Raw genomic sequence first — 57671 nt, 5'->3', positions numbered from 1 at the left:
ACTGATCTGGGAAGGTGACATTCCGCCTGGCTTCGAAGTGCTGGTGGCGCCGGTCAAGGCGCTGTTCAACCACCGCCGCAACGAGAAGCTCAGCGCCTGGATGGAAGCCGACCTGGCCAAGCGCCCGGTCGACCGCCTGATTGGCTTCAACAAGATGCCGGGGCTGGACGTGTACTACGCCGCCGACGGCTGCTTCGAGGACAAGGCTCAGACCCTGCGTGGTGGCCTCTATAAGCGCTGGGGCCGCTACCGGCACTTTGCCGAGTACGAGCGGGCGGTGTTCGCCAAAGATTCGAAAACCGAGGTGCTGATGATCTCGGAGGTGCAGCAGCCGCTGTTCGTCAAACACTACGGCACCCCGGCTGAACGCTTCCACCTGCTGCCGCCGGGCATTTCCCAGGACCGTCGGGCGCCGGCCAACGCCGCCCAGATCCGCGCCGAGTTCCGCCAGGAATTCAACCTGGGCGACGATGACCTGCTGCTGGTGCAGATCGGTTCGGGCTTCAAGACCAAGGGCGTCGACCGCAGCCTCAAGGCTTTGGCCGCGCTGCCGTCGGCCTTGCGCAAGCGCACCCGGTTGATGGTCATCGGCCAGGACGACCCCAAGGTCTTCCAGTTGCAGAGCGCCACCCTCGGCCTGGGCGACCAGGTGCAGTTCCTCAAGGGGCGTAGCGATATCCCACGCTTCCTGCTGGGCGCTGACCTGCTGATCCACCCGGCCTACAACGAAAACACCGGCACCGTGCTGCTCGAAGCGCTGGTGGCAGGCCTGCCGGTGCTGGTTTCCAAGGTGTGTGGCTATGCCCATTACATCGCCGAAGCCGACAGCGGCTTGGTGCTGGACGAGCCGTTCGAACAGGAACAGCTCAACGGCTACCTGCAACGCATGCTCGAAGACCCGCAGGCCCGTGCCGACTGGTCGCGCAACGGCCTGGCCTTTGCCGATACGGCCGACCTGTACAGCATGCCGCAGCATGCTGCTGATGTGATCCTGGGGCAGGAGACCGCATGAAGCTGATACTGGCCGAACCCTTCAAGCGCTTGTGGGCCGGGCGTGATGCCTTCGAGGCCGTGGAAGCGCTGCAAGGCGAGGTGTACCGCGAGCTGGAAGGGCGCCGCACGCTGCGCACCGTCGTCGAGGGCGAGGGGTTTTTCGTCAAGATCCACCGCGGCATCGGCTGGGGTGAGATCTTCAAGAACCTGTTCAGCGCCAAGCTGCCGGTGCTCGGTGCCGGCCAGGAATGGCGAGCCATCCAGCGCCTGCACGAGGTCGGCGTGCCGACCATGACCGCCGTCGCCTATGGCGAGCGCGGCAGCAACCCGGCCACTCAGCATTCGTTCATCGTGACCGAAGAACTGGCGCCGACCATCAGCCTGGAAGACTTCAGTATCGACTGGGTCAAGCAGCCGCCCGCGCCACGCCTCAAGCGTGCGCTGATCGCCGAAGTGGCGAAGATGACTGGCGGCATGCACCGCGCCGGGGTCAACCACCGCGACTGCTACATCTGCCACTTCCTGCTGCACACCGATCGCCCGGTGACGCCAGAAGACTTCAAACTGTCGGTCATCGACCTGCACCGTGCCCAGACCCGGGCGACAATCAGCCGCCGCTGGCGTGACAAAGACCTGGCCGCGCTGTACTTCTCGGCGCTGGACATCGGCCTGACCCGGCGCGACAAGCTGCGCTTTTTGCGTGGCTACTTCCAGCGCCCGCTGCGCCAAGTGCTTGCCGACGAGGCCGCGCTGCTCGCCTGGCTGGAACGCAAGGCGCAGAAACTCTATGACCGCAAACAACGCTATGGGGATGCACTCTGATGGCGGGTTGGACACTGGCGCCAGGCTACGAACACCTGGCGGCGGATTTCGGCAGCCTTGACGCAGTCTTCGCCCTGCAGGGTGAACGCCTGACCCGCGACCCGCTCAGTGAAGTGGTGCGCATCGAGCGCGAGGGCGTCAATTACTACGTCAAGCGTTACACCGGGGCGGGCAAGCACATGCGCCGCTACCTCGGCCGGCCGCGCATCAAGGCCGAGTGGCAAAACCTCAAGCAGTTCGCCAAGTGGGGCATTCCCACCGCCGAAGTGGTCGCCTGGGGCCTGGAGCGCAATGGCCTGGCGTTTGGCCGCGGGGCGATGATCACCCGTGAGTTGCCGCGCACCGAAGACCTGTCGGCCTTGGCCGAACGCAAAGACCCGCGCCTGGCAGACCCCGCCTGGGTCGACCACGTCAGCCGCCAACTGGCGCGCCACACCCGGGTCATGCACGAGCACCGTTTTGCCCACAACGACTTGAAGTGGCGCAACCTGCTGGTCGACGACCAGGGCACGCTGTTCTTCATCGACTGCCCGACCGGCGACTTCTGGCGCGGCTTCATGTGGCGGCACCGGATGATCAAAGACTTGGCGTGCCTGGACAAGGTCGCCAAATACCACCTGTCGGCGACCCAGCGCCTGCGTTTCTACCTGCAATACCGTGGTCGCGACAGGCTCAACGCCCGCGACAAGCAGCGGATTCGCCAAGTGCTGAGCTTTTTCGAGGGAAGGGAATGACCGATTACCTGGCCAGCGCGGACCTCGCGCTGCTCAAACGCCACGGCTTGAACGATTTCGACGCGCTGTGGGCGCTACAGCTCGATGCCGTGGACGAGCCCAACACCGGGCGTGGGGGCTGGAGCAGCGTGTTCCGCCTGGAACTCGAAGGCAAGGGCTACTACCTCAAGCGCCAGAGCGACTACCTCACCCGTACCTTGCACCGGCCATTCGGCGAGCCAACCTTCGCCCGCGAATTCCGCAACATCAGCCGCTACCAGAAGCTGCACATTCCGGCCTTGCAAGCGGTGTTCTATGGCGAGCGCAAGCAGGCCGGCGAGCACCGGGCGATCCTCATGACCCGTGCCCTGGACGAGTGGGCCGACCTGGACAGCCTGCTGGCTCAGTGGCCGCAGTTGGGCGATGCCGAACGCAACGGCATCCTAGAGGCCTGCGGCCAGTTGGCGCGCACGCTGCACAGCGCTGGCCAGGTGCACGGCTGCTTCTACCCCAAGCACATCTTCCTACGGCAACGCCGCGAAGGCTGGGATGCCCAGCTGATCGACCTGGAAAAAACCCGGCCCCTGCTGTTCGGCATGCGTGACCGGCTCAAGGACCTGGAGCCCCTGTTGCGCCGTGCGCGGGCCTGGAGCGAGGCGGATGTGCGCCACCTGCTGGCAGCCTACCTGGTGCAGCCGGCGGACAGCACGCTGGTCGGCACCTGGCTGCAACGCCTGACGCAACGCCGTCGTGAAAAAGAGGCCCGCTGATGCGTTTGTCTGAACTGAAAGAGGCCGGGCGCGCCCCGGCGTTGCCCCTGAACGTGAGCTTGGCCGATGCCGCCGGCAGCGCCGAGCTGCAACTGCTCAGCCTGCTGCGCGTGCTGCCCGGCCAGCGTTATGTGGGTGCTGGTGTCTGGCGCGGCACGCCGGTGCTGGCCAAGCTGTTGGTGGGCAGCAATGCTGCCCGGCACTTCCAGCGCGAGCTGCAAGGCGTCAAGTGGCTGGCCGAGCAGGGCCTGACCACGCCGAAACTGCTGGCCGATGGTTTGAAGGAAGGCGAGGGCGGCTGGCTGCTGTTCGCGTTTCTGGATGGCGCCGAAAGCCTGGCTGATGCCTGGGCCGCCGTGGAGCACCTGCCCGTACTGGCAGACGAGCAACATGCGGTGTTGGGTGAGGCGCTGACTGCGGTGGCGCAGATGCACGCCAAGGGCTTGTGGCAGGAAGACCTGCACCTGGACAACCTGCTGCGCCATGGCGGCAAGCTGTACCTGATCGACGGCGCGGGCATCAAGGCCGAGACCCCGGGCCAGCAGTTGTCGCGCCCGCGGGTGCTGGAAAACCTCGGCGTGTTCTTCGCCCAATTGCCCAAGCGCCTTGAGCCGTTCATCGAAGAGCTGCTGGTACATTACCTGTTGGCCAATGCCGAGCACGCGCTGCCACTCGAAGCGCTGCAGAAGCAGGTGGACAAGGTGCGCAGCTGGCGCCAGAAGGACTACCTGGAAAAGGCCGGCCGCGAGTGCTCGCTGTTCAGCGTCAAGCGCAGCCTTTCGGGCCTGCGGGCGATTCGCCGCGCTGAGGTGCAGGCCATGCTGCCGGTGCTGGAGCATGCCGATGAGCTGATCGACAAAGGCCACCTGTACAAGACCGGTGGCGCCGCCAGTGTGGCCCGCATCGAGGTCGATGGCCGGCAACTGGTGCTCAAACGCTACAACATCAAGAACACCGCGCACTGGTTCAAGCGCTTCTGGCGCCCTAGCCGTGCCTGGCACTCGTGGATCGAAGGCCACCGCCTGGAATTTCTCGACATTGCCACGCCACGCCCTCTGGCAGTGCTAGAGGAGCGTGTCATGGGCCTGCGCAGCCGTGCCTACCTGGTCACCGATTATGTCGATGGCCCGGACCTGACCGCGTGCTTCGCGCCCTATGTGGAAAACGGCGAGGCACCTGAAGAGCAGGTCGACGCGCTGGTGAAGGTCATGCAGCAACTGATCCGCGAGCGCATCAGCCATGGCGACTTCAAGGGCCATAACCTGTTCTGGGATAACGGCCAGTGGTCGCTGATCGACCTCGATGCCATGTGCCAGCACGCCACCCAGCTCAGCTTCGCCCCGGCCTATGCCCGTGACCGGGCGCGGCTGCTGCGCAACTGGCCGCGTGACAGTGCCTTGCATCAGCGGCTGGACCGGTTGCTGCCGCGGTTGTCCGAATAAGCTGCCGGCAGCGCCAGCCAGTTGCTGCTGCGGCCGGTCTGGCGCACGCGGATGCGCCATTGCGCATCCTGCCAGCGCAGCACTGCCCACGCGGGCACCGCGCCGCGCAGCGTCTCAGGCAGTACCAGGTGGTAGTGAGCGGCGAGCAGATGGCGGCGCACGGGTAACTGGTGGCTGCCTAGTTGCAGGTACAGCGTGGTGTTGTCCTGAATCAGCTGGGCATCGTCTTCGCTCGCGGTGCCTTGTAACGGGGTGGACAGGCGGCAGTCTTCCAACAGTTGCTGGATATTCGGCAACCCGTCGTACCAGAGCACTGGGGAGTCGACCACCCAACTGCCATCCAGGCAGCGCTTGATCGGCAGCTTCAGGTAGGTGTTCGGCTGGTTCGGGTCGGTGGCGCGCCAGCGTGTGCCGTCGAAGGTGACATTGAAGTAGCGGCCCAGGTTATCCCTCACGTAGTACTGCGACAGGCCGGGGCTCGCCGACTGCTGTTCGTACACGGCCTCGTCGTGCAGCGCGTCGATGCGGTAGCGCAGCTTTGCAACGTCAGGGGTCGCCTCGTAATGCCGGGGCAGCGGCACCGGTGGCGGCTTGGGCAGGCCGCGCATGACCCGGCGCATCAGCCCAGAGCCTGCCATGTCGTTGATCCCCGCGGTGGCGTGGCCAAGAGCGGCGACTGCGTGATGGAGCGCGCCGTTATGGTCGGCCCGGTCGAGCGCTTCGAAACCGTCCCAGATGGAAATGCCCATGCGCCCGAACGCCAGTGCGGTCGAGCCCGCCTGCGGCAGCACCAGGGTGAGGATATCCAGCACCAGCCTGAGCACATTGACCGAAAACTCCCCCAGCAGCTCTTGATTGCTGCGGGTCACGGCATTGGCTTGGGCCATCAGGGTGTTGACCTCGGCGCGGTAGAGGGCGTCGTACAGGTTGCCGGTGATGGTCTGCAAGCTGATGTGTGAGCCCAGGCGGCCCTGTACCAGCAGTGCCTCCAGGCTTCTTCGGTTGCCCAGCGGCAAGCGTTGCAACACATAGTGGCGCAACTTCGCATCGCTGCGCACGGCGCGGATCAGCGCCCGAGCGTTGTTGTATTCACGCCAGGGGCGGCGGTCTGGCGCGTCGGGGCTGTAGACCACGATGCGGTAAGCGTGCTCTGGCGAGACCAGCAGCACGACACCTTGCAGGGTTTGCCCCTGGATCAGCATCTGCCGGGCGATCACCTGTTGTTCGTTGCGGTGCGGCCGATTGTGGCTGTCGGGTGAGTGAATGACGCAGTCGGCCCAACCATACCCCTGCTCGATCGTGCTCGGCTGAAAATGCCCGGCATAACGCGCCTTGACCGCTTCGGCGTGCATGCGCGTGCGGCACAGTTGCGCGTAGGCTTGCTGGCGCCAGCGGCCATGGGGCGAATCGAGCAGTTGGGTGCGCAGGTAGGCTTGGTAGCCGCTGCCGGCATTCAGGCGCCGTACGATCTGCTTGACCCGCAGTGGCGTCAGGGCTGGCAGCGGCTGATCCGCGTCGAGGTGCACGCGGGCGGTCAGCCAGTAATCGACGTCGAACCAGGCGATATTGAGCAGTGCCAGTTCATCCAACCGGTAGCTTTGGTTGACCAGTTCAATCGTCCCGCCAGCGTGCGGGCGGCTGGCCACGGGGATGTAGGCGCTGGTGTCGAGCGGGTTGCTGACGGGGCCGACCTGGCGCGCCAGGGTCACGCTGATCGAGATCTGCTCGGGTGCGGTGTCGATGCCGGGGTCTTGCTGCAGAAACTCGCGCAGCCGCTGGCGCACCCAGGCCAGCAGGGTGTGGCGTTGGTTGAACTGCTCCAACGTGAGGATGCCTGGCGCGGCGGCGGCCTTGATGGCCGCCACCTGCTCTTGCATGGCTTGCATGATGTGGGCAACGCCTTGCTGCGAGGTCGAGCGCAACCAGTCGGGCATGTGCTTTTCCAGCAACAGGCCATAGCGGGTGGCTACTGGACCTTGGCTGCCGAGCTCGCGGTGCAGATCCAGTGCGTTGCCCAGTTGGGCGTCGAGGTGTTCGATATTGCGTTGCAGCCCCTGCGCCCAGGCGGCCTGCCAGGCGGCGGTCAGGCGCTTGCCATGGGCCTCGCGAATGGCCAGTGCCTGCGCTTCGGCGAGGTCCTCGCTGAACCAGTCGTAGCGCAGGCGTTCGGCCCGCTGGGCTCTTTGGCGTTCTTCGCTCACCACCAGCAGTCTGGTCAGCGGTTCGCTCTGCACCGGGTCTTCGAGGCGTTCGCATAATTCCACGTGCAAGGCGGCCAGGCTGTCGAACGCTTCGATGCCATGCACGATGCTGCACAAAAGCACCCGCCCGACCGGTTCCTGCGCGTCGAGCAAGCGGCCCTCCGGGCCGTTCTCGGTGAGGATCAGCACGCCTGGCAAGTGGCTGCGCCAGTTGGGCGCCGAGCCCGACAGCAACGGGCGGTACAGCTGCGGGCGGCTGGCGGCGGGCAGGTGCTGGCGTTGCCAGGGCTGTGGGTATTCAAGGCAAGTAGTCAGCAACCGGGCGTGCTCCACAGACAAGGTCTGGTCGTGGCTGCGCAAGCGCATCTCGGTGAGCAGTTGATCGCGGCGCAGGGTGGCCAGGCGTGTTTGCCGGCTCAGCCCTTTTTCGTCACGCGCTAGCCAATAGCTGGCCAGGCGCGCATGCAAGCCTTGGCGAAGCGTCGCGCAGAAGCGTTCGATGTGGGCGTTGAAGTCGCTTGGCAGGTTGAGCGGGCGGTCGTCGTGTCGGGCTTGCGCACCGGCCGGTGGCTTGAAGGCGCCGCCGTCGAACAGGTGAAAGCCGACCAGGTCCAGCAGGCGCAAGCGCCCGAAGTACAAGGTTCGGGCGGTGATCGCTGAGTTGGGGAACAGGGTGTTCAGGGCTTGGTCGAGGCTGTGTTCCACACCCGGCAAGGGGGGCAGTAGTGCGTCGAGTTGGCTGTCCAGCGACTGGAGGCGCAGCAGCGGTGTCATGGCCTATCTCCTGGTGAAAGAGGACCATGCTGCACCGCGTTGGCCGGGTGGCTGCGTTAACCCGTTACCTCAGCGCCGCCAGAAGCCGCGCAGTGCCAAGTACGCCGGCAGGCCCAGGCCCACCCAGGACAAGCCATCCCACGCGCCGTCGCCCAGCAGCGCAGCGAACAGGCCCAAGGCACCGAGCAGGGCGATGAGTGCCGGCCAGGCGAAAATCTTAGTGGTCGATCGCGACGCGTGGCTCATGGCTTGGCCTCCCGTGGTTTGCGCTGCTTGCCCCACCACAGGTACAGGCCGCTGCCGAGCACGATGAGGGTCAGCACGTCGAGCACCGCCCAGAGGATCTGCATGGGGCGCCCGCCGTAGTCACCGAAGTGCAGCGGCTGCGACAGGCCCATGGCGTCCATGTACCAGGGCCGCTCGCCGACGGCGGTCACCTGCAGGGTCTGCGCATCGATCAGCACCGGGGTGAGCAGGTGCGAGGTCAGGTGCGTGGCGCCTTTCATGAACACGGCGTAGTGGTGCTCGCTGGAAAAGCGCGTGCCAGGGAAGGCGATGAAATCCGGGCGCATGCCGGGCGCCGCGTGCTCAGCGATGGCCAACAGGCGGCTGGCCGGAGCGCGTTCGGTGAGCGGCGGGGCATCACGGTAGGGGGCGACCATGGCGGCCAGGCTGTCGTTGCGCCAGGCGGCGATGACCAGGTCGGACAGTGCACTGATCACACCGGTGACGCCAACCGTCAGCGCCCAGGCCAGGGTCACCACGCCGATCAGGTTGTGCAGGTCGAGCCAACGCAAGCGGCGGGACTTGTCGTGGCGCACCGTGGCGAAATCCAGGCGGCGCATGAACGGCGCGTAGAGCACGGTGCCAGAGACGATCGCCACGACGAACAGCACGCCCATGAACGCCAGCAGCAACTTGCCAGGCAGGCCGGCGAACAGGTCCACGTGCAGGCGCAGCATGACCATCATGAACCCGCCGTTCGCAGCCGGCATGGCAACGGCTTCGCCGGTGCGGGCGTCGAGCATGAAGGTGTGCGACGCATTGGGCTCGGTGCCGGCGGTCGCGGCCATGATCGCCACCACGCCGTTGCGCTCGTCCTCGTCATAGCCAAAGTACTGCATCACCTCGCCGGGGCGGTGTTGCTCGGCCTTGAGCACCAACTGTTGCAGGTCGAGGTGCGGGGTGCCGGCGGGCATCTCGCGCAGTTCAGGAGCGTCACCGAGCAGGTGTTCCAGTTCGTGGTGGAAGATCAGCGGGAGGCCGGTGAGGGCCAGCAACAGTAGGAACAGGGTGCAGACCAGGCTGCTCCAGGTGTGGATGAAGGACCAGCGGCGGATGGTTGAGCTTTTCATTTCATTTTGTTTCTCGACGTCCAGAAAGACCAAAGCCGCCCCTTGAAGGACGGCTTGGTCGGCGCGCGTGGGTCGTCAGGTCATCACCATTTGTAGGTGGCGCTGGCGACGACGCTGCGCTCATCTCCGTAGTAGCAGTAGTAACTGTCACAGGTGGAGAGGTAGTCCTTGTTGAACACGTTGGTCGCGTTGACCGCCACCGACGCACCTTTGAGGCTGTTGTTCAGGCGGCCGAGGTCGTAGTGCACCGAGGCATCGAACACGGTGTAGGCATTGGCCTTGCCCAGGTAGGTGTTGGCCTGGTCGCCATAGGTATTGCCGGTGTAGCGCGCGCCACCGCCGATGCCAAAACCGTCAAGCACGCCGCTGTGCCAGGTGTAGTCGGCCCACAGCGAGGCTTGCTGGTTGGGCATCAGTTGCAGGCGGTTGCCTTTGTAGTCGCCCTTTTGCACTTCGGACTTGGCCAAGGTGTAGGCAGCGGTCAGCTTGAGGTTTTCGCTGACGTCGGATACCGCTTCCAGCTCCAGGCCGCGCACTTTCACTTCGCCAGTCTGGCTGGTGACGCTCACGTTGCCGATGGTGTTGGTGACCGAGACGTTTTTCTGGGTCAGGTCATACACGGCTGCCGACAGCAACGTGTTGGAACCTGGCGGTTGGTATTTGATACCCAGCTCCCATTGCTTGCCTTCGGTCGGTTTGAACGACTCCGTGGCAGACACGGCGGCATTGCTGACCGGCTGGAACGACTCCGCATACGACAGATACGGTACAAAGCCCGAGTCGAACACATAGCTGATCGCCGCGTTGCCGCTGAACTGCTTGTCACGTTGGGTGTTGGTGGCATCGCCCTGGTTGAGGTACTTGGTGCCGGTGTGCACCCAATCTTCCCGGCCACCCAGGGTCAGGCGCCAGTTGTTCAGTGCCATCTGGTCCTGGACATACAGGCCCGTCTGACGGGTTTTCTGGTTGTAGTCATAGAACGCCGTGGAGCGATCCGGGCGGGTGATCGGCAGCCCGTAAACCGGGTTGTTGACGTTGCTGTTCGGTACGTTGAAGCCGTAAATCGACAGGTAGTTGGTGTTGACGCGCTGGTGGTCCAGGCCGATCAGCAGGGTGTGGGTAATGTCCCCGCTGGCGAAGTCAGCCTGGAAGTTGTTGTCCACGGCGAATTGGCTGATGTCTTCGTCGACGTTGGTGGACATGCGGCTGACAGTCCCATCGTCTTGCACTGGCCCACCGCCCTCGTAGTAGCTGCCGGGGGTGATGGTCTGGAACGCCAGGTCCGACTTGGTGTAGCGCAGGTTTTGGCGGAACTGCCAGACATCGTTGATGCGATGCTCGAAGGCATAGCCCAGCGCGTAGTAGGTGCGGTCGTAGAACTCGTAGTCCGGATCGCCCAGGTTTTTGTGGTGGGAGACCTTGCCGAACGGCATGTCGATCTTGGTGCCCTGGATCGGCCGAAACTGGCTGGTGGCGCCGGTATCGTCGCGGGTGAACTGGGTCAGCAAGGTCAGCGAGGTGTCGTCGTCGATGTTCCAGGTCAGGCTCGGGGCGATGTTGTAGCGCTTGTCGTCGATATGGTCGATCTGGGTGCCGCCATCGCGGATCACGCCACTGACGCTGTACAGAAACTGGCCCTGGTCGTCGATTTTGCCGGTGCTGGCGAAGTTGATCTGGCGGTGGTTGTCGCTGCCATACTGCAGTTCGATTTCGTGGGCGCTTTCAGCTTGAGGGCGACGGCTGACCATATCCAGCAGGCCGCCCGGTGGGGTTTGCCCGTAGATCGAGGACGCTGGGCCGCGCAGCAGTGCGAGGCGGTCGAGGTTCCAGGTTTCGGCTTTCGGGTTGGCGTACACGCCACGGGGCAGCGGCAGGCCATCGAGGAACTGGGTCGGCTCGAAGCCACGCACGCGCATCCAGTCATAGCGTGTGTCGCTGCCGAAGCTGGCAGACACGATGCCGGGCATGTAGCGCACGGCATCATCCAGGCTGTGCACGCCGCGGTCGGCCATTTGCTGGCGCGTGGCAACAGAGATGGAGCGGGGGACTTCGACCAGCGCGGTATCGGTCTTGGTGCCGGCGGCGGTGCGCTGGGCGAGGTAGCCCTCTACCGGGCCCCAGGCGCTTTCGCTGACGCTGTCGGCGTTCACGGTGGTTTCCGGCAGTGCCAGGGTGCCGTCCGGGACGGCCACCAGGCTGTAGCTGCCAACGCTGCTCTGCTGCAGCTGCAACCCAGTGCCGCGCAGGGCGGCCTGCAAGGCGCCGATGCCGTCGTACTGGCCGTTGACCGGGGCCGAGGTGCGGCCGCTGACCAAGGCCGGGTCGATGGCCAGGGCGATGCCTGATTGGCTGGCGATCTGGTTGAGGGTGCTGGCCAAGGGCGCGCTAGGCAGGTCGTAGGCGCGCTGGGCGGATTGCTCGGCGGCGAACAGGGCAGGGCTGGCCAGCGGCGCGGCCAGGCCAATGGCCAGGGCCATCAGGCTGGGGCGCAGGATACGATCGACAGTACGGGACATGCAGCGGCTCCAAGACGGATAAGTGCTAACTGCTTCCTTGCCGAGCGAGATTTCAAAAGTGACAGGGCTTGTCGAAAAAAAAGTAAAAAGACTTCAAGAACCGGCGATGCCCGTTCAAACGCCATCCGCTGTAGGAGCAGCCTTGTGCTGCGAAGAGGCTAGTGAAAGCAGCGAAGATCCACTGTGTTGTTGCGGGCCTCTTCGCAGCGCAAGGCTGCTCCTACAGCGGATGGCGTTTGAACAACAGATCGCTATTTGGCCTTGACGGTCACCCACCACGGCGTATGCCGCTCGATCTGCACCGGCAGTGCCGGCTCCAGCGACGCCAGGGCTAGGTCGGTGTCGGTCAGCGGGAAGCTGCCGGTGACACGCAGGTCGGCAACTTCGTCAGCCACCCCGAGATGGCCGCTGCGGTAATGCCCAAGCGCGGCCAGCAAGTCAGCCAGGCGCACGTTGTCCACCACCAGCATGCCGCGGGTCCAGGCATCGGCGCCGACGGCGACTGTGCCGACCTGGCCAAGCCCGTTGGCATCCATGAGCACCTGCTGGCCTTCGCGCAACACCTGCTCGTCGCCACTGTTCAGCGGCATGGCCGCGACCGAGGCCTGCAGCACTTCCAGGCGTGTGCCCTGTGCCTCACGGCGTACCAGGAAGCGTGTGCCCAGCGGGCGCAGGCGACCGTCGTCGGTGCGTACCAGCAACGGGCGTGGGTCTTGGTGGCCAGTCTCGACCGAGATCTCGCCCTGGTGCAGCACGATCACCCGTTGCTCGCCTTGGTAGTCGATATCCACCGCGGTATGGGTGTTCAGGCTCAGCAGGGTTCCGTCTTCCAGGCGCAGGGTGCGCAGCTCGCCGGTGGCTGTGCGTTGGTCGGCGAGCCAGTAGTTCGGTGACAGCGAGGGGGCGCCGACCCAGGCCAGCAGCGAACCCAGCAGCAACATCCCGGCCAGGCCGCTGCCAACCTTGCCGATGCGCCGCCGCAGCCCGGCCCGCGACTGCAGCAGTGCCTGGCGCGCAGGCCCGGCAGCGGCGCTCACGCGCTGGTCGAGGCTGCCCAACTGGCGCCAGGCGCGGGCATGCTCTTCGCTGGCGGCGTGCCAGCGCATGAACGCGTTGCGCTCATCAGGCGTGCCACTGCCTTCATCCAAGCTCAGCTTCCAGGCGATGGCCGCTTCCAGGACGCGGGACGATACCGGTGAGCCGTTCACGTCGGCTCCCCGTACAAGGCCACATAGCACTGGCGCAAGCCTTGGGCGATGTACTGGCGTACCCGCGAGACCGAAACGCCAAGGCGCTCGGCGATGTCGGCATGGCCCATGCCGTCCAGGCGGTTGTACAGGAAGGCCGCCCGCGCTTTGCTCGACAGCTTGCCCAGCAGGCGGTCGATGGCTTTGAGGTCTTCGAGAATCAGGTGTTGGGTTTCCGGGGAGGGGTGTTCGGCTTCGGGCAGCAGGGCGAGCTCGGCCAGGTAGGCCTGCTCCAGCGCGGTGCGGCGGAAATGGTCGAACATCAGCCCCTTGGCCACGGCGGCCAGAAAGGCGCGCGGCTCGCGGGGCGTTTCCAGCCGATCACGGCCGAGCAGGCGCACGAAGGTGTCCTGGCTCAGGTCTTCGGCACGCTGACGGCAGGCCATGCTGCGTTGCAGCCAGGCGAGCAGCCAGCTGCGATGGTCGCGGTAAAGCGCACCGACCAGCTCGGCGTGTGGGCTGTGTGCAGAAGACAAGCAGCGTCCCCCCGGAACGAATGCATTAACTAACGATAATTATTCGCGATTGTTGCAGAGGCAGGGGGCGGGGCGCAATGGACGCTTATCGGATTGCCACTATGGTGCTGTGTTTCCTATGCCGGCCCCTTCGCGGGCAAGCCCGCCCACAGGATCTCACTGGCTTCAAGGGCAGCGCATTCCCTGTGGGAGCGGGCTTGCCCCGCGAAAGGGCCAGTGGGGCCATCATAAAATTCACAGGCCGTGACTATGCACCTTGCGCCGACGCCACCCCCGCAACCGCTGCTCCAGCTGCAACGGGCTGTCCAACTGCTGGCGGCGGGCCTGGCTGAACAGGATCAAGGCCAGCTCAGCAGTCACCTGGGCATCGGCACTGGCATGGTGGCGCTCTTCCACCTGCAGGCCAAAACGCGCAACCCAGTCATCCAGCCCGGCTTCGCGCAGCACCGTGTCGGGGTTGAGCATCGGCGCCAGTTCGGCAACATCGAGAAACGGCAACTGCAGGCGATAGCCCAGGCTTTCTTTCAGCGCACGCGCGAGCATGCGCTGGTCGAAGGGCGCATGGAACGCCAGCACTGGGCTATCGCCAATGAAGTCGAGCAGGTCGAGCAAGGCCTCGACCGGGTCGCAGCCGGCCGCCAGGGCACTGGGCCCCAGCCCGTGGATCAACACGCTGGCGTTGGTCTTTTGGGTCGGGCGGTACAGGGTGCGTTCAAACTGCTGGGCAAAGTCGATGGCGCCGTCTTCAATGGCCACCGCGCCAATCGACAACACCTGGTCACGGTTGGGGTTGAGGCCGCTGGTTTCCAGGTCCAGCACCACCCAGCGCTGTTCACGCAACGTGCACACCCCCAGCGCCGACGGCTTGGGCAACTGCGCCAGGCGCTGGCGCGAGGCGTCGTCCAGGTCGGGCATGCTGGGGCGTAGCCAGGCGAACAGGCTCATAGCTGGTACCGCAAGGCCAGGCTGCTTTGCAGGCGCTGCGCCTGGCGCAGCGACTCCCGCAGAATGCGCCGGTCCAGGTGGTTGAGGCTGTCGGGGTCGACGCGGTTGGAGTAGGGCAGGTTATCGCGGGTCTGGCGCTGGTGCTGCTGCATGCGGGTTTGCTGGATGAAGTGGTAAGCCTCTTCATACGCTGCGCCGTCGAGTGGCTCGATGACGCCTTTCGTCACCAGTTGGCGCAAGCGCTCGAGGGTGTTGCAGGCACCGATGCCATTGGCCAGGGCCAGCAACCGCGCGCCATCGACGAAGGGCGTCAGGCCCTGCACCTTGAGGTCGAGGGTGGCGGCCTTGTCATTGCCTTGGCGGGTCAGCACGAATTCACGCAGGCGGCCCACGGGTGGGCGCTGGCGCAGGGCGTTGTCGGCCATCATGCGCTGGAAGAGGCGGTTGTCGGCCACCTGCGCCAGCAGGCTTTGGCGCAGTTGCTCACAGCCTTGCTCGTCACCCCAGACCACGCGCAGGTCGAAATAGATGCTCGAAGCCAGCAGGTTTTCCGGGCTGGCCTCGCGGACGAAGCCGGCAAAGCGCTGTGCCCATTCGCTGCGTGACAGGCACAGCTCGGGGTTGCCGGCCATGACATTGCCTTTGCACAGGGTAAAACCGCACTGGGCCAGGCATTGGTTGATGTACTGCGCCAGTGGCAGCAGGCGGGCTCGGACCGCGTCGGCTTCGGCGCTGTCGCGGGCTTCGAACAGGATGCCGTTGTCCTGGTCGGTGTGCAGGGTCTGCTCGCGCCGCCCTTCGCTGCCGAAACACAGCCAGCTGAAGGGCACGCCTGGGTCGCCGCGCTCGGCCAGGGCCAGTTCGATGACCCGGCAGACGGTGTGGTCGTTCAGCAGCGTGATGATCTGGGTGATCTGCGTCGACGAGGCGCCGTGGGCGAGCATGCGCTCGACCAGTTGGCTGATTTCACCGCGCAGGGAAACCAGGGTTTCCAGGCGCGGTGCATGACGAATGGTACGCGCCAGGTGCACCAGGTCGACCCGTTGCAGGGAGAACAGGTCACGTTCGGAGACCACCCCGCACAGGCGCTGGTTGTCCACCAGGCAAACATGGGCGATGTGCCGCTCGGTCATGGCCATGGCGGCGTCGAAGGCGCTGGCCAGCGGGCTGAGGTAGAACGGTTTGGCGGTCATGTGCTGCTCGATCGGCGCACCCAGGTGGGCATCGGCGGCGGCTACCACCTGGCGCAGGTCGCGCAGGGTGAAGATGCCGATCGGGTAGCGTGCGGGGTCGACCACGACAATGCTGCCGACCTGCTGCTCGTGCATCAACCGCACGGCGTCGCGCAGCGGCATGTCGGGGCTGCAGACCACCGGGTGACGCATGGCCAGTTCGCCCAAGGGGGTATTCAACGAGTACTGGGTGCCGAGGGTTTCCACGGCACGTTGGCGCACTTGCTGGTTGACCTGGTCGAGCAGGCTGCTGACCCCGCGCAGGGCGAAGTCGCGGAAAGCTTCCGACAAGGAGAACACGCGGATGAACGCGGCCTTGTTCAGTTGCAGGCAGAAGGTGTCCTCACCGGCCAGGTGCTCGGTGCGGGTGGCACGCTCGCCCAGCAGCGCGGCCAGGGGGAAGCACTCGCCGCTGGTGATCTCGAAGGTGGTTTCCACCCCGGGTTTGACCAGGTGCTGGCGCTCGCCCACGACGCGCCCCTGCTTGACGATGTAGAAGTGTTCGACTGGGCCATCGGCGGGTTTGACGATGCTTTCGCCGCTGGCATAGAAGCGCAGCTGGCACTGCTCGACCAGATACGCCAGGTGGCCGTGCTCCATCTGGTTGAACGGGGGGAAGCGCTGCAGAAACTGCAACGTGCCTTGTATGTTCTGTAGCACAGCCGTCCTGCCCGCCTGGCTGTAGGCGTCCTTTTTACTCATGAAGCTGACCGTATCGCTACGCCGAACTATATATATCTATATATAGGTGCCGGCCTTGTTGTTCTCGGTCCCCATGGTCGGCTGGCTGCGCTGTGGTGCCCATTGGACGTAAGTCTATGAGCGGCGTGTGATCAATATCGCAAGATGCGGTCTTACCGTGAGCACGACTTTTTGACGAGATGACCATGGTTGAGCATGACGACCTCCTGAGTGACGCCGAACGCGAGGCACTGGCCGTGGTAAGTGCGCCTGTTGCGCCCCGACCGGTGGTGCTGGTGGTCGATGACAATGCCGTGAACAGGAAGGCGCTGAGCTACTACCTGAAAAGCAGAGGCATCGATTGCATGACGGCCGACGGTGCTCTTGAAGCGCTGTGGAAGCTGCACTGGGAACCCAGAATTGCCCTGATGATTACTGATCTGCGCATGGAACCCAAGGATGGAATGGCGTTGATCCGGCAGATTCGTGAGTCGAGGTGGGCTGCGTTGTCGATCATCGTGGTGTCGGGTGACACCGATGTGAAAGAGGCGGTGGATGTGATGCACCTTGGGGTGGTGGATTTTCTGCTCAAACCTGTGGATCTGGAGAAACTGCTGGGGTTGGTAAAGAAAGAGTTAAGGCTCAAGTAGGTCGGTTGCTTGTGCCATAGCATTCGCGGGCAAGCCCGCTCCCACAAGTACCCCATCGCATTCGAGCTGAGTGGGGTACCTGTAGGAGCGGGCTTGCCCGCGAATGGGCCGCACAGCGGCCCCTTGCGATTTACAGCCCGTTACGCGCCTTGAACTCGCGACGGCGGCGGTGCAGCACCGGCTCGGTATAACCGTTCGGCTGCTTGCCACCTTCGATCACCAGCTCTACAGCCGCCTGGAACGCGACGTTATCGTCGAAGTTCGGCGCCATCGGGCGGTACAGGGCGTCGCTGGCGTTCTGCTGGTCAACCACCACCGCCATGCGCTTGAGGCTTTCCAGCACCTGCGCCTCGCTGACCACGCCATGGCGCAGCCAGTTGGCCAGCAACTGGGCCGAGATGCGCAAAGTGGCGCGGTCTTCCATCAGGCCGACGTTGTTGATGTCCGGCACTTTCGAGCAACCCACGCCCTGATCGATCCAGCGCACCACGTAACCGAGGATGCCTTGGGCGTTGTTGTCCAGCTCGTTGCGGATCTCTTCGTCCGACCAGTTGGTGTCGGCAGCCAGCGGGATAGCCAGGATGTCGTCGACCGACGCCGGGGTGCGCGTAGCCAGCTCGCGCTGACGTGCCTGCACATCGACCTTGTGGTAGTGCAGGGCATGCAGGGTCGCGGCAGTCGGCGAAGGTACCCAGGCGGTGTTGGCCCCGGCCAGCGGGTGAGCGATCTTCTGCTCAAGCATGGCGGCCATCAGGTCGGGCATGGCCCACATGCCTTTGCCGATCTGCGCACGGCCTTGCAGGCCGGTGGCCAGGCCGACGTCGACGTTGTTGTTCTCGTAAGCGCCGATCCACTTCTCGTTCTTCATGGCGCCTTTGCGCACGACAGCGCCGGCTTCCATGGAGGTGTGGATTTCGTCACCGGTGCGGTCGAGGAAGCCGGTGTTGATGAACGCTACGCGCTCGGCGGCTGCCTTGATGCAGGACTTGAGGTTGACCGTGGTGCGGCGTTCCTCGTCCATGATGCCGACCTTGACGGTGTTGCGCGGCATGCCCAACAGGTCTTCGACCTGGCTGAAGATTTCGGCGGCAAAGGCCACTTCTTCAGGGCCATGCATCTTCGGCTTGACGATGTACACGCTGCCGGTGCGGGTGTTCTTGCGGCTGGTGTTGCCGTTGAGGTTGTGCAGGGCGATCAGGTTGGTGAACAGCCCGTCCTGGATACCTTCCGGGATTTCGTTGCCCTGGGCATCGAGGACCGCCGGGTTGGTCATCAGGTGACCCACGTTGCGCACGAACAACAGCGAACGACCGTGCAGGGTGACGCTGCCACCGTTAGGCGCGGCGTACTCGCGGTCTGGGTTCATGGTACGGGTGAAGGTCTTGCCACCCTTGTTCACGCTTTCGGCCAAGTCGCCTTTCATCAGGCCCAGCCAGTTGCGGTAGACGATGACCTTGTCATCGGCGTCTACAGCCGCAACCGAGTCTTCGCAGTCCATGATGGTGGTCAGTGCCGATTCCATCAGGATGTCTTTGACGCCGGCGGCATCGGTGCTGCCGACCGGGGTGCTGGCATCGACCTGGATTTCGAAGTGCAGGCCGTTGTGCTTGAGCAGCACGGCGGTCGGCGCGGCGGCGTCACCGACGAAGCCGATCAGTTGTGCGTCGTCACGCAGGCCGCTGTTGCTGCCACCCTTGAGGGCGACCACCAGCTTGCCGCCCTGGATGCTGTAGGCGGTGGAGTCGACATGCGAGCCCGCAGCCAGTGGCGCGGCTTCGTCGAGGAAGGCGCGGGCGAAGGCGATGACCTTGTCGCCACGCGCTTTGTTGTAACCCTGGCCTTTCTCGGCGCCGCCTTCATCGCTGATGGCATCGGTGCCATACAGGGCGTCGTAGAGCGAGCCCCAGCGGGCGTTGGCGGCGTTCAGGGCGAAACGGGCGTTCATCACCGGCACGACCAGCTGCGGGCCGGCCATGCGGGCGATTTCTTCGTCCACGTTTTGTGTGGTGGCCTGGAAATCGTCGGCTTGTGGCAGCAGATAGCCGATTTCCTGGAGGAAGCTTTTGTAGGCTACGGCGTCATGGGCCTGGCCTTTGCGTGCCTGGTGCCAGGCGTCGATCTTGGCTTGCAGCTCGTCGCGCTTGGCGAGCAGGGCTTTGTTCTTTGGAGCGAGGTCATTGATGATCTTCTCTGCACCTGCCCAGAACTGCTCGGCGACGATGCCGGTCCCTGGGATGGCTTCGTTGTTCACGAAGTCGTACAGGACCTTGGCGACCTGAAGGCCACCGACTTGAACGTATCCAGTCATTGCTTGCCTCACTCTGCTCAGCTATTTCGCTCTTCTGTATTAAGCCTGTAGCGCTTCTCTAAACACGGCACCAGTGCATGCCCTGGGTGAATGAACCCTAGGGCGGCTGGGTGCGGCCTGCCAGACGGGCTGGCGGGCAGTGTGCGTATTTTCACAGGCGCCTTGGCAGACATCCAAACGACGTTTTGTAGTCCGCGCCACGGGATACTACATGAAGCAGTAGGCGGGGCAAAATCAGACTAAAAGCGTCGTTGTGCGACCCGTTGGTCGCGTATGGTCACGCTGGGAGTGGGTATGTTCGCAAAAAACAGGTGGATTGTTCCAGATAAATCTTGAAACAGTACACGATTCGTTATGTCGATTGCCCTGCGGCAGGTTGCCGCGCCTTGCCTATACTCAATCGATCCCCCGGTTTATCGCCGCCCAGCGCGGTTCGACGCAGAGGAAGGGCTTGTGGATCATCTTGTACTCACTGTGATTGCCCCTGACAAGGCCGGCCAGGTCGAACGCATTGCCCAATGCATCGCCGACCACAGCGGCAACTGGCTGGAAAGCCGCATGTCACGCATGGCCGGGCAGTTTGCCGGCATCTTGCGGGTGGCGGTGCCGGCAGAAAATTACACAGAGCTGGTGGCGTCGTTGCAGGGCTTGGCGCGGTATGACATTCGCGTGCTGATTGCCGAGAGCGGCATCGAGCCCTCGTGCACCTGGAAGCCGATCGCCATGGAGCTGGTGGGCAATGACCGGCCGGGGATCGTGCGTGATATCACCCGGCTGCTGGCCGAGCTTGGGGTGAACCTGGAGCGCTTTACCACCGAGGTGCGGCCTGCACCGATGAGCAGCGAGCCGCTGTTTCATGCCAATGCGCTGTTGGCGCTGCCGTTGACGTTGTCGCTGGATGAGCTGCGGCAGCGGTTGGAGAGTTTGGCGGATGATTTGATGGTGGAGTTGGAGTTGCGGGCGGAGGATTGATTTGGGATTGCCGGGGTCCGCTTTGCGGCCCATTCGCAGCACAAGGCTGCTCCTACAGGTACCACGCAACCTCTGTAGGAGCAGCCTTGTGCTGCGAATGGGCCGCGAAGCGGACCCCAGGGTTATCCCCCATTTCACAGGTACGGCCCTGTGGATAACCTGGGGGCGCACCTCTCCAGCCCAGGTAACATGCGCCTTGCAAGGTTTTGATCAAAAAACATCCAAATATCAGCGGCTTGTGCACAAAGCACGGGGACGAGGGTGTGGATAACCTCTGGAGATGTCTCTGCAAGCCATGGCTGGCGTACCTTGCAGAGTTTTGATCATTTTTTGATCAGGCGCGTTTGCGCAAATTCAACCAGGCATCGACGCTATAAATCGCCAAACCCGCCCAGATGAACATAAACGCCACCAACGTGCTCGACGACAAATGCTCGTCAAACAACAACACTGCCTGCAGCAATACCAGCGTCGGCGCCAGGTACTGCAGGAAGCCCAAGGTGGTATACGGCAGGTGGCGTGCGGCGGCGTTGAAGCACACCAGCGGTACCAGGGTCACTGGCCCTGCCGCCATCAACCACAACGCTTCGCTGCTGGTGTAGAACGCGCCCTGCGCGCTCAGGGCAGCGGGGTGCAGCAACATCCAGCCAAGGGCCAGCGGCACCAACATCCAGGTTTCCACTACCAGGCCCGGCAGCGCTGCCACCGGCGCCTGTTTGCGGATCAACCCATAGAAGCCGAAGCTCAGCGCCAGCACCAGAGACACCCAAGGCAGGCTGCCCACTTGCCACACCTGCTGGGCCACCCCCACGGCCGCCATGGCCACCGCCAGCCATTGCAGGCGGCGCAGGCGCTCGCCGAGGATGAGCATGCCCAGCAACACGTTGATCAGCGGGTTGATGTAATAGCCCAGGCTGGCTTCGAGCATGCGGCCGTTGTTCACCGACCACACATACGTCAGCCAGTTACCCGCGATCAGCGCGCCGCTCAGGGCGAGGATGGCCAGCCTGCGCGGGTTGTCGCGCAGTTCGCGCCACCAGCCTGGGTGCTTCCAGACCAGTAGCAGCAGCGAACCGAACAACGCCGACCAGAGCACCCGGTGGACGATGATCTCCACGGCGGGGACGCTCTGGATGGCCTTGAAGTAAAGGGGGAACAGGCCCCAGATGATGTAGGCGCTGAGGCCCAGGATGTACCCGCGTTGCGGGTTTGCGGCGTGCATGCAGAATCCTTGCTTAGGTAGCTAAATAAAGCGACGCCTATTGTAGACAGAGGTCAGCACACATCTAGAACATTTTCAGCGGTTGTTCATCGAGGGCCGCCATCTGCTCGCGCAGTGCGAGAATCTGGTCGCCCCAGTAGCGCGGTTGGCCAAACCAAGGGAAGCTGCGCGGGAATGCCGGGTCGTCCCAGCGACGGGCCAGCCAGGCGCTGTGGTGCAGCTGGCGCAAGGCTCGCAAGGGCTCGATCAGGGGCAGTTCGCGTGGGTCGAAGTCGTGGAACTCGTTGTAGCCGTCGATCAACTCTGCCAGTTGGCCGAGGCGTTCCTCGCGGCTGCCGGCGAGCATCATCCACAGGTCTTGCACCGCTGGGCCCATGCGGCAGTCGTCGAGGTCGACGACGTGATACACCTCGTCGCGATGCATCAGGTTGCCGGGGTGCAGGTCGCCGTGCAGGCGCATCACTTTGTGCGGGGTGCGCGCGTAGATGTCCTCGACCCGTTTCAGCAGGTCGCGGGCGACGGACTCGAAAGCAGGTAGCAATTCCCGCGGTACGAAGTTGCCCTCAAGCAGGGTTTGCAGTGACGCGTGGCCAAAGTTGTCCACAGCCAATGCTTCGCGGTGCTCGAACGGGCGCGTCGCAGCCACGGCATGCAGGCGGCCGAGCAACTGGCCGAGGCGATACAGCTGGTCGAGGTTGCCGGGCTCCGGGGCATGGCCGCCGCGGCGGGGGAACAGGGTGAAGCGAAAACCCTGGTGCTCGAACAGCGTGCGGCCGTCATGTTGCAGAGGCGCGACCACCGGCACTTCACAATCGGCAAGCTCAGCGGTGAAGCGGTGCTCTTCGAGGATGGCCTCATCGCTCCAGCGGCCTGGGCGGTAGAACTTGGCGATCAGCGGCTGTGAGTCTTCGATGCCCACCTGATAGACGCGGTTCTCGTAGCTGTTCAGGGCCAGGATCCGGGCGTCGCTGAGAAAGCCGATGCTTTCAACGGCGTCCAGGACCAGGTCGGGGGTGAGGGTGTCGAAGGGGTGGGACATGAAAGCTCCGCAGGGGGAATGGGGCATAGCGCCCGCATTGTAATGACGCTCTGAGCGTCCAGCCTCCCTCAATCGGTTCGCAGGCGCAAGCAATCAAGCGCCGCCCACTTGCCGAGTACCTAGCATTTCTGCCAGTACCCACAAAAAGGATGCTGGATTACCGTCCTGCTCATCGCTCTCGCATATCGGCAGTCGCGCACGAACGGTTCAGAGATCCCGGATTCGGCTGGTCATATTGGCCACTGGAGCACCGGGGCGGTTGTCACCTGCGCATGTGCGCGGGGTGGCTTCGACAAGGAGACGATTCATGCGCCGTCTTGCTGCGTTCGGTCTTGCTGCACTGCTGATAAGCCTGGTGGGATACTTGATCCTTGTACCTTCGGGGGAGCGCTCGAAAACACGACAGGCAACGCCTGAACAGTGTCAAGCGCCTGCCTATGAAAAGCCCGCCGCTGGAGAAACCCCCTACAGCCAGGACAGTTTGGTGACCAATGTTGGCAGGGCCTTCCAATGCAAAAACGACAGAGAAGGTACTGTCGGTGCCTGGCAGTGGTGTAATCAGCCACCTTACTCCCCGGGTGAAGCATTCAACGGTAGCGAGCTCTGGCGCGATGCGTGGAACGACCTCGGTGCTTGTAATGCTCAGCCCCAGACCAACACACTGGAGCTGTCATTCAGCACAGTGACGGGCAAGGTACCGTTCACGGCATCGACGCAAGGGGTCGGGCCGGCAGGGCGGCGCAACCTTGAGGTCAGTGGCGTGCTGCGCTGCAAAGAAGAGACGATTCCGTTCTCCGGGCGTTCTGATGAAGTGCTGACTTTGCCTGACCTTCCTGCCTGCAAGTACGACCTGATCATGAACGAGGCTCAGGGTTACCTGCCGCTGACCACGCCTACCCAGGTCGAATTCAAACCTGACACGCCAGAGAAGATCAGCTTCGAGGTCAAGTTTCGCCAGCCACTGGACCTGAGCAGGCTAGTGACGCTGCCAGGTGTGAAGGTGGAGCTGTTTGCCAGCGGCCTGTATCAACCGCGGCAGATGGCGATGGGCAACCGGGTGCTTTACGTCGGCTCCAGTGCCATCCCCGTCTACACCTATGAAGCGCGCACGGCAGGGTTCGTCTATGCGATCCCGCTGGACGAGGCCGGTAAGCCAACAGGGGTGTATCTGCTGGCCTCAGGGCTGGAAGAGCCCCATGGCGTGGTGTACCGCGATGGCGACCTGTATTTCTCGACCTCCGGCAAGTTGTATCGGGTTCGCAATGTCGATGAGCACTATCGTGATGCTAAGCCTGAGGTGGTGATGAACTTCCCCGCCGACGAAGCCGATTTCCCGCTGGGGCGGCCTGGTCAGCGTATCTGGCACCAGAAGCATCCTTTGCACTTCAACCCGATCGACCCATCGGACAAGGGCCTCTATACCGCCGTCGGTATCCCCTGCAATACCTGCATCATTCCGCCAGATGGGCGTTACGGCACAGTGCTGCGCTATGACATCGAAAACGGCACCTCCCGGGTGCTGGCCAAAGGCGTGCGCAATGCGGTCGGCTTTACCTGGCACCCGGACGGCAAAATCTGGTTCACCGATAACAACCGGCAAGGCTACCTGAACTCCGATGAAGTCAACTTGATCAGCCAGGAAGGGCAGCATTTCGGCGTGCCGTATTTCTACGGCCGCGATGTGCCTGGGTTTACCCAGGAGGAATACCAGGAGCCAGGCTCCATCGTGCCGCCATTGGCCGATGGGGCGATCGTTTCGGACAAGCCATTGCACCTGCTCAAACCTGAAGATTATGAGGCGCCCGCCTATGAACTGGGTAGCAACACCGCGCCGCTGGGCATCGAGTTCTGGGAAGGGTTCTACAACGATGGCGATAATCTGCAGCGCCTGCTGGTGGCCGTGCATGGGACGGGGACCAAAGCCAGCCCAGGCATGGAACTGCGGATGCTCACGGTCAAGGACGGACGTGAGGTTATCAACCAGATCCCGCTGGTAACGGGCTGGGGAGGCTCGACAGAGCACTTCAATGTGTATTGCCTGGACGACTCGTGCCTGGGCCGCCCAGCCGACATGTTGCCATTGAGCGACAACTCGCTGCTGGTGTCTGACGACTTGGCCGGGGTGATCTATCGCATCACCTTCGACATGGGGCAAGTGGTGGGCAAGAGCCTGCTCAAACTGCAACCCACTGTGGCGCCAAGCCCCGAGGTTCGGCCACTGATGATCAGTGGCACGCTCACGGGCAGCGATGGGCGCAGCCGGCGTTTCGATGTCGCCTGGGGTGAGTCGCCACTGAGCATCAAGGGCCTGGCTGCCGGCACGTATACGGTCACACTGGACAACGTCGGTAAGCTGATACCCAGCCAGCGCCAGCAACAGGTGACGCTGAGTGACTCGCCGGACGCGCAGGTCGTGCAACTCGCCTACATCGAGCGGCCACCGTTCCAACCCGTCAAGGCCACTGTGGTTGCACCGGCCAAGCCTGCATTCAGTGGCGAGGCGCCGGCGCAGTGGGAAGTCACCCTGATCAGCGACGGCGAGGCGCAGGTTATCAAGGTGCCATGGGGCAGCTCCCAGGACGTGCTGCTGCCAGTCGGCGAGCACAAATTCAACTTCCCGTACTACCAGGGCGAACTGCCAGAGCCGACCCAACAGGTCGTGAACATCGATGAAGAAAGCCGGGATGCAGTAAAGGTTGAGATGCGCTACCAGCACGTCGCCGAACTCGGCAAACAGGTCGTGGCGACCGCCTGTGCGAAGTGCCACACCGTGCAGTACTTCCAGGATGCCAACAAGGCCATCAACTGGAGCCTGGCGGGCAAGGAAGCCCTGGTTCAGCAGATTCTTGGCATGAGCGTGAGCGGGCATTGCGATGCGTCTTGCTCGGGGCAGATTGCCGACTACTTCTACGACGAGTTGTGGGCCGGCTATCTGGACCCTGGGCAAGCATTCGGCAAGCGGCAACTGCGCTTGCTGACCCGTGACGAGTATGTGAACAGCGTGCACGACCTGTTTGCCGTGCAAGTGCAGGCCGATACGTTGCCGGCTGACAAGTTTGATAAAGAATTCAAGTACGTCGGGGAGGCAGATCTGGGGATGATCAACGCCGAAGACCTGAAGACGCTGTATGACGTGGCGTGGAATGTGGCAGGCAAGGTCGAACCGCAATGGCTGGCTCAACAGAGCGTCGAAAGCCTAGGCCATCGCGTCTTCCGACGGCCACTGAGCCCGGCTGAGTTGAGCCGGTATGAGGCCGTGAAGGCTGACCATGATGATGCCTCGCTGGTCGCAGCATTGCTGCTGTCACCTCACTTCCTGTATCGCTCTGAATTGGGCGTAACAGATGGCCGGACATCCGGTACCTATCAGTTGACCGCCAACGAACGAGCGACAGCGCTTTCGTACGCAATGCTGGGTACCACGCCGAGTGAAGAGCTCATGCGCATGGCCGAACAAGGTCAGCTCGAGACGCCCGAGCAGATGGGTGCGCTGGCTCAGCAGATGCTGATGAGTGAGCAGGGCATCGCACAGTTCAACCGCTTCATCAGCTACTACATCAAGACCAGCCGCGACATCCAGGAAAAGCCCGGGCTGAAGCCTGAGGTCATCCAGAGCATGCGGCAGGAGCAGGCACGTCTGGTGGGTGAGGTGCTCAAAAGCGGCGGGGCATTCAATGCACTGTTCAACCCTGGGTATACCTTCCTCAATCAAAGGCTGGCAGAACATTACGGCATTGCCGGGGTGACCGGAGGCGACATGCGTAAGGTCACGGTCGATGAGCGACGGGGTGGGCTGTTGCACCTGGGCGCTACCCAGGCGGCCACCTCTGACTACCAGGCTACCTCACTGGTCAAGCGGGGCATCATGATCCGCGAGCAGTTGCTGTGCCGCGAGTTCGGTGCGCCGGTCGATGCCGACCCGCAAGAGCCGCAGTATCCGCCAAGGGCGATCTCGACGCGCGAACGTTGGGACCTGGTCAACGGTGAGCAAGCCTCGGAGGGCCGTTGCTGGCAGTGCCACAAGTACATGAACGACACCGGTTCCAGCATGGAAAACTACGATGCTTCCGGGCGCTACCGCGAAACCGAGCCGGCTTACAACCATGCGCAATTCCCGGAGCAGTTGAAGATTGACGCCTCAGGGCCGTTCATCAGCAACACGGGCCTGGAGAACTGGGCAAGCGTCCACAACGTGCGCGATATCGCTCAGCTGCTGCCCACTAACCTGACGGCGCAAACCTGCATGGCCGACAGCTATTTCCGTTTCATGTTCGGCAACAAGGTTTCTGCAGGGTCGGTCGGCACGTTGAAGTCTGCCGCCGAATCGCTCAAGACCAACGGTTCGTTGATCCAGATGATTCGCGAGCTGGCTACCTCACCTGTGTTCCTCAAGCGCCAAGAGGAGAATTGACATGGACATCCTGAAGAGCCGCCGGCGTTTCCTGATGCAATTGGCTGCGGCGGGTACGCTGTTGCCGCTTAGCAGCAGTGGGTTTGCTCAATTTCTGCTGCAAGGGCAGCGGCAGGCGCCGCGTTTGAAGGTGGTGTTCTTTATCACGCCAGACGGGCTTGCGGTCGATTCGTACAAAGGCGTCTATAGCGACGGGCTGTGGTTTCCGCGTGCCGTAAGTGATGACACCGCAGACTTTGAACTCAACGTAGTCAGCCAGGAGTTGGCAGCCTATCGAGACCAGTCATTGTACTTGCAGGGTATGATCGTAGCCTCGGGTCAAGGCGGTCATGCAGGCTGGAACTACGTATTGCGTGACAGAGAGGGGAAAAGTAGTTCCATAGACAAGATTCTGGGAGATGCGATGCCTGGCACTCAGCCAACCCATCGCAGCCTGTTTGCTGGCCCGCATGCGGGCATCGACGACAATCCTTGGTATGTGTCTTGGGAGGGGGACAAGATCAGGGCGCCTCAGCAGAACCCCGTGCGTCTTTACGAGTCGGTGTTTGGTGCGACCTCCCGCGAGGTGCGCGATCGTCAAACTCGCAATGCCCATGTTTTCGACCCGATCCGCGCCGATATCGCAGAACTCAGAGGGCGCGTGGCAGGCGCCCAGCGAGAAAAGCTGGTGACTCATCTGGATGCGTTAGAGCAGGTCGCCAAGGATCTGGAAGGGGCGATACCCTCAGTTTGTGAACCGTTGTTGTTGGAAGATCACCCGATCAGTTCGGCGCAGTTCCGCAATGAAGTTCAGGCCGGCCATCACAAGGTGGTGGCCGCTGCCTTGGGGTGCGGTGTGACCCGTGTTGCGACGGTGCAGGTTGGGCGTTCTGCCGAGTCGCTGAATATTCTCGATGTCAGCGCCAGCACCAACCCCCATGACTGCGCTCACCGTTATGCTGGCGAGGAAGTTTGGAGAGGCTCCAGGCAGTGGTACACGCGGCAGGTGAAATTGTTCATGGATGAACTGGCCCGTTACAGCGACCCTGATGTACCTGGGGACCGCTTGCTCGATCATACCTTGGTGGTTTTCACCAGTGAGATGGCCGACGGCGCGCCAGAGCACATGATGAACATGCCCATGGTACTCATGGGTGGTGCCAGTGGCCTTCTGCGCAATGGCAGCGGAAATGGCCGCTATTTCAGTATCAAGAGCCAGTGGGATCGGGAATTGTACTCGGATGCAAAACTCAGGTTTGTCGACATGCAACGCATCTGGTCAACGATCGCGCTGGCCGCCGGGACCTCGGTTCCTTATGCCGGCAACGTGTCGCCGGTGACTGGCATCTTCACCAACGTAACCTGACCTAGACCGGTACCCCCAGCAGGACGAAGGACGGGTGAAACTGCACCCTGGCCTCGTCACCCGCCTTCAGGCCCTGCTGGGCCAGCCACGCTGTTTCGGCGAGTGCACACAGCGTCTGGCCATTGCCCAGTGCCATGCGCAATTCACTGCTGCCCCCTTCCTCAGCCAGGACTTCCTCGATACAAGCCGTCAGGCAGTTACTGCCTGGCTCCGGCTGATCATCAGCCCCCAGCAGTTGAACCCATCCGGCCTTGAGCAACGCCACTACCATGCGGCCCAAGCTCAGCTCCAAACGCTCGGTACTGCCGCGGGTGATCAAGGCTTCTATCACCAGCCCACCGCCCAGTGCCAGGCTGACGCGGTCATGGCGCCCCTCCCTGCGCAATGCGCTGACCTGGCCTTGCAGCTGGTTGCGGGCACTGGTGCGCAACATCAAACGCCCGAGCAGGTCGAGGTCGCTGGAGTCTTCGGCAGCTTCCAGGATCTGTGCCTGCAAGGCCTGCAAACGCTGGTACAGCCGCAGCACCCGCTCGCCTTCGGCCGACAGGCGTGCGCCACCGCCGCCACGCCCGCCGGTGCTGCGCTCGACCAGCGGCTGGCTGGCCAGGTTGTTGAGCTCATCGATGGCGTCCCAGGCGGCTTTGTAGCTGATGCCGGCAGCCTTGGCGGCGCGGGTGATCGAGCCTTGCTCGGCGATGTGCTGGAGCAAGGCAATGCGTTGCGGGCGGCGGGCGATGTGCTGGGTGAGGAGAGCGGGCAGGGACATGATGGCGCCTATCTGAGACTGACCCGTCAAGCTTGCCCCGGTTTTGCCGTGCGTGCCAGGCAATACACATCGATACGTCGCGCACCGGCTTCTCGCAGCAGCGTGGCAATGGCCTGTGCGGTGGCCCCGGTGGTCAGCACGTCGTCGACCACGGCCACATGCAGGCCCTTGAATGCGCCCGCTTCAATCAGGGCAAAGGCCCGCTGCAGATTGCGCCGACGCGCCTTGGCATCCAGGCTTTGCTGCGCCGGTGTGTCGCGTGTGCGCTGGAGCAAACGCTCGTTGAAGTTGATTGCCAGGCGCTGCGACAGCCAGCGCGCCAACATGCCGGCCTGGTTGAAACCGCGCTCGCGCTGTCGACGCCTGGCCAGTGGTACGGGTAACAGCAGGTCAGGCCTGGCCAAGCCTTCCGCGTAGCGATGCTGCAGGCCGTGGCTCAACATTTCGGCCATTAAACGCCCCAGCGGCCATTGGCGGTTGTGCTTGAAACGGCTGATCAGCGTATCCGCGGGGAAGCCGTAATGCCAAAGCGCGACGACCTGATCGAAGGCTGGTGCGCGGCGGCTGCACTGGGCGCAGGTGAGCTCGGCCATTGGTAGCGGCAGCGCACAGCGCAGGCAGTATTCACTTAACCACGGCAGCTCCTGCTCGCATGCGACGCATAAAGGGTAGGGCTGTTCGGCAGTTTCATCGCACAGTAAACAGCTATGGTTAATATTTGCACACTTGTAAACCAGTGCTTTTATCCAAGGTTGACAGTTCATAGGCCTTCCATGACTATGCGAGCTATCCGTGATGCGCTGGCGGCTTTCCTGTCCCGGCGCCAGTTACAGCCTAAACAAGGAAACGCCGATGAGCGCCAGCACAACTGCAACAACACGTCACGACTGGACCTTGGCTGAGGTCAAGGCGCTGTTCCAGCAACCGTTCAATGACCTGCTGTTCCAGGCGCAGACCGTGCACCGCGCGCACTTCGACCCGAATCGCGTTCAGGTTTCGACCCTGCTGTCGATCAAGACCGGCGCCTGCCCAGAAGATTGCAAATATTGTCCGCAGTCCGGCCACTACAACACCGGGCTGGAAAAACAGAAGCTGATGGAAGTGCAGAAGGTGCTGGAAGAAGCTGCCCGCGCCAAAGCCATTGGCTCGACCCGCTTCTGCATGGGCGCGGCGTGGAAGCACCCGTCGGCCAAGGACATGCCCTACGTGCTGGAAATGGTCAAAGGGGTGAAGGCCATGGGCCTGGAAACCTGCATGACCCTCGGCAAGCTCGACCAGGACCAGACCCAGGCCCTGGCCCAGGCCGGCCTCGACTACTACAACCACAACCTCGACACCTCGCCGGAGTTCTACGGCAGCATCATCACCACCCGCACCTACAGCGAGCGCCTGCAGACCTTGGCCTATGTGCGCGATGCCGGGATGAAGATCTGCTCTGGTGGCATCCTGGGCATGGGCGAGTCGCTGGACGACCGTGCCGGCCTGCTGATCCAGTTGGCCAACTTGCCGGAGCACCCAGAGTCGGTGCCGATCAACATGCTGGTCAAGGTCGCCGGCACGCCGCTGGCCGAGGAAGAAGATGTCGACCCGTTCGATTTCATCCGCATGCTGGCGGTGGCCCGCCTGCTGATGCCCAAGTCGCATGTGCGCCTGTCGGCCGGCCGTGAGCAGATGAACGAACAGATGCAGGCCCTGGCCTTCATGGCTGGCGCCAACTCGATCTTCTATGGCGAAAAACTGCTGACCACCGCCAACCCGCAGGCTGACAAAGACATGCAGCTGTTCGCCCGCCTCGGCATCAAGCCTGAGGCCCGCGAAGAGCATGCCGATGAAGTGCACCAGGCGGCCATCGAGCAGGCGCTGGTCGAACAGCGCAGCAGCGAGATGTTCTACAACGCAGCATCGGCCTGAGATGGCCTTTGACCTGGCGGCGCGCCTGGCCGAACGGCGCGCCGCAGACCTGTATCGGCAACGGCCCCTGCTGGAGAGCCCGCAAGGGCCTGAGGTGGTGGTCGATGGCCAGCCGCTGTTGGCGTTTTGCAGCAATGATTACCTGGGCCTTGCCAACCACCCCGAGGTGATTGCTGCGTGGCAGGCGGGCGCCGAGCGGTGGGGTGTCGGTGGCGGGGCGTCGCACCTGGTGGTTGGCCACAGCACGCCGCACCACCAGGTCGAGGAGGCCTTGGCAGAACTCACCGGGCGCCCGCGCGCGCTGTTGTTCTCCACCGGCTACATGGCCAACCTGGGTGCAATCACCGCCCTGGTGGGGCAGGGTGACACGGTGTTGCAGGACCGCCTTAACCACGCGTCCTTGCTCGACGGCGGGCTGCTGAGCGGCGCCCGTTTCAACCGCTATCTGCACAACGACCCGGCCAGCCTGGAAAGCCGCTTGGACAAGGCCGTCGGCAATACCCTGGTGGTAACCGACGGGGTGTTCAGCATGGATGGCGACCTTGCCGATTTGCCGGCGTTGGCCAAGGTTGCCCGCGCCCGCGGCGCCTGGCTGATGGTCGATGATGCCCATGGCCTGGGCACGTTGGGTGCGCAAGGTGGCGGTATCGTCGAGCACTTCGGCCTGGGCATCGATGATGTGCCTGTGCTGATCGGCACGCTGGGCAAGGCCTGCGGTACGGCGGGTGCCTTTGTCGCCGGCAGCGAAGCGTTGATCGAAGCGCTGGTGCAGTTTGCCCGGCCCTATATCTACACCACTAGCCAACCCCCGGCGCTGGCCTGTGCCACGCTCAAGAGCCTGGAGCTGCTGCGCCGCGAAACCTGGCGCCGTGAGCACCTGGCTGCGTTGATCCGCCAGTTCCGCCTAGGTGCCGAACAGATCGGCCTGCAGCTGATGGACAGCCCGACGCCGATCCAGCCGATCCTGATTGGCGACAGCGCACAAGCGCTGCGCCTGTCGCAGATGTTGCGCGAACGTGGCTTGCTGGTGACGGCAATTCGCCCGCCCACCGTGCCCGCTGGCAGCGCCCGCCTGCGGGTGACGCTGAGCGCCGCGCACAGTGAAGCGCAGGTGCAGCTATTGTTGAATGCATTGGCCGAGTGTTATCCACAGCTGGAGGCCGCCGATGCGTAACCGACTGATCCTTCTCCCCGGATGGGGCCTGGGTACTGCTGCGCTGGAGCCGTTGGCGGCCAGCCTGCGTGCCCAGGATGCACGCCTGCAGGTCGAACTGATGCCCCTGCCGGAGCTGGCCGACGCCGACGTACAGGCGTGGGTCGACCACCTTGACCGCAAGTTGCCCCGTGATACCTGGCTGGGCGGTTGGTCGCTGGGCGGCATGCTCGCCAGCGAACTTGCGCGCAAGCGCGGCGACCACTGTTGCGGATTGCTGACTTTGGCCAGCAACCCCAGTTTCGTGGCGCGGCCAGACTGGCCCCACGGCATGGCCGAAGATACCTTCGGCACCTTCCTCGACGGTTGCCGCAGCCACACCCAGGTAACCCTCAAACGCTTCCGCACCCTGTGCAGCGACGGTGCCCAACAGCCTCGTACCTTGCTGCGCCAGCTGGGCGTCGGTGTGCCGGATACCGACCCGCTGTACCTCGCCACCGGGCTGGAAGTACTGGCCCAGCTGGATACTCGCGAGGCACTGCAGGCTTATGGCGGTCCGCAACTGCACTTGTTCGCCGGCAGCGATGCACTGGTCCCGGCAGAGGCGGCCAAAGGGCTGAGCGAGTTGTTGCCCGACGTGGAGGTCGGGCTGGTTGAAGACAGTTCCCACGCGTTCCTGCTGGAATATCCACAGGAGCTGGCGGCGGGTATCAAGAGTTTTCTGCATGAGAGTGGCGATGACTGACCTTTCCCGTCCGACCCTGCCCGGCGCGCTGCCGGACAAGCGCCAGGTGGCCGCCTCGTTTTCCCGCGCGGCGGCCAGCTACGACAGCGTCGCGGCGTTGCAGCGCGACGTCGGCCTGAACCTGCTGGGCCAGTTGCCAGAGGGCTTGGCACCGTCGCGCTGGCTGGACCTGGGCAGCGGCACCGGCCACTTCAGCCGGGTGCTGGCCGAGCGCTTCGCGCAGGCCAGTGGCGTGGCGGTGGATATCGCCGAAGGAATGCTGCGCCATGCCCGCAACGAACAGCGCGGCGCGCAGTACCACGTGGCCGGCGATGCCGAGCGCTTGCCGCTGCGCGATGCCAGCGTCGATCTGGTGTTCTCCAGCCTGGCGGTGCAGTGGTGCGGGCAGTTCGCCAGTGTGCTGGACGAGGCGCGCCGGGTGTTACGCCCAGGCGGGGTGCTGGCATTCAGCAGCCTGTGCGTCGGCACGCTCGATGAGCTGCGTGCCAGCTGGCAGGCTGTGGATGGCCTGGTGCATGTCAACCGCTTCCGCCGCTTTGACGATTATCAGCGCCTGTGCGCGGGCAGTGGCTTCGAGCAGGTAGCGCTGCAGCAGCGCGCGCACGTGCTGCACTACCCCGATGTACGCAGCCTGACCCACGAGCTGAAGGCGCTTGGCGCGCACAATATTAACCCGGGCCGGCCTTCGGGCCTCACTGGCCGTGCTCGCATGCAGGGCTTGTTGCAGGCGTACGAGGCGTTTCGCCAGCCTCAGGGGCTGCCCGCCACTTACCAAGTGGTCTATGGTGTGTTGCGCAAGCCACAGGCGTAAGGGGAGTCAGATGAGCCAGGCCTATTTCATTGCCGGTACCGATACCGATGTCGGCAAGACCACGATTGCTGCCGGCCTGCTGCATGCAGCGCGGTTGCAGGGCATGAGCACATTGGGCGCCAAGCCGGTGGCGTCGGGTTGCACGGTAACCGCAAAGGGGCTGCGCAACAGCGACGCACAGGCGCTGATCGATGAAAGCACGATCAAATTGCCGTACGAACAGGTCAACCCATTCGCCTTCGAGCCTGCGATTGCGCCGCATGTGGCCGCGCGCGAGGCGGGCGTCACGCTGGGTGTACCCGAGCTGCTGGCGGCGATGCGCAACGTGCTGCAGCAAAATGCCGACTTCACCTTGATCGAAGGCGCCGGTGGCTGGCGTGTGCCGCTGTCGGGCCAGGCCAACCTGTCTGACCTGGCCATTGCCCTGCAACTGCCGGTGATCCTGGTGGTTGGGGTGCGCCTGGGCTGTATCAGCCATGCCTTGCTCAGCGCCGAAGCGATTGCCCGCGATGGGCTGCAACTGGCGGGCTGGGTGGCGAATATCATCGAACCGCGCACATCGCGCCTGGAAGAAAACCTGGCCAGCCTCGCCGAGCGCTTGCCGGCGCCTTGCCTGGGGCGGGTACCGAAGTTGAAGCTGGCGAGTGCCGATATGGTGGCTGAGCATTTGCAGCTGGATTTGCTGGATTAGTGGCCGCTGCCTATCGACTGGCACTGGGCCATTGACGATTTAAACGGGCCTTTTCTGCCATCTGCTGCTTTAATGAGGCCTGTTCGTCATCCAGCGTCAATGGAGTCCTGACATGGAAATCACCGGCAGCTCCGCCTATTACGCGGGCCTCAGCGCAATCCAAAGCGGCCAGAACCGCGTCGATCAAGCCGCCAGCCAGATCGCCAACAGTACCGCCGAACGCACCGCCACCAGCCAGTCGAGCGACTTCCAGGCTGAGCGTCTGCGCGCTGTTGATCGCAGCCAGCAGATGGACTTGGCCACCAGTACCGTGCAACTGGCACTGGGTAAACATGAAGTGGAGCTTGGCGCGAAAGTCGTCAAGGCATCCGACGAAATGCTCGGTCGGATCATCGACACCTACGCCTGATCCCTCGCGGCACTCAACTTAGCGACTCTTCCTTTGTGGGCGCGGGCTTCCCTTGCGCCTCATTGCGCCCCTGCGCGCCCTCTGTAGGAGCAGCCTTGTGCTGCGAAGACGGCCGCTAAACACCCAGGGAATGTTCGTTTTTATCGCTGGCCTCTTCGCAGCACAAGGCTGCTCCTACAAGGGGTTGTGTTGATTTCATGTGTGGGGTGGCGTAAACGCCATTTTTCGTGGCGTAAATGGCACTATCGTCCCTCCTTGACATCCGCTCGCGCTAAACGTAAGTTTCAAACAACTGTTTGATCGACGGCCGCCAAGCCTTGCCGGCAGTTCCGATCACCCCCGAACTCATCACAGAGGTTCATCGCAATGCCTGACTACAAAGCCCCCTTGCGTGATATCCGTTTCGTTCGCGACGAACTGCTCGGCTACGAAGCGCATTATCAGAGCCTGCCGGGTTGCCAGGACGCCACGCCCGACATGGTCGACGCGATCCTCGAAGAAGGCGCGAAGTTCTGTGAGCAGGTACTGGCCCCGCTGAACCGCGTTGGCGATCAGGAAGGCTGCACCTGGAGCGAGTCGGGCGTGAAGACGCCGACCGGTTTCAAAGCGGCCTACGAGCAATTCGTCGAAGGTGGCTGGCCGAGCCTTGCCCACGACGTGGCCCACGGCGGCCAAGGCCTGCCAGAGTCGCTGGGCTTGGCCCTGAGCGAGATGGTCGGTGAGTCGAACTGGTCGTGGGGCATGTACCCAGGCCTGTCCCATGGCGCAATGAACACCATTTCCGAGCACGGCACCGAAGAGCAACAGCACACCTACCTGACCAAGCTGGTCAGCGGCGAGTGGACCGGCACCATGTGCCTGACCGAGCCGCACTGCGGTACCGACCTGGGCATGCTGCGCACCAAGGCCGAGCCACAGGCCGACGGGTCGTACAAAGTGTCCGGCACCAAGATCTTCATCTCCGCCGGTGAGCACGACATGGCCGATAACATCGTCCATATCGTCCTGGCCCGCCTGCCCGATGCACCGGCCGGCACCAAAGGCATCTCGCTGTTCATCGTGCCCAAGTTCCTGCCCAACGCCGAAGGCGCTATCGGTGAGCGCAACGCGGTGACCTGTGGCTCGATCGAGCACAAAATGGGGATCCACGGTAACGCCACCTGCGTGATGAACTTCGACGGCGCTACCGGCTACCTGATCGGCCCGGCCAACAAAGGCCTGAACTGCATGTTCACCTTCATGAACACTGCTCGCCTGGGCACCGCGCTGCAAGGCCTGGCCCACGCCGAAGTGGCGTTCCAGGGTGGCCTGAAATACGCCCGTGAGCGCCTGCAGATGCGTTCGCTGACCGGCCCTAAAGCCCCTGAAAAGGCGGCTGACCCGATCATCGTCCACCCGGACGTGCGCCGCATGCTGCTGACCATGAAGGCCTTCGCCGAAGGCAACCGCGCCATGGTCTACTTCACCGCCAAGCAGGTGGATATCGTCAAGTACAGCCAGGACGAGGAAGAGCGCAAAAAAGCCGACGCCCTGCTGGCCTTCATGACCCCGATCGCCAAGGCCTTCATGACCGAAGTCGGTTTCGAGGCTGCCAACCACGGCGTGCAGATCTACGGTGGCCATGGCTTCATCGCCGAGTGGGGCATGGAGCAGAACGTGCGCGACAGCCGTATCTCCATGCTGTACGAAGGCACCACCGGTATCCAGGCGCTGGACCTGCTCGGCCGTAAAGTGCTGATGACCCAAGGCGAAGCGCTGAAGGGCTTTACCAAGATCGTGCACAAGTTCTGCCAGGCGCAAGAAGGCAACGAGGCGGTCAAAGAGTTCGTTGAGCCGTTGGCGGCCATCAACAAGGAATGGGGCGAGCTGACCATGAAAGTGGGTATGGCGGCCATGAAGGATCGCGAAGAAGTGGGTGCCGCTTCGGTCGATTACCTGATGTATTCCGGTTACGCCTGCCTGGCTTACTTCTGGGCCGACATTGCTCGCCTGGCTGCCGAGAAGCTGGCTGCCGGTACTGAAGAAGTGGCGTTCTACACCGCCAAGCTGCAGACCGCGCGCTTCTACTTCCAGCGCATCCTGCCGCGCACCCGTACCCATGTGGCGACCATGCTGTCGGGTGCTGGGAACCTGATGGCGATGGACGAAGAGCACTTCGGCCTCTCTTACTGATCCACCGCGTGCACAAAAACCCGCCTGCCCTCACCGGCAGGCGGGTTTTTTTATTCTGCAGCCAGATGCCTGTGTAGGAGCAGCCTTGTGCTGCGAAGAGGCCATAACGGCCACAGAAAATCGTTTGTCATACCGGCCTCTTCGCAGCACAAGGCTGCTCCTACAGAGGGGCGGCATCAGATCTGTATTCAACTGTTCACGCGCGCTGCCGATGAAATAAGGGCACAATGCCACTATTGATCTGCCGGGTTGGAGATTACCCTTGTTTCGTCTTGATGCTGTACGCGTAACCCACTTCCTGCCTTCGCTGTTTCTCTTGCTGGCAGGCCTTGCGGCGGCTTACGTAAGAGACCTCAGTGTCTTTTTCACATCGCTGTTCAATGTCTTGCCCACCTTGGTCCTGCTATTGGGCGGTGCTTACTGTGCTGTTTACCGACGCCAGCGTGAGCTGTTTCTGATGGTCACGGTGTACATCGCCTACTTCCTGCTCGACACCCAGACCGACTTCTACCGCGACAACGGCCACGTGCGTGCGGACGCTGCGGTCATCTTCCACTTGGTGTGCCTGCTGCTGCCGGCCCTGTTCGGGCTGTATGGCGCCTGGCAGGAGCGCACCCACCTGCTGCAGGACCTGGTCGCCCGCTTCGCCGTGTTGTTCGCCGTTGCGAGCGTTGCGGTGGCACTGGAGCAAAGCTACCCCGACGCGCTGCTGGCCTGGCTGGCAGAGATTCGCTGGCCGGCCTTGCATGGCCAGTGGATGAGCCTGATCCAGATGGTCTACCCGCTGTTCCTCGGCGTGTTCATCCTGCTGGTGGTGCAGTACCTGCGTGCGCCCAGGCCGTTGCATGCGGCGCAGGTCATTGGCCTGATCGGCCTGTTCTGGATGCTGCCGCAGACGTTCATCCTGCCGTTTACCCTGAACATCATGTGCAGCCAGGTGATGTTGATGATTGCCGCGGCCGTGGCGCACGAGGCCTATCAGATGGCCTTCCGCGACGAGCTGACTGGCCTGCCGGGGCGCCGTGCCTTGAATGAGCGTATGCAGCGGCTGGGGCGCAACTATGTGATCGCCATGACCGACGTCGACCACTTCAAGAAATTCAACGATACCCACGGCCACGATGTCGGCGACCAGGTGTTGCGCCTGGTTGCCAGCCGGTTGTCCAAGGTCACTGGTGGCGGCCGCGCCTACCGTTATGGTGGCGAGGAATTTGCCCTGGTCTTTGCGGGCAAGACGGCTGAAGAATGCGTGCCGCATGTGGAAGCTGTGCGCGGGGTGATTGCTAACTATGCGATGCAGCTGCGCGACCAGAACAGCCGACCGCAGGACGATTCGACAGGGCGTCAGCGCCGTGCTGGCAGCGGCGCGGGTACGGTGTCGGTGACCATCAGCATCGGTGTGGCCGAGCGCCAGGCCGATCATCGCAACCCGGAGGCGGTGCTCAAGTCGGCCGACCAGGCGCTGTACAGCGCCAAAGAGGCCGGGCGCAATTGTGTCATGGTGCATGGGCAACAATCGCAACGTGGGGCGGTCCGCATGGCGTGACCAAACAAGACTATACGGTCAGCTGATGACCCTATGTCTCGTAAAAGTTGTTCGGTTACACTGCCTGCAACCCAGTGTCGCGGTTCCCCGAGACCGCCCCGACCCTACTAGTGAGAGGTTGTCATGGCCGACTATAAAGCGCCCCTGCGCGACATGCGCTTCGTTTTGAATGAAGTCTTCAACGTGACCGAGCAATGGGCGCAGTTGCCCGCGCTGGCCGAAGTGGTGGATGCCGAGACCGCCCTCGCTGTGCTGGAAGAGGCCGGCAAGGTGACGGCCAGGACCATCGCCCCACTCAGCCGCGCCGCCGACGAAGAGGGCTGCCACTGGGACAACGGCGCGGTCAGCACGCCGGCCGGCTTCATTGAGGCCTACAACACCTACGCCGAAGGTGGCTGGGTGGGCGTTGGTGGCGATCCCTTGTTCGGCGGCATGGGCATGCCCAAGGTTATCTCGGCCCAGGTCGAGGAAATGGTCAACGCGTCGAGCCTGGCCTTCGGCCTGTACCCGATGCTGACTGCCGGTGCCTGCCTGTCGATCAATGCCCACGCCAGTGAAGCGCTCAAGCAACAGTACCTGCCCAACATGTATGCCGGGGTCTGGGCTGGCTCCATGTGCCTGACCGAGCCCCATGCCGGCACCGACCTGGGCATCATCCGCACCAAGGCCGAACCCCAGGCCGACGGCAGCTACAAGGTCAGTGGCACCAAGATCTTCATCACCGGTGGTGAGCACGACCTGACCGAGAACATCATCCACTTGGTGTTGGCCAAGCTGCCGGACGCGCCCGCCGGGCCGAAAGGCATTTCGTTGTTCCTGGTGCCCAAGTTCCTGGTTAACGAAGACGGCAGCCTGGGCGCGCGCAACCCGGCCACTTGCGGCTCGATCGAACACAAAATGGGCATTCAAGCCTCCGCCACTTGTGTGATGAACTTCGACGAAGCGGTCGGTTACCTGGTCGGTGAGCCCAACAAGGGCTTGGCGGCCATGTTCACCATGATGAACTACGAGCGCCTGGGCGTCGGCATTCAGGGCCTGGCATCGGCTGAGCGTTCCTACCAGAACGCCGTTGAGTACGCCCGTGACCGCCTGCAGAGCCGTGCCCCGACCGGCCCACACGCCAAGGACAAGGTTGCCGACCCGATCATCGTGCACCCTGATGTGCGGCGCATGCTGCTGACCATGAAGGCCTTGATCGAAGGCGGGCGCGCCTTCTCGAGCTACGTGGCGCTGCAACTCGACAGTGCCAAGTACAGCGAAGACGCCACCACGCGCAAGCGCAGTGAAGAGCTGGTGGCCTTGTTGACGCCGGTGGCCAAGGCCTTCCTGACCGACCTGGGCCTGGAGTGCACGGTGCACGGCCAGCAGGTGTTTGGCGGGCATGGTTACATTCGTGAGTGGGGCCAGGAGCAACTGGTGCGTGATGTGCGGATTACGCAGATCTACGAAGGCACCAACGGCATCCAGGCCCTCGACCTGATGGGTCGCAAGGTAGTTGCCAGTGGTGGCGCGTACTACAAGCTCTTCTCGGACGAGATCCGCCGCTTCATCGCCGGTGCCGACAGCGCGCTGGACGAGTTCGCCAAGCCGCTGGGCGCGTACCTCGACCAGCTGGACGGGCTGACCGAGTGGGTGCTGGAGCAGGCCAAGGGCAACCCCAATGAAATTGGCGCGGCCTCGGTCGAGTACCTGCATGCCTTTGGTTATGTGGCCTATGGCTACATGTGGGCGCTGATGGCGCGTGCGGCGCAGGCGGGTGAGGGGGATGAGGCGTTCTACTCGGGCAAGCTGGGTACGGCGCGGTTCTACTTTGCACGGTTGCTGCCACGGGTGGATTCGCTGGTGGCGTCGGTGAAGGCGGGGAGCGAGTCGCTGTACCTGCTGGACGCTGAGCAGTTTTGATAGCTTGTGGGGCCGCAAAGCGGCCCCCAGTATTGGCATGTCTGGGAATGAATCCCCTTTGTAAGCTTTTTCCTACACGACGTGGTGACTTTTCACCACTGTTCTCAGATTGGATCCACAGGTAATCTTTACCACATGGACGTTGCGCAGGAAGCGCAAAGGACAGATCAAGGAAGACGACGAAGGACCACCTGCCAGGATGGCGGGGCGATACGGATGTCACAGGGAAACAGTCTGGAAAACCCCGCTTCGGCGGGGTTTTCTTTGTGCGCGTGTTTTGTCAGCCCAGCACATCCAGAGGCGAGCCCCCCAGCTGGCGCGCGTCTGTCTCTTCTTCCAGTAACGTACGCAGCAGCTCCACCGAGGCTTGCTGGCGCTGCGCATCGCGGAACACCAGCCCGACCTTGAGCGGCACCCGCGGCTCGCTCAATGGCTTCCACAGCAGCCCCTGGTCATCCTCGGCCGCGTCCTTGGCCCGCCCCGGCAAGATGGTAGCCAGCGCCGTATGGGCCAGGCTGTCGAGAATCCCCGCCATGTTGTTCATCTCTGCCTGCACCTGCGGCCGACGGCCCTGGCTGGCCAGTTGCGCCTGCCAGATCTGTCGAATCTGAAACTCTTCGCCCAGCATCAGCATGGGCAGTTCAGCGGCCTGGCGGATCGACACCTTCTTGAAGTCCTTCAAGGGATGGGTGTCGGGGATGACCAACTGCAGTTCATCTTCGTACAGCAACAGGCCATGCAGCCCGGGTTGGCGCGGTGGCAGGTAACTGATGCCGATGTCCAGGCTGCCATTGAGCAGGCGCCGTTCGATTTCCAGCCCCGACAGCTCGTAGATTTGCACCACAAGGTGCGGCTGGGCCTTGCGCAAGCGTTCGAGCAACTGCGGCACCAGGCTGGGCCGCACGGTCTGCAGCACGCCGATGGCCAGGGTACGCAAAGACTGGCCCTTGAAGTTGCGCATGGCCTCCTGGGCGCGTTGCAGGCCATCGAGCAGCGGCAGGGCATGGTTGTACAGCGTGTGGGCGGCCAAGGTCGGCAGCAGGCGCTTGTTGCTGCGCTCGAACAAGCTCAGGTCGAGGCTGTGCTCCAGTTGGCGGATCTGCTGGGAAAGCGCGGGTTGGGACAAAGACAGGCGCTCGGCGGCGCGGCCGACATGGCCTTCTTCGTACACCGCGACGAAATAACGCAGTTGGCGGAAATCCATAAGTAACACTTATCGAAAATGCTGGAAAAACGAAATGGTCGAAACCCGTCGTGGCGCCTAGTCTATCGCCGTATTCCAGTGGGTTACAGCGGTCATCGGGCCGGATTGTTACCCCGGATGAAAAACACTTTTGATAGGCAAGGCTGAATATCAAGTGCCGGCATCAAGACCGCACATTGGCCGCCCTTTACCGTGATTGGTTGGAGCCCTGATGAACCTGTTCAACCTGCGTCGCTCGGCTGCCGCCGCCGTCGCCGAGCCCGAGCGTGCGCCGGTGACCGTGGCGGATGCGCCGCAGTTGTCCCGTGAGCGCCTGATGCCGAGTACCGAACGTGCCCCGCAGGTTTTCGTGCGCGGCCAGGGCTCGTGGTTGTGGGACAGCGAAGGGCATGCCTTCTTGGACTTCACCCAGGGCGGCGCGGTGAACAGCCTCGGCCACAGCCCCAGCGTACTGGTCAAGGCGCTGGGCAATCAGGCCCAGGCGCTGATCAACCCGGGTTCGGGGTTTCACAGCCGCGGCCGGCTGGCGCTGGTCAACCGCCTGTGCCAGAGCACCGGCAGCGACCAGGCCTACCTGCTGAACAGCGGCGCCGAAGCGTGCGAAGGGTCGATCAAGCTGGCGCGCAAATGGGGCCAGCTGCACCGCAATGGCGCCTATCACATCATCACCGCCAGCCAGGCTTGCCACGGCCGCAGCCTGGGCGCGCTGTCAGCCTCTGACCCGCTGCCGTGCAATCGCTGCGAGCCTGGGCTGCCGGGCTTCAGCAAGGTGCCTTTCAATGATCTGGCGGCACTGCATGCGGAAGTGAACTCGCGCACCGTGGCGATCATGCTTGAGCCGATCCAGGGCGAGGCGGGCGTTATTCCCGCCACACAGGCGTACCTCAAAGGCGTCGAAACGCTGTGCCGCGAGCTGGGCATCCTGCTGATTCTGGATGAAGTCCAGACCGGTATCGGCCGGTGTGGTGCGCTGCTCGCCGAGCAGATTTACGGGGTACGTGCCGACATCATCACCCTGGGCAAGGGCTTGGGCGGTGGGGTACCGCTGGCCGCCTTGCTGGCACGCGGCACCGCTTGCTGCGCCGAACCGGGTGAGCTGGAAGGCAGCCACCATGGCAACGCGCTGATGAGCGCGGCAGGCCTGGCAGTGCTGGACACCGTGCTGGAGCCTGGTTTTTTCGAGCATGTGCAGGACAGCGGCCGCCACCTGCGCGAAGGCCTGAGCCGCCTGGCTGGCCGTTATGGCCAGGGCGAGGTGCGTGGCCTGGGGCTGCTGTGGGCCCTGCAACTGCACGAAGGCGTCGCCCAGAACCTGGTAACGGCCGCCCTGCATGAAGGCCTGCTGCTCAATGCACCGCAGGCGGATGTGGTGCGTTTCTCGCCGGCGCTGACCGTGAGCAAGGGCAACATCGACGAAATGCTCCTGCGCCTGGCCCGCGCCTTTGCCCGCCTGCATGCACAGCAGCAAGCCCGCCGCGAAATGCCGGCGTAACCGAATTCAACGAACCGTCTGGCGTTCCTGCGCATCGCCCCTGGCCTGTTTCATTTGGCCCGGGGCGTTTTTTTTGGGGTGCTTGTCGCTGGATCTTCTGCGCCTGGAAGATCGAGCGCCGCCCGCGCGGCGCTCGATTTGCGCACCACCTCAAAAACCAAGACAAGCACTTGGCAGCCTTCACCCTATCTTTACCTTTTTACCTGGCGCCCAACGTGGAACCTCTACGACGCGCGGCTAGTCTCTGTTGTAACCCTTCAGGAGAGACTTGCATGGACTTCATTCGCATCATCATCGCCATCTTGCTGCCGCCGCTTGGGGTGTTTCTGCAGGTGGGTTTTGCCGGGGCGTTCTGGCTGAATATTCTGCTGACGCTGTGTGGGTACATTCCGGGGATCGTGCACGCGGTGTATATCATCGCCAAGCGCTAAGAAACGCGGGGCCGCAGTGCGGCCCCCTTGGCTTTACTGGCCCAACACCCGGCAATAAAACGCCCATTCCTCTTCCAACGCATGCGCCAGGTTCTGTGCATTACGGAACCCGTGCCGTTCTCCCGCATAGAAGTGCCCCTCGGCTGCAATGCCATTTGCCTTCAGGGCGTCCAGCATCAGGCGCGTCTGCTCTGGCACCACCACCGCATCCAGCTCACCCTGGAAGAAAATCACTGGCACCTTGATCTGAGCTGCATGCAGCAGAGGCGTGCGTGCGCGATAACGTTCGGCGTCCTGCAGCGGGTCGCCGATCAACCAGTCCAGGTAATCCCCTTCGAACTTGTGCGTGGCGCGGCCCAGTGCGACAGGGTCACTGACGCCATACAGGCTGGCGCCGGCCCGGAACACATCATGGAAGGCCAAAGCACATAGCGTGGTGTAGCCGCCCGCGCTGCCGCCGCGAATGAAGGCGTTGCTCGGGTCGATCAGCCCCAGACTCGCTAGGTGCGCAACCGCCGCGCAGGCATCCTCGACATCGCTCTCGCCCCAGCGCAGGTGCAGCGCCTGGCGATAGGCCCGGCCATAACCCGTGCTGCCGCGGTAATTGAGGTCGGCGACGGCGAAGCCGCGCTGGGTCCAATACTGGATGCGTGGGTCGAGCGCTGGGTAGCACGCCGAGGTCGGCCCGCCATGGATAAACACCACCAAGGGCGCGGGCGCTTTGGCGTTCATGGCCGGGTAGAAGAAACCATGGGCGATACCGTTGCCGCTGGCGTAGCGCATGGCCTGCGGCTTGCTGATGCATTCGGCGGGCAGCACCTCGGCACCACCGGCCAGTACCCGCACCTCATGATTGCTCAGGTCGATGGCAATGACGGCGGGTGGGCTGACGGGCGAGGCGGCGATGGCATAGAGCTGCCCGGCATCCATCGCCAGGCTGCGAAAGCGGGTGTAGGCGCTGGCAAAACGCTCCACTTGCTGGTTCGCGGTTATCAGCCCTAACTGCGCAAAGCCATCCTCGAACCAACTGGCTACATAGCGTTGCGGCCCCAGGGCGAGCCAGGTGCTGGTACCCAGTTGCCAGGGCGCGCCGGCATGGTCGGCGGGTTCGGCAGGCAGGGCCTGCCAGTGCCCGGCGATCTCCCCCCAGGGCTGCCAGAAGCCATTGCGGTCCGACAGGCAATACAAGCGGCCTTGCGCATCGAAACGCGGTTGTTGCAGGGATTCGTCCAAGCCCGCCACGCAGCGCGCAGGCCCCCAGGCGCCGCTGCTATCACGCTCGCGCAGCAGCAAGCGCGTCTGTGTCCAAGGTTGCGCCGGGCGGTCCCATTCGACCCAGGCCAAGCGCTGCCCGTCGCTGCTCAAGGTGGGTGACGCGTAGAAGTCGGCACCTTCAGCCAGCACCTCGCGGGCGCCTTCGCGCAGGGCAACCAGGCGATGCTCCACGGTTGGCCCATGGTGCTCCTCGACTGCCAGCACCTGGCCGTCATGCCAGTGCACATCGCCGTAGCGGCAGTCGTCAGCCTGGGTCAGCGGGCGCGGCACTTCGCCGTCCAGCCCTTGGGTATACACCTGTTGATCCGTTTCGTTGACGAAGACCAGCCCGTCACCGCCGACGCAGAAACTGCCGCCGCCGTATTCGTACACCCGGCTGCGCACACTGAAGCCACCCGGTGTCAGGCACTGGGCTTGGTACTGGTGCCAGTGCCAGATTCGGCAGGCACCATCGGCCGGGCGAAATTCGTTCCAGAACAGCCCGGCTGGGCTGACCTTGAGCTCGGCGAAGTCGGTGCCTGCAGCAACGGCCTGGGCTGCGCTGAATTCAGCCGCGAGCGATGACACGGGAGTTTCGTTCATTGCGGAAGGTCATCTCTTCAATCGCGAGTTGGGCGGTTTCTGCCTCCTCGCGGGCCTTGAGGATGATGCCGTGGTCAGCCGATTTTGCGCACACCGGGTCGGCGTTACTGGCATCGCCGGTGAGCATGAAGGCCTGGCAACGGCAACCGCCGAAGTCCTTTTCCTTCTCATCGCACGAGCGGCAGGGCTCAGGCATCCATTGGTAACCGCGGAAACGGTTGAAGCCGAACGAGTCGTACCAGATATGCCGCAGGTCGTGGTCACGCACGTTGGGGAACTGCACCGGCAGTTGGCGGGCGCCGTGGCAGGGCAGGGCGGTGCCGTCCGGGGTGATGGTCAGGAACAGGCTGCCCCAGCCATTCATGCAGGCCTTGGGGCGCTCTTCGTAATAGTCCGGGGTGACGAAGATCAGCTTGCAGGGGTTGCCCTCGGCCTTGAGCTTGTCACGGTATTGGTTGGTGATGCGCTCGGCGCGCTCCAATTGCGCGCGGGTCGGCAGCAGGCCCAGGCGGTTGAGGTGCGCCCAGCCATAGAACTGGCAGGTGGCGAGCTCGACGAAGTCAGCTTCGAGGGCGATGCACAGCTCGATGATGCGGTCGATCTTGTCGATGTTGTGCCGATGGGTGACGAAGTTGAGCACCATCGGGTAGCCGTGGGCCTTCACGGCACGGGCCATCTCCAGCTTCTGCGCGAAGGCCTTTTTCGAGCCGGCCAGCAGGTTGTTCACCTGCTCGTCGCTGGCCTGGAAGCTGATCTGGATATGGTCCAGGCCGGCTTTTTTGAATTCGGCGATGCGGGCTTCGGTCAGGCCGATGCCGGAGGTGATCAGGTTGGTGTAGTAGCCCAGCCGACGGGCCTCACCGATCAGCTCGGCGAGGTCCTGGCGCACCAGCGGTTCGCCGCCGGAGAAGCCAATCTGCGCGGCGCCCATTTCTCGCGCTTCGGCCATCACCTTGAACCACTGCGCGGTGCTTAGTTCTTGGCCTTGGGCGGCAAAGTCCAGCGGGTTGGAGCAGTACGGGCATTGCAGCGGGCAACGGTAGGTGAGCTCGGCCAGCAGCCACAGCGGCAAGCCGACCTCGGGCGTGGCCGGCAACTCAGGCGAGGACGATCCAGTGTTCGCCACGGGCCACCTCCATGAACTGCTCGATGTCGTCGGCAACTTCCGGCACATCGGGGAACTGCCGTGCAAGTTCGGCAATGATTGCCGCGACGTCGCGCTGGCCATCGATCAGGCCACCGATCAGCGCAGCGCTTTCGTTGAGCTTGATCATGCCCTCGGGGTACAGCAACACATGGCCTTTCTGTGCCGGCTCGTACTGGAAGCGGTAGCCGGGGCGCCAGTTGGGCACTTGCTTGCGATCGAAACTCATAGGGCGATCCCCTTGTGCCAGACCCGTTCCTGGGTGACCGAATGATAAGGCGGGCGGTTCAGCTCGTAGGCCATGCTCATGGCATCGAGCATGCTCCAAAGAATATCCAGCTTGAACTGCAGGATCTCCAGCATACGCTCCTGGCCCGCACGGGTGGTGTAGTGCTGCAAGGTGATTGCCAGGCCGTGCTCGACATCACGCCGCGCCTGGCCCAGGCGCGTGCGGAAGTATTCGTAGCCGGCGGGGTCGATCCAGGGGTAGTGCTGTGGCCAGCTGTCCAGGCGCGACTGGTGGATCTGCGGGGCGAACAGCTCGGTCAGCGAGCTGCTGGCCGCCTCTTGCCAACTGGCGCGGCGGGCGAAGTTGACGTAGGCGTCGACGGCAAAGCGCACGCCGGGCAGTACCAGCTCCTGGGAGCGCAGTTGATCAGGGTCCAGGCCCACGGCCTGGCCAAGGCGCAGCCAGGCCTCAATACCGCCGTCTTCGCCAGGCGCGCCGTCATGGTCGAGCAGGCGCTGGATCCACTCACGGCGTACTTCGCGGTCCGGGCAGTTGGCCAGGATCGCGGCATCCTTCATCGGGATGTTGACCTGGTAGTAGAAGCGGTTGGCTACCCAGCCCTGGATCTGCTCGCGGCTGGCGCGGCCCTGGTACATCGCCACGTGATACGGGTGATGAATATGGTAGTAGGCACCTTTGGCGCGCAGGGCCTGCTCGAATTCGGCAGGGGACATCGGCAATGGGTCGCTCATCAGGCCTCCTTAAAGCTCGATGCTCATGCCATCGAAGGCGACTTCAACGCCTCGACGCTGGACCTCAGCCCGTTCTGGCGAGTCTTCATCGAGAATCGGGTTGGTGTTGTTGATGTGGATAAGTACCTTGCGCTGGCGCGGGAAACCATCGAGCACCTCGAGCATACCGCCGGGGCCGTTTTGCGCCAGGTGGCCCATCTCGCGACCGGTGCGGGTGCCGACACCACGGCGCTGCATTTCATCGTCTTCCCACAGGGTGCCGTCGACCAGCAGGCAGTCGGCGCCGTGCATCATCGCCAGCAGCTTGTCGTCGACCTGGCCCAGGCCCGGGGCGTAGAACAGCTTGCCACCGGTGCGGGTGTCTTCGACCAGCAAGCCCAGGTTGTCACCCGGGTGCGGGTCGAAGCGGTGCGGCGAATAGGGGGGCGCGGCGCTGCGCAGGGGGAAGGGCGTGAACCTGAGGTTGGGGCAGGCGTCGATAACGAAGCTGCCTTCGAGCTCGATACGGTTCCATTGCAGGCCGCCGTTCCAGTGGCTGAGCATGTTGAACAGCGGAAAGCCGGTGGTCAGGTCTTGGTGGACCATGTCTGTGCACCACACCGGGTGCGGGCAGCCTTCGCGCAGGCTGAGCAGGCCGGTGGTGTGGTCGATCTGGCTGTCGAGCAGGACGATGGCATTGATGCCGGTATCGCGCAGGGCGCGGGCCGGCTGCATCGGCGCGAAGGCCTGCAGTTGGGCGCGGATGTCGGGCGAGGCATTGCACAAGACCCAGTGCTCGCCATCGTCGGACAGCGCGATGGACGATTGCGTGCGCGCCGTGGCCCGCAGGCTGCCGTCGCGGTAGCCCTTGCAGTTGACGCAGTTGCAGTTCCACTGGGGGAAGCCGCCGCCGGCGGCAGAACCGAGAATCTGGATGTACATGGCCACTCTCTACCGGGAAACCGTATCCAAAAAACACAAACGCCCCGGCGGGCCGAGGCGTCGAACCGTAAGCAGGGCTTAGCGGTTGGCGAAGTACATGGTGACTTCGAAGCCGATACGCAGATCAGTGTATGCAGGTTTGGTCCACATGGGATGACTCCTTCCGAACGGGGTTGAGTTGGTCAGCTACTTATTGGGTACCGCCGTACGCCGGAGGTTCCCTTGACTGAGATTGCGCTATCTTACAAGAAAAATTTGTACCGAAAGGTTAATTCTTCGAAAAGCGCCCTTGCAGTTAACGTAACAATCCTCGTTTTTGCTATTGCCAGGATGGGTCTGGCGGTGCGCTGTTGGCCAGGCAGAGCCAAGGGGCATGAGGGGCCAGAAGACTGCCAAGTAGCGCATCAAGGTCCGCTTGCCGAGCCATGAGGATAGACCACTGTAGGTCATTCAGCCTGTCGGGTCGTGTCGCCAGGTGTGTCTGCCACGCCCATTCGGCCACCTCGGCATTGGCCATCGCAGGCTCGGCGAACTGCTCGGCCAGCGCCTGCTGTGCTGCGCTGTCGAGCACCACGCCTTTGCTTAGGACCGGTTGCAGGTGAGCGAGAATTTGAGCAGGGGTGGCATGGGGCGATTGCACGCCAAACAGCAGGCCAGCGCAGCCTTCAATCTGACGGAAGGCGCTGAACACCGCGTAGCCCAGTTGCAGTTCTACCCGTAGGCGTTGATACACCGGCCCCTGCAACAGCTGCGCGAGCAGGCGGCCGATGGCTTGCTGGTCAGCGGGCACTGGGCAGAACAGCAACACCGCGTTTTCGCTGCCGGCCAGTGCAGCGTCTACCCATCGACGGGCCTGCCACTGGGGCGGCGCAGTGGCCGTGGCGCCTTGCCCGGGGCAGTGGGCCAGCACGGTGCCGAGTGGGCCCGTGTCTTCAAAGCCCAGTGCCAGGCCATGCCAGCGGGCCTGTTCCCACGCCTGCGCAAGCTGCCTCGGTTCGAGCGAGCCCGCGGGTAGCGGTTCGGCCTTGTGGGTATGCATGGCATCAGGCAGTCGCTTGAGCAGGGCTCTGATCGGGATCAGGGCGGGCGCGGGCGGCGGCTGGGTGTGCCAATCGGCAGGTGAGGGCGCGTTCAGCAGCGCGAGGGCTTCGGTGACGGCGTTCATCACTGCCGACGGTTGGCCGGCGCACTGTAGCTGCCAGTATTCGCCAGCTTCGCTGAACTGTAGGTGCAGCCCGGCGCGTTCGGCGCGCTCCTGCAAGGGGCGCAGCGCCTGGCAAAGGATTGGGAACACGCCATGGCGCAGGCTTGAGGGCAGGTGCCAGCGCAGATAAAGGGCGGCGTATTGGCGTGATGCCGGGAGCATGTCGCTGATGGCCAGTGCGTTGGGTAACGGCGCGGTCGCGGGGGGCGGTGCGGCGGTCAGCAGAGCGTCTGCGGTGGGTATCTGCCATTGACCATGCTCGCCGCTGGGAAGGCTGGCAAGCAGTGCCTTCAGCGCACTCAGGCCTTGTTCGTCGAGTGCGGCGAAGGGCTGGCCTGAGCTGTCCCGTCGTGCCAGCTCCAGCGGGCTGGCGGCCCACTCACGGCTGCGCTGCAATTGACTGAACGCGGCGTTCAGCCGCTGCGGATCGGCCTGACGGATAAAACCGAACCAGCTGTGCAGCAATGCGATCGCCTCATCCTTGCAGGCATCAGCCCCGAGCTGCAGGTCGATGTGCCAGAGCAACTGCCCGGCGAACGCATACAGCGTTTCGGCTTTGAAGCCTTGCAGCCAACCGCGCTGGCGAAGCGCACTCAGCCATCCGCCTGGTCGGCTGTCGTCGAGCAGGTCGATCAGCAACCCCAGTGCGCGCTCGGCACCTTCTGGCAGGCTATCGTGGGCGAACGTCAGTGGCTGCCCGGCCCTGCGCAGTGGCGGCGGCGATGCCTGCGCTGCACGGCTACCGGCCTGGAACAGGCTGCCAAATTCCCGGCCCAGGCGTTCCAGTGCTTCCAGCGGTTGTGGGCCGCACAGGCTCAGTGTGATCTGCCCACCTTGGTAGAAGCATTGGTGAAACAGGCCAAGGGCGCGTTGAAACGCAGGATCTTGCAGGGCGAGGGTGTAACGATTGCCCGCCTGAAAACTGCTCAGCGGATGCTGGGGCGAAACCGACTGCAGCAGGGCGAATTGCTGCTGAGCCTGCGGGTTACGCGACCAGGCGATGAACTCGGCATGAATGACCTCACGCTCCCGGCGCTGGCGCTCGATGCCAAGGTCGGGTTCGGCCAGCATCTGGCACAGGCGCTCCAGCCCGCCGGCCAAAGCCGCGGGGGGGACCTCGAAGAAAAAGTCGGTGGTGCGCTCACGGGTGCTGGCGTTGACCTGGCCACCGAGGGCCTGCACATACCGCATCAGGCCGTCTTCCAACGGGAAGCGCGCTGTGCCCAGGAAGAACAGGTGTTCGAGAAAGTGCGCCATACCTGGCCATTTTGCCGGGGCATCGTGGCTGCCTGCCTGCACCCGCAACGCGGCCGCCGCACGCTTGAGGCGCGGGGCATGGCGCAGGGTCAGCTGCAAGCCGTTGGCGAGGGTGAGGTGCTGCGTGGCGTCAGGCATGAGGGCTCCAGGTACGCGTTCATGCTAACGCATTTGTGCTGCCTGGCCTGGCCCAATCGCCGGCAAGCCGGCGCCTACTGGGCCAACTTCAAAAAAATCCTCAAAGACAGTTGCTCTCACAGGTGCGGCGCTAGCCTTTGAGGCTACACAGTTCGGGTGGGAGCCGGCTTGCCGGCGATTGGGCCGCAACGCGGCCCCTGTCAGCCCTCGCGCACATGCAGCTCCTGGCGCAAATCGGTCAGGTAAGGAAACGCCTTGCGCCCTTCTACCACCTGCTCACTCGCAAGCTCGGCCAGCAACTGGCACTCGTCCCGACCGGCCATGGCCAGCAGGCTGCCATCTGGGCCGATGATGCTGCTCTGCCCGCAATACTGGATGTTGCCCTCGGCCCCACAATAGTTGGCATACACCAGGTAACACTGGTTCTCCTGCGCCCGCGCTCGCACCGTCACCTGGCAGATGAAATCGTAAGGCGCCATGTTCGCCGTCGGTACCAGGATCAGTTCGGCGCCGTCCAGCGCCAAGCGCCGGGCGTTCTCCGGAAACTCGATGTCGTAGCAGATCAGCAGGCCGACCTTCCAGCCTTCCAGTTCCACAACGGGGAAATGGTCGGGGCCTGCGCTGAACATCGAGCGGTCCAGCTCACCGAACAGGTGCGTCTTACGGTAGTTGCACAGGCTGCGACCATGGGCATCGATCAACTGCACGCTGTTGTAGAACGCGCCATCATCGCTGCGCTCCGGGTAGCCATAGGCGATGGCGATGCGATGCGCCTGGGCGATCTCCACCACGTGCATGGCCGCGGGGCCATCACTGGCCTCGGCCAGGCGCTCGACCTGGGCCAGGCCAATGTTGTAGCCGGTCAGGAACATCTCCGGGCATACCAACAGCTGGGCGCCGCGTTCAGCCGCCCGTTGCGCCTGGTGCTGCAGCCGTTGCAGATTGCCGGGCACGTCCAGTGGGTTGGGCGCGCCCTGGAACAGAGCGATGCGCATGGCGCCTCCTTGTCTTAGTCGGCCAGGGCGATCGGGCCGATTTCATCGAACACATCGCCTGGGCCTGGGTTGTCCGGGTGGGTCTGGCCACCGAAGTGATTCATGATACCCCACACGGCATTGAGCGACGTCTGCACCGCGCCTTCCACCCACGCCGGCGTCCACGACACGTCGTCGCCGGCGATGAACATGCCGCGCTGTTCGGCGGGCATGTCCTGCTGCATGAAGTGCGCGTACATGCGCTGGTTGTAGCGGTAATGGCCCGGCAGCGCGCCCTTGAAGGCACCGAGAAAGTGCGGGTCGGCCTCCCACGAGATGGTGATCGGGTCGCCGATGATGTGCCCGGCGATATCGGTCTTCGGGTAGATTTTCTTCAGTGCGTCGAGGGCCAGCTGCACGCGTTTTTCCACCGGGTGCGGGAGCATCTTCAGGGCATCGCTCATCCAGGCGTAGGACAGGCAGATCACCCCCGGCTTGTCGTCGCCGTTGTCGAATAGGTAGGTACCGCGGGTGAGGCGGTCGGTGAGCGTCATGCTCATCAGGTCACGGCCGGTTTGCGGGTCTTTGTCCTTCCAGAACGGGCGGTCGACCATCACGAAGGTTTTCGACGATTGCATGTAGCGGGTACGGTCCAGGGCCATCCACATCTTCTGCGAGAACAGCGACTCTTCGCAGTCGATCTGCGTGGTCAGCAGCCAGGTCTGGCACGTTGCAAGCACGGCGGCGTAATGGCGGGTATCGCCCCAGTTGTCGGTCACCGCCAACTGGCCATCGGCGGCGCGGGCAATACGTTTGACCCCGGTGCGCGGCGCACCGCCGTGCAGCGAGCTGAGGCTGGTGCCTTGCGGCCAATGGGCGCAGCGCTCCGGCACATGGCGCCAGATGCCTTGCGGCACCTGCTCGACGCCGCCCACGACCAAGTGTTGATGGTCGTCGCAATTGGTCATCACCACGCGGAAGATTTCCAGCATCGAGTTGGGGAAATCCGAGTCCCAGCCTCCGGTGCCGAAGCCGACCTGGCCGAACACCTCTCGGTGCTGGAAGCTCAGCTTGGCGAACGAGCGCGAGGTGGCGACGAAGTCGTAGAACGTGCGGTCGTCCCACAGGGGCACCAGCGTGTTCCACAGCGCTTTCAGGCGCGGTACATCACGGTCCCGGATCGCCTGCTGGATATCGGCAAATTGAGCGCCGCTTTCCAGGGCGTCGGCCCAGGCGTCGGCCACCTCGTGGAAAAGGTCGGGCAGGTCCGCGGCCTTTTCGGCGTAGTAGGTCTGGCCTTCCAGGTCGATCACCGTGCTGCCCGAGGCCGGGGTCAGCGGGTTGGGGAATGGCTTGGTCTCCAGGCCCAACTTGTCCACATAGTGGTAGAAGGCCGTCGAAGAGACCGGAAAGCGCATGCCACCCAACTCGGCGATGATCCCGTCGGTGCCGTTGAAGGCTTGCGAACGCAGCCGGCCACCCAGTTTCGACGCTTCATAGACGACAGGCTTGAGGCCCAGCTTCATCAACTCGTAAGCCGCTACCAGGCCAGCGATCCCGGCCCCGACAATCGCCACTTCCTCACCCTGGCGCTCGGCCGGGATGCTGCCCAGGCCGGCCGGGTGTTCCAGCCAGTCATCGAAGGCGAAGGGGAAGTCAGGGCCGAAGATGGTGATGGGCTTTTTGCCGTCGGCGGGGTGGCGGTTCTTGTTGTTCATGAAGTGACCTTGCCAGAGGGGCTGCGCAGAGAGCGGAGCCTGAGTATAGGAGATGCCTGGGGGTCATTTTAGGGCGTGGGGGGTTCGTAATTAAGATGCAGAGTGTTGGCCAAATGTAATTAGATTCGTCGTATTCGAGCTGCTTTAAGTCATTTCGACGAATTAGGTCAGCGAAGCCAGATGATCTACGGTCTCCGGAAACCTCTGTACCAGGCGAATCAATGTGACTGCCTGTGCATTCGGCTTGGAACGGCCTTGTTCCCAACTCTCAAGCGTTCGGGCATTGGTCCTGAGGTAGTTCGCAAAAACTGCCCTCGACATGTTCAGCCGCTGCCGCAGCTCTAGTAACTCGTTAGGGGCAAGCGGAGGGAGCTGGGAGAAGCTGACCTTATGCGAGCGCAGTGTCTTTTTGCCTTGGCGTTCCTCGGCTAACGCGTGCAGACCTTCGGTGAGCTCAGTGAAGAGGTTGCGGGGCATGGTTTGTCCTCGACAGGCACTCGCGTTCGAGCAGAGTTTTTAGCGCCTTACGCTGAAGATCAGTCAGATCATCCTGAATGTCTTTTCCGTAAATGGTGAATAGCCAGAACTGTGCGCCAGAGAGCCAATAGTAGTAAATGATCCGGGTGCCGCTTCGCTTGCCTTTGTGGCGCTGCGTATCAGAAAACCGGAGTTTCCTGAGGCCGCCTGTTCCTTTGATGACATCACCTGCAAGTGGATGCCTCAACAGAAATTGCTGCAAGGCGTGAAAATCCTTGTCGCTCAGGTAGTCGGTTCGATGACGTTCGAACGGCGGTAGCTCAACAAATATGGCATCCATTTTGTGTACGTTATCTGCGTATAGTTTGGGGTGGGCGAGCAGGCCCGTCAATAGGGCCGCCTTTCAGGCTATACACATTGGCGCCGTGCTGGGATGCCAGTGAATTGCAGCATGTGACTCGGGTTAGAGATTCCTGAGTTGCTGCGCCTCAACGGCATACTCGAAGGCCAAGGTATGATCGACGGCCTCTCTTTCAAAGCAACTGCCCCCGGTCCACCTTGCTGCTCAAAATGATCGACGTGGTGGTTTTCTCCACCCCATCGACACTGCCGATCTGGTCAAGCAACTGGTCCAGTTGCTCCGGCGAGTCGGTCCGCAGCCAAGCCACATAATCGAACTCGCCACTCACCGCGCACAGTTGCTGCACCTGCCCCATGGCACTGAGACGCCGCACCACCTCCTTGCCGGAACGGGGCTGCACCTTGATCCCGACATACGCCTGCAAGCCACCGCCCATCACGTGTTGGCCCAGGCGCACACCATAGCCTGAGATCACCTTGTTCTTCTCCAGCCGCTCCAGGCGTGAGTTGACCGTGGTGCGCGCGATACCCAGCAGGCGGGCGAGGGTGGCAACGCTTTCGCGGGCATTGATTTGCAGCAGGGCGATCAGCTGGCGGTCGATTTCATCCAGCGAAATGTGGCGGGCATCCGACATGGCAAGTCTCTACAGTGGGCCCGCTAGCCTAGCCAGCCAATGGCAACCAGGGCAAGGCTGCGTCACTGGCTTTCTTTCGGCATCATGGCAGGCCGACCGTACTGGACCCACGCCGTGAACCTCGCAAACCTGCTCGAATGCTGGCGACTGGAAGTCTCCAACAAGAAAAAGCCCGGCCGCTGCATCAGCCTGCTGTTCAACGTGCTGCGCCGCGCCCGCAAGGACAACAAGCTGCGCTTTCTCTTTGCCTTCCGCCTGGCCCAGTACCTCGACGCACGAGGCGGTCTGGCCCAGCGTCATGCCGCGCGCATGCAGCAACGGCTCAATCTGAAGTACGCCGTGGACATCGACATCGGCGCCCAAATCGCCCCCGGGCTGCGCATCGCCCACCTGCCTGGCGTGGTGATTACCCGCCACGTGAGCATCGGGCGTAACTTTTTCATCCGGCAGAATTGCTCGATCGGCATCAAGACCCTAGGGCTGGAGGCGTATGCGTTGCGCATTGGCGATAACGTCAGCGTGGGCGCCAACAGCTGCATCGTGGCGGACCGGATCAGCATTGGCGACGACGTGGTGATTGGTGCCATGTCGCTGGTGATGCGGGACATTCCGGCGGGGACCACGTTTTACAATGCGCGGCAGGTAGAGATGCAGCCTCGGGTGATCACAAAATCTAACGGTTAACTGTTGTCATGATCGCCATTGCTGAGCGGACAATGAGGTTTTTGAGGCAGCGACATCCAAGGGGTATTGCTGCCGCTCGGATGGATTGAATCCATGACCAACAAACACTTCCGGCTGACAGAGCTCGCTGTCACTGCCCCCAACGAGTTACTGCTGACCTTCGCCGATGGAAAGCAATATCCAGTGAGGCTGGACGCTATCATCGCGAAACACCCAACGTTGCGACGGCTATCTGACCCCGAGGTTTTTGCGACCGCTGCAATTGGCGAGTGGAGCGATACCGTCATCTGGGCCGATGACGACGAATTGGAGCTTGCTGCCGACAACCTCCGCGCCAGAGCAGTGGAGCAAAGCGGTGAGTGTTCGCATGAGCTGGTTTGGAATTGGATGGCCAAAAACGGGCTTACGTTGGACCGTGCCGCGCAGGAATTGGGCCTTAGCAGGCGTATGCTGGCTTACTATCGCAGTGGCGAAAAACCTGTACCGAGGACGGTCGCTTTAGCGATGAAGGGCTGGGATGCGCTTTGTACTAGGCAAGAGGAAGCTCTAGAGGCTTCTAGGCGCCGGAAGGTGTCACTCAACAAGGGCGCCAACGGGTTTGCGAATGCAGGCCAGGCATCCAAGAAACGGGCCTAAGCGGCATGTCCTTAATCAGGACGGGACAACAGGTACAGAAAAGCCGCGCGATTGCGCGGCTTTGTCGTATTTGGTGGGCCCACACGGACTCGAACCGTGGACCAAAGGATTATGAGTCCTCTGCTCTAACCAACTGAGCTATAGGCCCTCAGTAAGTGGCCGGATTATAACGAGGGTTTTGAAAGGGTGCCATCCGAAAGATCGGATAGTGCTATACGAAGAAACGTCGCGGCGAACTCCTCCGGGGGTAAGGGCAGGCTGACGATGTAGCCTTGGATCTGTTCACAGCCCTCGGCTGCCAGGAAGCGCTGCTGGGCCTGGTTCTCCACACCTTCGGCAATGATCGTGAACTGCATGCTGCGGCCCAGGGCGATGATCGCCCTGGCGATGGCGGCGTCGTGGGGGTCGTCAGGTAGGCCGCGGATGAACGACTTGTCGATCTTGAGGATGTCCAACGGCAAGCGTTTAAGGTAGCTGAGGGACGAATAACCCGTGCCGAAGTCGTCGATGGCCAGCTGCACGCCCAGTTTTTTCAACTGGTGCAGCACGGCCAGGGCTTCTTCTGCCTGGCTCATGATGAAGTTCTCGGTGATCTCCAACTGCAGGTCGCCGGCCTTGAGCTGGTAGGTCTTTAACAACTGTTCGATGCGCCGTGCCAGGTGGGGGTGGCGCAGTTGGGCGCCGGCCAGGTTGATCGACAGTGGGCCAAAGTCTTCGTAGTGCATCTTCCAGATGTGCATCTGCTGGCACGCCTTTTCAAGCACCCAGTCACCGAGCTGCAGAATGGTGCCGTTCTCTTCCGCCAGGTGAATGAAGTGCTCTGGCGGCACTTCGCCAAAGGTCGGGTGGCTCCAGCGGATCAGCGCTTCGGCGCCGACCAGGCTCTGGGTCTTGAGGCTGAGCTTGGGCTGGAAGCACAGGCTCATTTCGTTGCGTTCGACGGCGCGGCGCAGCTCATGTTCGAGGGCGATGCGCTCGCTGGCCTGGGCGGTGAGGTCGCGGGTGTAGGCTTCTACGCGGTTGCGGCCTTTGGCTTTGGAGCGGTACATGGCGGCGTCGGCATTGCGGATCAGTGTGGAGACGTCGCTGCCGTCCTGTGGATAAAGGCTGATACCGATGCTGGCGCTGGTGAAAAACTCGTGCTCGCCGGCCTGGAAGGGCGCGCTGAAGCAAGCCAGCAGTTTGCCGGCGATGCTGTTGGCGTCGCTGGGCCTGTGCAGGCCGGGCAACAGGATGATGAACTCGTCACCGCCCAGGCGCGCCACGGTGTCGACGTCGCGCACCTGTTCTTTCAGGCGCTGGGCGATGCCTTTGAGCAACAGGTCGCCGACCGGGTGG

49 protein-coding genes and 1 tRNA gene (2 of these 50 only partly in view) are annotated in these 57671 nt (G+C 63.1%); 22 read left to right on the top strand and 28 right to left on the bottom strand.

What is annotated here, in order from left to right:
- The 5 genes in view from QOS90_RS17035 to QOS90_RS17015 are tightly spaced (each overlapping or abutting the next) and all read left to right on the top strand, a layout consistent with a single transcriptional unit that may run on beyond the window.
- Positions 1-1012: the 3' portion of a glycosyltransferase family 4 protein gene (locus QOS90_RS17035; RefSeq protein ID WP_027594328.1), read on the top strand. It extends 113 nt beyond the left edge of the window; only the last 1012 of its 1125 coding nucleotides appear in the window; its start codon lies off the left edge, out of view; it ends in the stop codon at positions 1010-1012.
- A complete protein-coding gene (gene rfaP / locus QOS90_RS17030; RefSeq protein WP_085274046.1) occupies positions 1009-1815 on the top strand; it encodes a lipopolysaccharide core heptose(I) kinase RfaP in 807 nt (268 codons plus the stop codon). The genes QOS90_RS17035 and rfaP overlap by 4 nt, the downstream gene beginning before the upstream one ends.
- Entirely contained in the window at positions 1815-2549 is a 735-nt protein-coding gene (locus QOS90_RS17025) for a lipopolysaccharide kinase InaA family protein (protein WP_085274047.1), read from the top strand. Before rfaP ends, QOS90_RS17025 begins: the two co-directional genes overlap by 1 nt.
- Positions 2546-3298 carry a lipopolysaccharide kinase InaA family protein gene (locus tag QOS90_RS17020; protein WP_085274048.1) on the top strand — a complete coding sequence of 251 codons (753 nt, stop codon included), beginning with the start codon at positions 2546-2548 and terminating at the stop codon, positions 3296-3298. The genes QOS90_RS17025 and QOS90_RS17020 overlap by 4 nt, the downstream gene beginning before the upstream one ends.
- Complete coding sequence (locus QOS90_RS17015) at positions 3298-4740, top strand: lipopolysaccharide kinase InaA family protein (protein WP_085274049.1); 1443 nt, start codon at positions 3298-3300, stop codon at positions 4738-4740. The genes QOS90_RS17020 and QOS90_RS17015 overlap by 1 nt, the downstream gene beginning before the upstream one ends.
- Here QOS90_RS17015 and QOS90_RS17010 read toward each other — a convergent pair.
- From QOS90_RS17010 to QOS90_RS16975, 8 genes are all read right to left on the bottom strand, one after another.
- The gene (locus QOS90_RS17010) at positions 4701-7715 is read right to left on the bottom strand and encodes a dermonecrotic toxin domain-containing protein (RefSeq protein ID WP_085274050.1); all 3015 of its coding nucleotides are present in this window, start codon (positions 7713-7715) and stop codon (positions 4701-4703) included. The two genes, QOS90_RS17015 and QOS90_RS17010, sit on opposite strands and share 40 nt — an antisense overlap.
- A 69-nt stretch (positions 7716-7784) precedes the next feature.
- Complete coding sequence (locus QOS90_RS17005; RefSeq protein ID WP_172960334.1) at positions 7785-7961, bottom strand: hypothetical protein; 177 nt, start codon at positions 7959-7961, stop codon at positions 7785-7787.
- A complete protein-coding gene (locus tag QOS90_RS17000) occupies positions 7958-9070 on the bottom strand; it encodes a PepSY-associated TM helix domain-containing protein (protein ID WP_085274083.1) in 1113 nt (370 codons plus the stop codon). Before QOS90_RS17000 ends, QOS90_RS17005 begins: the two co-directional genes overlap by 4 nt.
- An 83-nt stretch (positions 9071-9153) precedes the next feature.
- Positions 9154-11586, bottom strand: coding sequence for a TonB-dependent siderophore receptor (locus QOS90_RS16995; RefSeq protein ID WP_085274051.1), 2433 nt, complete (start codon positions 11584-11586; stop codon positions 9154-9156).
- Between the two features lie 251 nt (positions 11587-11837).
- On the bottom strand, positions 11838-12794 hold the full coding sequence (locus QOS90_RS16990) for a FecR domain-containing protein (RefSeq protein WP_085274052.1): 957 nt from the start codon (positions 12792-12794) through the stop codon (positions 11838-11840).
- Positions 12791-13309, bottom strand: a complete 519-nt coding sequence (locus tag QOS90_RS16985) for an RNA polymerase sigma factor (protein ID WP_027594337.1) — start codon at positions 13307-13309, stop codon at positions 12791-12793. The genes QOS90_RS16990 and QOS90_RS16985 overlap by 4 nt, the downstream gene beginning before the upstream one ends.
- A 234-nt stretch (positions 13310-13543) precedes the next feature.
- Positions 13544-14254: a 3'-5' exonuclease gene (locus QOS90_RS16980; protein WP_027594338.1), complete on the bottom strand. Its 711-nt coding sequence runs from the start codon at positions 14252-14254 to the stop codon at positions 13544-13546.
- The gene (locus tag QOS90_RS16975) at positions 14251-16188 is read right to left on the bottom strand and encodes a DUF294 nucleotidyltransferase-like domain-containing protein (protein WP_085274053.1); all 1938 of its coding nucleotides are present in this window, start codon (positions 16186-16188) and stop codon (positions 14251-14253) included. The genes QOS90_RS16980 and QOS90_RS16975 overlap by 4 nt, the downstream gene beginning before the upstream one ends.
- Before the next feature lie 179 nt (positions 16189-16367).
- Between QOS90_RS16975 and QOS90_RS16970 the strand changes: the two genes are divergently transcribed.
- Complete coding sequence (locus QOS90_RS16970; protein WP_256215050.1) at positions 16368-16817, top strand: response regulator; 450 nt, start codon at positions 16368-16370, stop codon at positions 16815-16817.
- 130 nt (positions 16818-16947) lie between these two features.
- On the opposite strand, the gene QOS90_RS16965 is transcribed toward QOS90_RS16970, so the two are convergent.
- Entirely contained in the window at positions 16948-19125 is a 2178-nt protein-coding gene (locus tag QOS90_RS16965; protein ID WP_027594341.1) for a malate synthase G, read from the bottom strand.
- Between the two features lie 453 nt (positions 19126-19578).
- On the opposite strand from QOS90_RS16965, the gene QOS90_RS16960 reads away from it, so the two are divergent.
- Positions 19579-20097, top strand: a complete 519-nt coding sequence (locus QOS90_RS16960; protein WP_027594342.1) for a glycine cleavage system transcriptional repressor — start codon at positions 19579-19581, stop codon at positions 20095-20097.
- A gap of 334 nt (positions 20098-20431) precedes the next feature.
- Here QOS90_RS16960 and rarD read toward each other — a convergent pair whose 3' ends face one another.
- Positions 20432-21319, bottom strand: coding sequence for an EamA family transporter RarD (rarD, locus tag QOS90_RS16955; protein ID WP_085274054.1), 888 nt, complete (start codon positions 21317-21319; stop codon positions 20432-20434).
- A gap of 64 nt (positions 21320-21383) precedes the next feature.
- Positions 21384-22358, bottom strand: coding sequence for a serine/threonine protein kinase (locus QOS90_RS16950; protein ID WP_085274055.1), 975 nt, complete (start codon positions 22356-22358; stop codon positions 21384-21386).
- A 760-nt stretch (positions 22359-23118) separates the two neighbouring features.
- Here QOS90_RS16950 and QOS90_RS16945 point away from each other — a divergent pair.
- Together QOS90_RS16945 and QOS90_RS16940 are read left to right on the top strand one after the other, a co-directional pair.
- Positions 23119-26769 carry a DUF1592 domain-containing protein gene (locus QOS90_RS16945; protein WP_159455786.1) on the top strand — a complete coding sequence of 1217 codons (3651 nt, stop codon included), beginning with the start codon at positions 23119-23121 and terminating at the stop codon, positions 26767-26769.
- Position 26770: 1 nt separating this feature from the next.
- Positions 26771-28114, top strand: coding sequence for a DUF1552 domain-containing protein (locus QOS90_RS16940; protein ID WP_085274057.1), 1344 nt, complete (start codon positions 26771-26773; stop codon positions 28112-28114).
- 1 nt (position 28115) lies between these two features.
- Here the strand turns inward: QOS90_RS16940 and QOS90_RS16935 are convergent, their stop codons facing one another.
- Together QOS90_RS16935 and QOS90_RS16930 are read right to left on the bottom strand one after the other, a co-directional pair.
- On the bottom strand, positions 28116-28880 hold the full coding sequence (locus tag QOS90_RS16935; RefSeq protein ID WP_027594346.1) for a TOBE domain-containing protein: 765 nt from the start codon (positions 28878-28880) through the stop codon (positions 28116-28118).
- Between the two features lie 26 nt (positions 28881-28906).
- Complete coding sequence (locus tag QOS90_RS16930; RefSeq protein ID WP_027594347.1) at positions 28907-29644, bottom strand: ComFC family protein; 738 nt, start codon at positions 29642-29644, stop codon at positions 28907-28909.
- Between the two features lie 88 nt (positions 29645-29732).
- Between QOS90_RS16930 and bioB the strand changes: the two genes are divergently transcribed.
- The 9 genes from bioB to QOS90_RS16885 all read left to right on the top strand — a co-directional run bounded on the left by bioB (position 29733) and on the right by QOS90_RS16885 (position 40220).
- Positions 29733-30791: a biotin synthase BioB gene (bioB, locus tag QOS90_RS16925; protein WP_027594348.1), complete on the top strand. Its 1059-nt coding sequence runs from the start codon at positions 29733-29735 to the stop codon at positions 30789-30791.
- Position 30792: 1 nt separating this feature from the next.
- Complete coding sequence (gene bioF, locus QOS90_RS16920; RefSeq protein ID WP_085274058.1) at positions 30793-31965, top strand: 8-amino-7-oxononanoate synthase; 1173 nt, start codon at positions 30793-30795, stop codon at positions 31963-31965.
- Positions 31958-32689 carry an alpha/beta fold hydrolase gene (locus QOS90_RS16915; protein WP_027594350.1) on the top strand — a complete coding sequence of 244 codons (732 nt, stop codon included), beginning with the start codon at positions 31958-31960 and terminating at the stop codon, positions 32687-32689. The genes bioF and QOS90_RS16915 overlap by 8 nt, the downstream gene beginning before the upstream one ends.
- Positions 32682-33500 (top strand): malonyl-ACP O-methyltransferase BioC, encoded by an 819-nt coding sequence (gene bioC, locus QOS90_RS16910; RefSeq protein WP_085274059.1) that lies wholly within the window; start codon positions 32682-32684, stop codon positions 33498-33500. The genes QOS90_RS16915 and bioC overlap by 8 nt, the downstream gene beginning before the upstream one ends.
- A 10-nt stretch (positions 33501-33510) precedes the next feature.
- Entirely contained in the window at positions 33511-34191 is a 681-nt protein-coding gene (gene bioD, locus QOS90_RS16905) for a dethiobiotin synthase (protein WP_027594352.1), read from the top strand.
- Between the two features lie 112 nt (positions 34192-34303).
- Positions 34304-34600: a hypothetical protein gene (locus QOS90_RS16900; RefSeq protein ID WP_027594353.1), complete on the top strand. Its 297-nt coding sequence runs from the start codon at positions 34304-34306 to the stop codon at positions 34598-34600.
- A 366-nt stretch (positions 34601-34966) separates the two neighbouring features.
- Positions 34967-36772, top strand: coding sequence for a phenylacyl-CoA dehydrogenase (locus tag QOS90_RS16895; protein WP_027594354.1), 1806 nt, complete (start codon positions 34967-34969; stop codon positions 36770-36772).
- 262 nt (positions 36773-37034) lie between these two features.
- The gene (locus QOS90_RS16890) at positions 37035-38318 is read left to right on the top strand and encodes a GGDEF domain-containing protein (protein ID WP_027594355.1); all 1284 of its coding nucleotides are present in this window, start codon (positions 37035-37037) and stop codon (positions 38316-38318) included.
- Between the two features lie 123 nt (positions 38319-38441).
- A complete protein-coding gene (locus QOS90_RS16885) occupies positions 38442-40220 on the top strand; it encodes an acyl-CoA dehydrogenase C-terminal domain-containing protein (RefSeq protein ID WP_085274060.1) in 1779 nt (592 codons plus the stop codon).
- A 280-nt stretch (positions 40221-40500) separates the two neighbouring features.
- On the opposite strand, the gene QOS90_RS16880 is transcribed toward QOS90_RS16885, so the two are convergent.
- Positions 40501-41424 carry a LysR family transcriptional regulator gene (locus tag QOS90_RS16880; protein WP_085274061.1) on the bottom strand — a complete coding sequence of 308 codons (924 nt, stop codon included), beginning with the start codon at positions 41422-41424 and terminating at the stop codon, positions 40501-40503.
- Positions 41425-41635: 211 nt separating this feature from the next.
- On the opposite strand from QOS90_RS16880, the gene QOS90_RS16875 reads away from it, so the two are divergent.
- A complete protein-coding gene (locus QOS90_RS16875) occupies positions 41636-42916 on the top strand; it encodes an aspartate aminotransferase family protein (RefSeq protein WP_027594358.1) in 1281 nt (426 codons plus the stop codon).
- Between the two features lie 272 nt (positions 42917-43188).
- The gene (locus tag QOS90_RS16870; protein ID WP_007904205.1) at positions 43189-43347 is read left to right on the top strand and encodes a YqaE/Pmp3 family membrane protein; all 159 of its coding nucleotides are present in this window, start codon (positions 43189-43191) and stop codon (positions 43345-43347) included.
- A gap of 33 nt (positions 43348-43380) precedes the next feature.
- Here QOS90_RS16870 and QOS90_RS16865 read toward each other — a convergent pair whose 3' ends face one another.
- The 12 genes from QOS90_RS16865 to QOS90_RS16810 all read right to left on the bottom strand — a co-directional run bounded on the left by QOS90_RS16865 (position 43381) and on the right by QOS90_RS16810 (position 55013).
- A complete protein-coding gene (locus QOS90_RS16865) occupies positions 43381-45204 on the bottom strand; it encodes a S9 family peptidase (RefSeq protein ID WP_033694192.1) in 1824 nt (607 codons plus the stop codon).
- Positions 45170-46330: a pyrroloquinoline quinone biosynthesis protein PqqE gene (gene pqqE, locus QOS90_RS16860; protein ID WP_027594360.1), complete on the bottom strand. Its 1161-nt coding sequence runs from the start codon at positions 46328-46330 to the stop codon at positions 45170-45172. Before pqqE ends, QOS90_RS16865 begins: the two co-directional genes overlap by 35 nt.
- Positions 46302-46577 carry a pyrroloquinoline quinone biosynthesis peptide chaperone PqqD gene (gene pqqD, locus QOS90_RS16855; RefSeq protein WP_027594361.1) on the bottom strand — a complete coding sequence of 92 codons (276 nt, stop codon included), beginning with the start codon at positions 46575-46577 and terminating at the stop codon, positions 46302-46304. The genes pqqE and pqqD overlap by 29 nt, the downstream gene beginning before the upstream one ends.
- Entirely contained in the window at positions 46574-47329 is a 756-nt protein-coding gene (gene pqqC, locus QOS90_RS16850; protein ID WP_027594362.1) for a pyrroloquinoline-quinone synthase PqqC, read from the bottom strand. The genes pqqD and pqqC overlap by 4 nt, the downstream gene beginning before the upstream one ends.
- A 9-nt stretch (positions 47330-47338) precedes the next feature.
- On the bottom strand, positions 47339-48250 hold the full coding sequence (gene pqqB, locus QOS90_RS16845) for a pyrroloquinoline quinone biosynthesis protein PqqB (protein ID WP_027594363.1): 912 nt from the start codon (positions 48248-48250) through the stop codon (positions 47339-47341).
- 78 nt (positions 48251-48328) lie between these two features.
- A complete protein-coding gene (gene pqqA / locus QOS90_RS16840) occupies positions 48329-48400 on the bottom strand; it encodes a pyrroloquinoline quinone precursor peptide PqqA (RefSeq protein WP_003243383.1) in 72 nt (23 codons plus the stop codon).
- Between the two features lie 169 nt (positions 48401-48569).
- A complete protein-coding gene (gene pqqF, locus QOS90_RS16835; protein WP_085274062.1) occupies positions 48570-50849 on the bottom strand; it encodes a pyrroloquinoline quinone biosynthesis protein PqqF in 2280 nt (759 codons plus the stop codon).
- Between the two features lie 200 nt (positions 50850-51049).
- A complete protein-coding gene (locus QOS90_RS16830) occupies positions 51050-51844 on the bottom strand; it encodes a carbon-nitrogen hydrolase family protein (protein ID WP_085274063.1) in 795 nt (264 codons plus the stop codon).
- Positions 51845-51858: 14 nt separating this feature from the next.
- Complete coding sequence (locus QOS90_RS16825) at positions 51859-53541, bottom strand: flavin monoamine oxidase family protein (protein ID WP_027594366.1); 1683 nt, start codon at positions 53539-53541, stop codon at positions 51859-51861.
- Between the two features lie 162 nt (positions 53542-53703).
- Positions 53704-54018 (bottom strand): helix-turn-helix domain-containing protein, encoded by a 315-nt coding sequence (locus QOS90_RS16820; protein ID WP_027594367.1) that lies wholly within the window; start codon positions 54016-54018, stop codon positions 53704-53706.
- On the bottom strand, positions 53996-54358 hold the full coding sequence (locus QOS90_RS16815) for a hypothetical protein (RefSeq protein WP_027594368.1): 363 nt from the start codon (positions 54356-54358) through the stop codon (positions 53996-53998). Before QOS90_RS16815 ends, QOS90_RS16820 begins: the two co-directional genes overlap by 23 nt.
- 193 nt (positions 54359-54551) lie before the next feature.
- The gene (locus QOS90_RS16810) at positions 54552-55013 is read right to left on the bottom strand and encodes an Lrp/AsnC family transcriptional regulator (protein ID WP_085274064.1); all 462 of its coding nucleotides are present in this window, start codon (positions 55011-55013) and stop codon (positions 54552-54554) included.
- 114 nt (positions 55014-55127) lie between these two features.
- On the opposite strand from QOS90_RS16810, the gene QOS90_RS16805 reads away from it, so the two are divergent.
- On the top strand, positions 55128-55697 hold the full coding sequence (locus QOS90_RS16805; protein ID WP_085274065.1) for a serine acetyltransferase: 570 nt from the start codon (positions 55128-55130) through the stop codon (positions 55695-55697).
- Positions 55698-55790: 93 nt separating this feature from the next.
- Positions 55791-56333 (top strand): DUF2442 domain-containing protein, encoded by a 543-nt coding sequence (locus QOS90_RS16800; protein WP_085274066.1) that lies wholly within the window; start codon positions 55791-55793, stop codon positions 56331-56333.
- A 71-nt stretch (positions 56334-56404) separates the two neighbouring features.
- Here the strand turns inward: QOS90_RS16800 and QOS90_RS16795 are convergent.
- Together QOS90_RS16795 and QOS90_RS16790 are read right to left on the bottom strand one after the other, a co-directional pair.
- Positions 56405-56481 (bottom strand) — tRNA-Ile (locus QOS90_RS16795).
- Between the two features lie 16 nt (positions 56482-56497).
- Positions 56498-57671, bottom strand: the 3' end of a protein-coding gene (locus QOS90_RS16790; RefSeq protein WP_085274067.1) for a bifunctional diguanylate cyclase/phosphodiesterase. Its footprint extends 2570 nt past the window's final position; 1174 of the gene's 3744 nt are visible here — the last part of the coding sequence; its start codon lies beyond the right edge, outside the window; its stop codon occupies positions 56498-56500.

It is taken from the genome of Pseudomonas sp. LAIL14HWK12:I10 (assembly GCF_900184205.1).
Taxonomy (GTDB): domain Bacteria; phylum Pseudomonadota; class Gammaproteobacteria; order Pseudomonadales; family Pseudomonadaceae; genus Aquipseudomonas; species Aquipseudomonas kermanshahensis.
Note: the sequence above shows the minus strand (reverse complement) of the source record. Positions and strands in the feature narration are given on the sequence as shown.

Bases quoted from the DNA above. Each gene is read 5' to 3' on its own strand.
- rfaP (WP_085274046.1), top strand. From the start codon at position 1,009: ATGAAGCTGATACTGGCCGAACCCTTCAAGCGCTTGTGGGCCGGGCGT.
- QOS90_RS17025 (WP_085274047.1), top strand. From the start codon at position 1,815: ATGGCGGGTTGGACACTGGCGCCAGGCTACGAACACCTGGCGGCGGAT.
- QOS90_RS17020 (WP_085274048.1), top strand. From the start codon at position 2,546: ATGACCGATTACCTGGCCAGCGCGGACCTCGCGCTGCTCAAACGCCAC.
- QOS90_RS17015 (WP_085274049.1), top strand. From the start codon at position 3,298: ATGCGTTTGTCTGAACTGAAAGAGGCCGGGCGCGCCCCGGCGTTGCCC.
- QOS90_RS17010 (WP_085274050.1), bottom strand. From the start codon at position 7,715: ATGACACCGCTGCTGCGCCTCCAGTCGCTGGACAGCCAACTCGACGCA.
- QOS90_RS17005 (WP_172960334.1), bottom strand. From the start codon at position 7,961: ATGAGCCACGCGTCGCGATCGACCACTAAGATTTTCGCCTGGCCGGCA.
- QOS90_RS17000 (WP_085274083.1), bottom strand. From the start codon at position 9,070: ATGAAAAGCTCAACCATCCGCCGCTGGTCCTTCATCCACACCTGGAGC.
- QOS90_RS16995 (WP_085274051.1), bottom strand. From the start codon at position 11,586: ATGTCCCGTACTGTCGATCGTATCCTGCGCCCCAGCCTGATGGCCCTG.
- QOS90_RS16980 (WP_027594338.1), bottom strand. From the start codon at position 14,254: ATGAGCCTGTTCGCCTGGCTACGCCCCAGCATGCCCGACCTGGACGAC.
- QOS90_RS16975 (WP_085274053.1), bottom strand. From the start codon at position 16,188: ATGAGTAAAAAGGACGCCTACAGCCAGGCGGGCAGGACGGCTGTGCTA.
- QOS90_RS16970 (WP_256215050.1), top strand. From the start codon at position 16,368: ATGACCATGGTTGAGCATGACGACCTCCTGAGTGACGCCGAACGCGAG.
- QOS90_RS16965 (WP_027594341.1), bottom strand. From the start codon at position 19,125: ATGACTGGATACGTTCAAGTCGGTGGCCTTCAGGTCGCCAAGGTCCTG.
- rarD (WP_085274054.1), bottom strand. From the start codon at position 21,319: ATGCACGCCGCAAACCCGCAACGCGGGTACATCCTGGGCCTCAGCGCC.
- QOS90_RS16950 (WP_085274055.1), bottom strand. From the start codon at position 22,358: ATGTCCCACCCCTTCGACACCCTCACCCCCGACCTGGTCCTGGACGCC.
- QOS90_RS16940 (WP_085274057.1), top strand. From the start codon at position 26,771: ATGGACATCCTGAAGAGCCGCCGGCGTTTCCTGATGCAATTGGCTGCG.
- QOS90_RS16935 (WP_027594346.1), bottom strand. From the start codon at position 28,880: ATGTCCCTGCCCGCTCTCCTCACCCAGCACATCGCCCGCCGCCCGCAA.
- QOS90_RS16930 (WP_027594347.1), bottom strand. From the start codon at position 29,644: ATGAACTGTCAACCTTGGATAAAAGCACTGGTTTACAAGTGTGCAAAT.
- bioB (WP_027594348.1), top strand. From the start codon at position 29,733: ATGAGCGCCAGCACAACTGCAACAACACGTCACGACTGGACCTTGGCT.
- bioF (WP_085274058.1), top strand. From the start codon at position 30,793: ATGGCCTTTGACCTGGCGGCGCGCCTGGCCGAACGGCGCGCCGCAGAC.
- QOS90_RS16915 (WP_027594350.1), top strand. From the start codon at position 31,958: ATGCGTAACCGACTGATCCTTCTCCCCGGATGGGGCCTGGGTACTGCT.
- bioC (WP_085274059.1), top strand. From the start codon at position 32,682: ATGACTGACCTTTCCCGTCCGACCCTGCCCGGCGCGCTGCCGGACAAG.
- bioD (WP_027594352.1), top strand. From the start codon at position 33,511: ATGAGCCAGGCCTATTTCATTGCCGGTACCGATACCGATGTCGGCAAG.
- QOS90_RS16900 (WP_027594353.1), top strand. From the start codon at position 34,304: ATGGAAATCACCGGCAGCTCCGCCTATTACGCGGGCCTCAGCGCAATC.
- QOS90_RS16895 (WP_027594354.1), top strand. From the start codon at position 34,967: ATGCCTGACTACAAAGCCCCCTTGCGTGATATCCGTTTCGTTCGCGAC.
- QOS90_RS16885 (WP_085274060.1), top strand. From the start codon at position 38,442: ATGGCCGACTATAAAGCGCCCCTGCGCGACATGCGCTTCGTTTTGAAT.
- QOS90_RS16880 (WP_085274061.1), bottom strand. From the start codon at position 41,424: ATGGATTTCCGCCAACTGCGTTATTTCGTCGCGGTGTACGAAGAAGGC.
- QOS90_RS16875 (WP_027594358.1), top strand. From the start codon at position 41,636: ATGAACCTGTTCAACCTGCGTCGCTCGGCTGCCGCCGCCGTCGCCGAG.
- QOS90_RS16870 (WP_007904205.1), top strand. From the start codon at position 43,189: ATGGACTTCATTCGCATCATCATCGCCATCTTGCTGCCGCCGCTTGGG.
- QOS90_RS16865 (WP_033694192.1), bottom strand. From the start codon at position 45,204: ATGAACGAAACTCCCGTGTCATCGCTCGCGGCTGAATTCAGCGCAGCC.
- pqqD (WP_027594361.1), bottom strand. From the start codon at position 46,577: ATGAGTTTCGATCGCAAGCAAGTGCCCAACTGGCGCCCCGGCTACCGC.
- pqqC (WP_027594362.1), bottom strand. From the start codon at position 47,329: ATGAGCGACCCATTGCCGATGTCCCCTGCCGAATTCGAGCAGGCCCTG.
- pqqB (WP_027594363.1), bottom strand. From the start codon at position 48,250: ATGTACATCCAGATTCTCGGTTCTGCCGCCGGCGGCGGCTTCCCCCAG.
- pqqF (WP_085274062.1), bottom strand. From the start codon at position 50,849: ATGCCTGACGCCACGCAGCACCTCACCCTCGCCAACGGCTTGCAGCTG.
- QOS90_RS16830 (WP_085274063.1), bottom strand. From the start codon at position 51,844: ATGCGCATCGCTCTGTTCCAGGGCGCGCCCAACCCACTGGACGTGCCC.
- QOS90_RS16825 (WP_027594366.1), bottom strand. From the start codon at position 53,541: ATGAACAACAAGAACCGCCACCCCGCCGACGGCAAAAAGCCCATCACC.
- QOS90_RS16820 (WP_027594367.1), bottom strand. From the start codon at position 54,018: ATGCCCCGCAACCTCTTCACTGAGCTCACCGAAGGTCTGCACGCGTTA.
- QOS90_RS16815 (WP_027594368.1), bottom strand. From the start codon at position 54,358: ATGGATGCCATATTTGTTGAGCTACCGCCGTTCGAACGTCATCGAACC.
- QOS90_RS16810 (WP_085274064.1), bottom strand. From the start codon at position 55,013: ATGTCGGATGCCCGCCACATTTCGCTGGATGAAATCGACCGCCAGCTG.
- QOS90_RS16800 (WP_085274066.1), top strand. From the start codon at position 55,791: ATGACCAACAAACACTTCCGGCTGACAGAGCTCGCTGTCACTGCCCCC.